This is a genomic window from Methylobacterium jeotgali (genome assembly GCF_022179345.1).
Taxonomy (GTDB): domain Bacteria; phylum Pseudomonadota; class Alphaproteobacteria; order Rhizobiales; family Beijerinckiaceae; genus Methylobacterium; species Methylobacterium jeotgali.
This window is the reverse complement of the sequence record NZ_BPQR01000007.1, coordinates 1-54357: the sequence shown is the minus strand read 5'-3', so window position 1 is coordinate 54357 and position 54357 is coordinate 1. Positions and strand designations below refer to the sequence as shown.

The 54357-nt window shown below is 72.3% G+C and carries 53 protein-coding genes (1 of these 53 only partly in view); 23 read left to right on the top strand and 30 right to left on the bottom strand.

The annotated features are described in order from the left end of the window. The 3 genes from MFF04_RS02285 to recQ all read right to left on the bottom strand — a co-directional run. Positions 1-96, bottom strand: the start of a protein-coding gene (locus tag MFF04_RS02285; protein WP_238273881.1) for a hydrolase. The gene continues 1131 nt to the left of window position 1, outside the view; the window shows 96 of its 1227 coding nt (coding positions 1-96); it begins with the start codon at positions 94-96; its stop codon lies beyond the left edge, outside the window. Positions 97-184: 88 nt separating this feature from the next. Continuing rightward, a complete protein-coding gene (locus MFF04_RS02280; RefSeq protein ID WP_238273870.1) occupies positions 185-1051 on the bottom strand; it encodes an arylamine N-acetyltransferase family protein in 867 nt (288 codons plus the stop codon). Positions 1052-1065: 14 nt separating this feature from the next. Continuing rightward, positions 1066-2931, bottom strand: coding sequence for a DNA helicase RecQ (gene recQ, locus MFF04_RS02275; protein WP_238273869.1), 1866 nt, complete (start codon positions 2929-2931; stop codon positions 1066-1068). Between the two features lie 108 nt (positions 2932-3039). Here recQ and MFF04_RS02270 point away from each other — a divergent pair, with 108 nt between their 5' ends. Then, a complete protein-coding gene (locus MFF04_RS02270; protein WP_238273868.1) occupies positions 3040-3279 on the top strand; it encodes a type II toxin-antitoxin system VapB family antitoxin in 240 nt (79 codons plus the stop codon). Further along, entirely contained in the window at positions 3279-3680 is a 402-nt protein-coding gene (locus tag MFF04_RS02265) for a type II toxin-antitoxin system VapC family toxin (RefSeq protein ID WP_238273867.1), read from the top strand. Before MFF04_RS02270 ends, MFF04_RS02265 begins: the two co-directional genes overlap by 1 nt. Positions 3681-3687: 7 nt before the next feature. On the opposite strand, the gene recF is transcribed toward MFF04_RS02265, so the two are convergent. The 5 genes from recF to MFF04_RS02240 all read right to left on the bottom strand — a co-directional run bounded on the left by recF (position 3688) and on the right by MFF04_RS02240 (position 10177). Next, positions 3688-4830 carry a DNA replication/repair protein RecF gene (recF, locus tag MFF04_RS02260; RefSeq protein ID WP_238273866.1) on the bottom strand — a complete coding sequence of 381 codons (1143 nt, stop codon included), beginning with the start codon at positions 4828-4830 and terminating at the stop codon, positions 3688-3690. A 25-nt stretch (positions 4831-4855) separates the two neighbouring features. Further along, positions 4856-5977 carry a DNA polymerase III subunit beta gene (gene dnaN / locus MFF04_RS02255; protein WP_238273865.1) on the bottom strand — a complete coding sequence of 374 codons (1122 nt, stop codon included), beginning with the start codon at positions 5975-5977 and terminating at the stop codon, positions 4856-4858. A 308-nt stretch (positions 5978-6285) separates the two neighbouring features. Beyond that, positions 6286-7785, bottom strand: a complete 1500-nt coding sequence (gene dnaA, locus MFF04_RS02250; protein WP_238273864.1) for a chromosomal replication initiator protein DnaA — start codon at positions 7783-7785, stop codon at positions 6286-6288. A gap of 498 nt (positions 7786-8283) precedes the next feature. After that, entirely contained in the window at positions 8284-8562 is a 279-nt protein-coding gene (gene rpsT / locus MFF04_RS02245) for a 30S ribosomal protein S20 (protein WP_238273863.1), read from the bottom strand. 175 nt (positions 8563-8737) lie between these two features. Then, complete coding sequence (locus MFF04_RS02240; RefSeq protein WP_238273862.1) at positions 8738-10177, bottom strand: TIGR04222 domain-containing membrane protein; 1440 nt, start codon at positions 10175-10177, stop codon at positions 8738-8740. Positions 10178-10366: 189 nt separating this feature from the next. On the opposite strand from MFF04_RS02240, the gene speB reads away from it, so the two are divergent. Beyond that, complete coding sequence (speB, locus tag MFF04_RS02235; RefSeq protein WP_238273880.1) at positions 10367-11320, top strand: agmatinase; 954 nt, start codon at positions 10367-10369, stop codon at positions 11318-11320. Positions 11321-11363: 43 nt separating this feature from the next. On the opposite strand, the gene coaBC is transcribed toward speB, so the two are convergent. From coaBC to ubiE, 3 genes are read right to left on the bottom strand one after another with little or no spacing between them, the layout of a single operon-like run. Beyond that, positions 11364-12623, bottom strand: a complete 1260-nt coding sequence (coaBC, locus tag MFF04_RS02230) for a bifunctional phosphopantothenoylcysteine decarboxylase/phosphopantothenate--cysteine ligase CoaBC (RefSeq protein ID WP_238273861.1) — start codon at positions 12621-12623, stop codon at positions 11364-11366. Next, a complete protein-coding gene (gene ubiB / locus MFF04_RS02225) occupies positions 12620-14176 on the bottom strand; it encodes a 2-polyprenylphenol 6-hydroxylase (RefSeq protein ID WP_238273860.1) in 1557 nt (518 codons plus the stop codon). The genes coaBC and ubiB overlap by 4 nt, the downstream gene beginning before the upstream one ends. Positions 14177-14198: 22 nt before the next feature. Next, positions 14199-14960, bottom strand: coding sequence for a bifunctional demethylmenaquinone methyltransferase/2-methoxy-6-polyprenyl-1,4-benzoquinol methylase UbiE (gene ubiE, locus MFF04_RS02220; RefSeq protein ID WP_238273859.1), 762 nt, complete (start codon positions 14958-14960; stop codon positions 14199-14201). A 120-nt stretch (positions 14961-15080) separates the two neighbouring features. Between ubiE and mutM the strand changes: the two genes are divergently transcribed. The 4 genes from mutM (at position 15081) to gmk (ending at position 19080) form a co-directional block, all read left to right on the top strand. Then, on the top strand, positions 15081-16034 hold the full coding sequence (gene mutM, locus MFF04_RS02215) for a bifunctional DNA-formamidopyrimidine glycosylase/DNA-(apurinic or apyrimidinic site) lyase (RefSeq protein WP_238273858.1): 954 nt from the start codon (positions 15081-15083) through the stop codon (positions 16032-16034). A 77-nt stretch (positions 16035-16111) separates the two neighbouring features. Then, positions 16112-17485, top strand: coding sequence for an endolytic transglycosylase MltG (mltG, locus tag MFF04_RS02210; RefSeq protein ID WP_238273857.1), 1374 nt, complete (start codon positions 16112-16114; stop codon positions 17483-17485). 40 nt (positions 17486-17525) lie between these two features. Further along, positions 17526-18401: a YicC/YloC family endoribonuclease gene (locus tag MFF04_RS02205; RefSeq protein ID WP_238273856.1), complete on the top strand. Its 876-nt coding sequence runs from the start codon at positions 17526-17528 to the stop codon at positions 18399-18401. 13 nt (positions 18402-18414) lie between these two features. After that, complete coding sequence (gene gmk / locus MFF04_RS02200; protein ID WP_238273855.1) at positions 18415-19080, top strand: guanylate kinase; 666 nt, start codon at positions 18415-18417, stop codon at positions 19078-19080. A 6-nt stretch (positions 19081-19086) separates the two neighbouring features. Here the strand turns inward: gmk and MFF04_RS02195 are convergent, their stop codons facing one another. The 5 genes from MFF04_RS02195 to MFF04_RS02175 form a co-directional block, all read right to left on the bottom strand. Then, complete coding sequence (locus tag MFF04_RS02195) at positions 19087-19680, bottom strand: biliverdin-producing heme oxygenase (protein WP_238273854.1); 594 nt, start codon at positions 19678-19680, stop codon at positions 19087-19089. Positions 19681-19690: 10 nt separating this feature from the next. Next, positions 19691-22297 carry a histidine kinase dimerization/phosphoacceptor domain -containing protein gene (locus tag MFF04_RS02190; RefSeq protein ID WP_238273853.1) on the bottom strand — a complete coding sequence of 869 codons (2607 nt, stop codon included), beginning with the start codon at positions 22295-22297 and terminating at the stop codon, positions 19691-19693. 105 nt (positions 22298-22402) lie between these two features. After that, the gene (locus MFF04_RS02185; protein ID WP_238273852.1) at positions 22403-23794 is read right to left on the bottom strand and encodes a dihydrolipoyl dehydrogenase; all 1392 of its coding nucleotides are present in this window, start codon (positions 23792-23794) and stop codon (positions 22403-22405) included. Between the two features lie 13 nt (positions 23795-23807). Then, a complete protein-coding gene (locus tag MFF04_RS02180; RefSeq protein ID WP_238273851.1) occupies positions 23808-24614 on the bottom strand; it encodes an SDR family NAD(P)-dependent oxidoreductase in 807 nt (268 codons plus the stop codon). A gap of 124 nt (positions 24615-24738) precedes the next feature. After that, a complete protein-coding gene (locus MFF04_RS02175; protein ID WP_238273850.1) occupies positions 24739-25722 on the bottom strand; it encodes an alpha/beta fold hydrolase in 984 nt (327 codons plus the stop codon). A 182-nt stretch (positions 25723-25904) separates the two neighbouring features. Here MFF04_RS02175 and MFF04_RS02170 point away from each other — a divergent pair, with 182 nt between their 5' ends. Beyond that, on the top strand, positions 25905-26378 hold the full coding sequence (locus MFF04_RS02170; RefSeq protein WP_238273849.1) for an Hsp20 family protein: 474 nt from the start codon (positions 25905-25907) through the stop codon (positions 26376-26378). 65 nt (positions 26379-26443) lie between these two features. On the opposite strand, the gene MFF04_RS02165 is transcribed toward MFF04_RS02170, so the two are convergent. Together MFF04_RS02165 and MFF04_RS02160 are read right to left on the bottom strand one after the other, a co-directional pair. Continuing rightward, positions 26444-26740 (bottom strand): hypothetical protein, encoded by a 297-nt coding sequence (locus tag MFF04_RS02165; protein WP_238273848.1) that lies wholly within the window; start codon positions 26738-26740, stop codon positions 26444-26446. A gap of 77 nt (positions 26741-26817) precedes the next feature. Next, positions 26818-27291 (bottom strand): RNA polymerase subunit sigma-70, encoded by a 474-nt coding sequence (locus MFF04_RS02160; protein WP_238273847.1) that lies wholly within the window; start codon positions 27289-27291, stop codon positions 26818-26820. Between the two features lie 263 nt (positions 27292-27554). On the opposite strand from MFF04_RS02160, the gene kdoO reads away from it, so the two are divergent. The 3 genes from kdoO to hemC all read left to right on the top strand — a co-directional run bounded on the left by kdoO (position 27555) and on the right by hemC (position 29796). Further along, entirely contained in the window at positions 27555-28418 is an 864-nt protein-coding gene (kdoO, locus tag MFF04_RS02155) for a Kdo hydroxylase KdoO (RefSeq protein WP_238273846.1), read from the top strand. Positions 28419-28446: 28 nt separating this feature from the next. Then, positions 28447-28746: an antibiotic biosynthesis monooxygenase family protein gene (locus MFF04_RS02150; RefSeq protein ID WP_238273845.1), complete on the top strand. Its 300-nt coding sequence runs from the start codon at positions 28447-28449 to the stop codon at positions 28744-28746. Positions 28747-28860: 114 nt separating this feature from the next. Continuing rightward, a complete protein-coding gene (gene hemC / locus MFF04_RS02145) occupies positions 28861-29796 on the top strand; it encodes a hydroxymethylbilane synthase (RefSeq protein ID WP_238273844.1) in 936 nt (311 codons plus the stop codon). A 3-nt stretch (positions 29797-29799) separates the two neighbouring features. On the opposite strand, the gene MFF04_RS02140 is transcribed toward hemC, so the two are convergent. Beyond that, a complete protein-coding gene (locus MFF04_RS02140; protein WP_238273843.1) occupies positions 29800-31188 on the bottom strand; it encodes a leucyl aminopeptidase family protein in 1389 nt (462 codons plus the stop codon). A gap of 113 nt (positions 31189-31301) precedes the next feature. Here MFF04_RS02140 and MFF04_RS02135 point away from each other — a divergent pair, with 113 nt between their 5' ends. Then, positions 31302-32153: a tetratricopeptide repeat protein gene (locus MFF04_RS02135; RefSeq protein ID WP_238273842.1), complete on the top strand. Its 852-nt coding sequence runs from the start codon at positions 31302-31304 to the stop codon at positions 32151-32153. A 285-nt stretch (positions 32154-32438) separates the two neighbouring features. Continuing rightward, complete coding sequence (locus tag MFF04_RS02130; RefSeq protein ID WP_238273841.1) at positions 32439-34532, top strand: ATP-binding protein; 2094 nt, start codon at positions 32439-32441, stop codon at positions 34530-34532. A 15-nt stretch (positions 34533-34547) separates the two neighbouring features. Here MFF04_RS02130 and MFF04_RS02125 read toward each other — a convergent pair whose 3' ends face one another. The 9 genes from MFF04_RS02125 to MFF04_RS02085 all read right to left on the bottom strand — a co-directional run bounded on the left by MFF04_RS02125 (position 34548) and on the right by MFF04_RS02085 (position 43413). Further along, positions 34548-35516, bottom strand: a complete 969-nt coding sequence (locus MFF04_RS02125) for a type II secretion system F family protein (RefSeq protein ID WP_238273840.1) — start codon at positions 35514-35516, stop codon at positions 34548-34550. A gap of 25 nt (positions 35517-35541) precedes the next feature. Next, positions 35542-36516, bottom strand: coding sequence for a type II secretion system F family protein (locus tag MFF04_RS02120; protein WP_238273839.1), 975 nt, complete (start codon positions 36514-36516; stop codon positions 35542-35544). Positions 36517-36523: 7 nt separating this feature from the next. Then, complete coding sequence (locus tag MFF04_RS02115; protein ID WP_238273838.1) at positions 36524-37951, bottom strand: TadA family conjugal transfer-associated ATPase; 1428 nt, start codon at positions 37949-37951, stop codon at positions 36524-36526. Between the two features lie 41 nt (positions 37952-37992). Then, the gene (locus MFF04_RS02110) at positions 37993-39237 is read right to left on the bottom strand and encodes a CpaE/TadZ family protein (protein ID WP_238273837.1); all 1245 of its coding nucleotides are present in this window, start codon (positions 39235-39237) and stop codon (positions 37993-37995) included. 39 nt (positions 39238-39276) lie between these two features. Beyond that, a complete protein-coding gene (locus MFF04_RS02105; protein WP_238273836.1) occupies positions 39277-40017 on the bottom strand; it encodes a CpaD family pilus assembly protein in 741 nt (246 codons plus the stop codon). Between the two features lie 47 nt (positions 40018-40064). After that, positions 40065-41573 (bottom strand): type II and III secretion system protein family protein, encoded by a 1509-nt coding sequence (locus MFF04_RS02100; protein ID WP_373319934.1) that lies wholly within the window; start codon positions 41571-41573, stop codon positions 40065-40067. Positions 41574-41632: 59 nt separating this feature from the next. Then, the gene (cpaB, locus tag MFF04_RS02095; protein ID WP_238273835.1) at positions 41633-42430 is read right to left on the bottom strand and encodes a Flp pilus assembly protein CpaB; all 798 of its coding nucleotides are present in this window, start codon (positions 42428-42430) and stop codon (positions 41633-41635) included. Positions 42431-42542: 112 nt separating this feature from the next. After that, complete coding sequence (locus MFF04_RS02090) at positions 42543-43049, bottom strand: A24 family peptidase (RefSeq protein WP_238273834.1); 507 nt, start codon at positions 43047-43049, stop codon at positions 42543-42545. Between the two features lie 187 nt (positions 43050-43236). Next, positions 43237-43413 (bottom strand): Flp family type IVb pilin, encoded by a 177-nt coding sequence (locus MFF04_RS02085; protein ID WP_238273833.1) that lies wholly within the window; start codon positions 43411-43413, stop codon positions 43237-43239. Positions 43414-43780: 367 nt separating this feature from the next. Between MFF04_RS02085 and MFF04_RS02080 the strand changes: the two genes are divergently transcribed. Next, positions 43781-44287: a pilus assembly protein N-terminal domain-containing protein gene (locus MFF04_RS02080; RefSeq protein WP_238273832.1), complete on the top strand. Its 507-nt coding sequence runs from the start codon at positions 43781-43783 to the stop codon at positions 44285-44287. A gap of 15 nt (positions 44288-44302) precedes the next feature. Here the strand turns inward: MFF04_RS02080 and MFF04_RS02075 are convergent, their stop codons facing one another. Beyond that, positions 44303-45805 (bottom strand): phosphomannomutase/phosphoglucomutase, encoded by a 1503-nt coding sequence (locus MFF04_RS02075; RefSeq protein WP_238273831.1) that lies wholly within the window; start codon positions 45803-45805, stop codon positions 44303-44305. A 271-nt stretch (positions 45806-46076) separates the two neighbouring features. Between MFF04_RS02075 and MFF04_RS02070 the strand changes: the two genes are divergently transcribed. The 8 genes from MFF04_RS02070 (at position 46077) to MFF04_RS02035 (ending at position 51517) form a co-directional block, all read left to right on the top strand. Then, positions 46077-46418 carry a hypothetical protein gene (locus MFF04_RS02070; protein WP_238273830.1) on the top strand — a complete coding sequence of 114 codons (342 nt, stop codon included), beginning with the start codon at positions 46077-46079 and terminating at the stop codon, positions 46416-46418. A 169-nt stretch (positions 46419-46587) separates the two neighbouring features. Further along, positions 46588-47283 (top strand): 50S ribosomal protein L25/general stress protein Ctc, encoded by a 696-nt coding sequence (locus MFF04_RS02065; protein ID WP_238273829.1) that lies wholly within the window; start codon positions 46588-46590, stop codon positions 47281-47283. 105 nt (positions 47284-47388) lie between these two features. Further along, positions 47389-47997 carry an aminoacyl-tRNA hydrolase gene (pth, locus tag MFF04_RS02060; protein ID WP_238273828.1) on the top strand — a complete coding sequence of 203 codons (609 nt, stop codon included), beginning with the start codon at positions 47389-47391 and terminating at the stop codon, positions 47995-47997. A gap of 43 nt (positions 47998-48040) precedes the next feature. Continuing rightward, entirely contained in the window at positions 48041-48274 is a 234-nt protein-coding gene (locus MFF04_RS02055; RefSeq protein ID WP_238273827.1) for a hypothetical protein, read from the top strand. Then, complete coding sequence (locus MFF04_RS02050) at positions 48267-48713, top strand: PIN domain-containing protein (protein ID WP_238273826.1); 447 nt, start codon at positions 48267-48269, stop codon at positions 48711-48713. Before MFF04_RS02055 ends, MFF04_RS02050 begins: the two co-directional genes overlap by 8 nt. A 9-nt stretch (positions 48714-48722) precedes the next feature. Next, positions 48723-49820: a redox-regulated ATPase YchF gene (ychF, locus tag MFF04_RS02045; protein WP_238273825.1), complete on the top strand. Its 1098-nt coding sequence runs from the start codon at positions 48723-48725 to the stop codon at positions 49818-49820. Between the two features lie 16 nt (positions 49821-49836). Further along, on the top strand, positions 49837-50499 hold the full coding sequence (gene nfi, locus MFF04_RS02040; protein ID WP_238273824.1) for a deoxyribonuclease V: 663 nt from the start codon (positions 49837-49839) through the stop codon (positions 50497-50499). A 22-nt stretch (positions 50500-50521) separates the two neighbouring features. After that, the gene (locus MFF04_RS02035) at positions 50522-51517 is read left to right on the top strand and encodes a MaoC family dehydratase (RefSeq protein ID WP_238273823.1); all 996 of its coding nucleotides are present in this window, start codon (positions 50522-50524) and stop codon (positions 51515-51517) included. Positions 51518-51521: 4 nt separating this feature from the next. Here the strand turns inward: MFF04_RS02035 and mtnA are convergent, their stop codons facing one another. Beyond that, positions 51522-52619, bottom strand: a complete 1098-nt coding sequence (mtnA, locus tag MFF04_RS02030) for an S-methyl-5-thioribose-1-phosphate isomerase (protein WP_238273878.1) — start codon at positions 52617-52619, stop codon at positions 51522-51524. A 213-nt stretch (positions 52620-52832) separates the two neighbouring features. Between mtnA and MFF04_RS02025 the strand changes: the two genes are divergently transcribed. Then, a partial coding sequence (locus MFF04_RS02025) for a DNA translocase FtsK 4TM domain-containing protein (protein WP_238273822.1) occupies positions 52833-54357 on the top strand: 1525 nt, incomplete at its 3' end.

Genomic DNA, 54357 nt, shown 5'->3' with positions numbered 1-54357 from the left:
GAGCCCCCAATAGGTCTCCGGCTCGCGCGGGTCGAAACCGGGCAGGTAGAAGACCTGCCGGCGGAAGGGGGCGCTCGAAGCGGGACTCTCGGAAATGGCGCGGCGGCTCCAGGGGGCGGACGATCGCAGACCCGGTGCCTATACGACGCGGCCCGCCCAACGCGAGTGCCGAACGGCCACGGACTCAATCGGACCCGTCCCGCCCCGGCCGTTCGGTGAGGCGGCCGAAGGCGGCGGCGAGCGCCGGGCGATCCGGCGCCGCGATGCCGAAGACGGTCTCGAGAGCGTCGAACAGCGCGGGCGCGTCCGGGAGGATGCGCTCCTCGCGCCGCCCGTCGACGTGCTGGAAGGCCAGCCGGTCGTTGAAGAGCAGGTGGCGCCCCTGCGGCGACAGGCGCGCCGCGACGATCGCATTGCGGAAGAACGAGGCCGGATGGGTCGCGACGTAGTGGTTGGCGACCTCGTGGTCGATCGCGACGTGCTCGAAGAGGTGGAATCGGTAGAGCGGCGTCCAGGCCCCGGCGATGCGCGCCTGAAGCACGAACTCCCGGGCCTCGTCGGGGCCGACCGCGTCGATCCGGCAGGGCTCGTGGGGCGTCGCCTGCTCCGGGCCGGGCACGAGGAGAAGCGGCCCGCTCGGCGTCTGCCCCCCGAAGCCGACATCGACCAGATGGCTCCGCCCTTCCGCCTCGACCCGCAGCAGCGCGTGGGTGCGCGGGGCCGTCACGCCTTCCGGCTGCCGGAGGAGGACGCGGGCGGCGAGCGAGCGCGCCTCGAAGCCGAGGGCGCGAAGGACGCGCTGGAGCAGCGGGTTGTGCTCGAAGCAGTAGCCCCCGCGGCGCGAGCGCACGAGCTTGGCCTCGACGGAGGCCGCATCGAGCTTCGGCGGCCGGCCGAGAAGCGGGTCGAGATTCTCGAAGGGGATCGCGAGCGTGTGCAGGCGGGCGAGGTCGCGCAGCACGGCGAGGGTCGGTTCGCGCGGACCCTCGTAGCCGATGCGGCGGAGATAGGCGTCGAGATCGACTCCGGGGGTCTCGTGCGTCTCGGCCATCGTGGTGCTTCCGCTCAGCCCGGGCCCACTCCGCCGCTTCTAGCGCCGTCCGCGAGGAATTCCGAGATCGCCCCGACGAAGCGCTCGCCATAGGCCTCGCGCTTGCGCTCGCCGACGCCGTGGACGGAGCGGAGCGCCCAGAGGTCGACGGGCTTCGACTTCGCCATCTCGATCAGGGTGCGGTCGGGGAAGACCATGAAGGCCGCAATGCCCTCCGTGCGGGCGATGGTGGCGCGCAGGCCACGCAGGTGCTGGAACAGCGCCTCGTCCGCCTCGCCGAGGTCGAGGTCGCCGCCCTCTCGGGCCGGCGGCCGGCGCTTGCCCCTCGGCTCGGCGGCCTTCGGTTCCGGGTCGGGGCGGAGCGCGATGGTCTCGCGGCCGAACAGGATCGCCTCGCCCTTCTCGGTCATGGCGAGGCCGCCATAGCCGTCGTCCTTCTCCGCGACGGCGCCCGCCGCGAAGAGCTGGCGCAGGATCGCCCGCCAGGCGGCGACGGGCTTGTCGGCGCCGACGCCGAAGGTCTTGAGCGCGGCGTGGCCGTTGCGGCGGATCGGCTCGCTCTCCTTGCCGTGGACCACGTCGCAGATGTAGGCGGCGCCGAACCGCTGGCCGGTGCGCACGATGGCCGAGAGCACCTTCTGGGCCGGCACGGTCCCGTCGATCAGCGAGACGCCGCTGCGGCAGAGGTCGCAGCGGCCGCAAGGCCCGCTCGTCTCGCCGAAATACGAGAGCAGCGACTGGCGCCGGCAGGCGGCCCCCTCGCAGAGGGCGATCATGGCTTCCAGCTTGCGCCGCTCGACACGGCGGCGCTCGTCGGGCACCTCCTTCTCGTCGATCTGGCGGCGCCGCAGCGCCATGTCGTCGAGGCCGTAGAGGGTCAGCGTGTCGGCGGGCAGACCGTCGCGGCCGGCGCGGCCGATCTCCTGGTAGTAGCCCTCGACGTTGGACGGCATGTCGGCGTGGCAGACGAAGCGCACGTCCGGCTTGTTGATGCCCATGCCGAAGGCGACGGTGGCGGTCATCACCACCCCGTCCTCCTGGAGGAAGGTATCCTGGTTGCGCATGCGCGTGCCCTGGTCGAGGCCGGCATGGTAGGGCAGCGCCCGGAAGCCGTCCTTCGACAGGCTCTCGGCGAGCTGCTCCGTGCGCTTGCGCGACGAGCAGTAGACGATGCCGCTCTCCGAGCGGCGGTGGCGCAGGAAGCGCTCGATCTGCCGGGTCGGGTTGTCCTTGGCGGCAAAGGTCAGGCCGATGTTCGGCCGGTCGAAGGAGTGAACGAAGGTCTCCGGCGGGCGCCCGGCCGGGAACAGACGCTCGGCGATCTCCGCGCGGGTGGCGGCGTCCGCCGTGGCGGTCAGCGCCAGCGTCTGGACCGAGCCCAGCGCCTCGCGGGCGCGGGCGATCTCCCGGTACTCGGGCCGGAAGTCGTGCCCCCATTGCGAGACGCAATGCGCCTCGTCGACGGCGAGCCGGCGCACGCCCGCGCCCCGGAGCGCGTCCATGCAGCCCTCCATGAGCAGGCGCTCGGGTGAGACGAACAGCAGCCGCAGGCTGCCGTCGCGGATCGCGCGCCAGGTCTCGCGGGCCTGCGCTTCGGCCACGCTGGAGTTGAGGGTCGCGGCGGGAATGCCGAAGCCGTGCATCTGCCCGACCTGATCGTGCATCAGCGCGATCAGCGGCGAGACCACCACCGTCAGCCCCGATTCCACGAGGGCCGGGAGCTGGTAGGTCATCGACTTGCCCGAGCCCGTGGGCATGACCGCGAACACGTCGGCGCCGCTCAGCACGGCGCCGATCACCTCGGACTGCCCGGGCCGGAAATCGTCGTAGCCGAAGGTCTTGCGCAGCGCGGCGCGGGCCTCGTCGAGGCGAGCTGTCATGATCGATCTTGGTTCGTGAGCGAGCCGCCGGACGAGGGCGGCGAGTGGCGTTGCAGGAGATGTGTGTAGACACTAGATTCGCTGCGTCTACACATGGCAGGCCGAGACATGCCCTTGAACATCCGCAACGAGGAGGTCAACCGCCTCGCCCAGAAACTGGCGAGCGAGGCGCGCGTGAGCAAGACCGAGGCGGTGCGCGTCGCCCTGGAGAACGAGCTGCAGCGTCGGAACGGTCGACCCTCGCTGATCGAGAGGCTGAAGCCGATTCAGGATGCCTTCGCCGCGCGGCCGGCGACGGGACTCAAGGCCGACAAGGCCTTCTTCGATGAGCTCAACGGCGAACCCTGATGTTCGTCGACGCATCGGCCATCGTCGCCATGATCGCCGGGGAGCCGGAAGCGGAGCATCTGGCGATCTCGTTGGAGGCCTCCGAACGGCGAACCACGTCCGCCATCGCCGTCCTCGAGACCGTCATGGCGATCCGGCGACTGAATGGCTGCTCCGTGTCGGAGGCCGAGGCGCTGGTGACGGGCTTCCTCTCCGAAGCGGACGTGACCGTCATCCCTGTCGGCGCGAGGGAGGGCAGGGCTGCCGTCGAAGCCTATGCCCGCTTCGGGAAAGGGCAGGGCCACCCGGCCAGGCTCAATCTCGCAGACTGCTTCGCCTACGCCTGCGCCCGCACGAACGACGTGCCGCTCCTCTTCGTCGGCAGCGACTTCTCCCAGACCGATATCCCGCCGGCCGCCTGAGCCTGCCTCAGACCACCCGCCCGTCGCAAATCCCCACCACGTCGGCCCGCCCCTCCAGCTCCGCGAACAGCGCCTCGTCGGCCCCGGTCATCCAGACCTGACCGGCGAGCACCTCCAGGGCCTCGAACAGGCCGCCCCGGCGGCGGGGATCGAGATGGGCGGCGACCTCGTCGAGGAGGATGATCGGGGCGAGCCCGCTCATTGCCCGCACCAGCCTTGCGTGGGCCAGGACCAAGCCGACGAGGAGCGCCTTCTGCTCGCCGGTGGAGGCGGTGGCGGCGGGCACGTCCTTGGGGCCGTGGCGGACGACGAGGTCCGTGGTCTGGGGGCCGATCAGGCTGCGGCCGGCGGCGCGGTCGCGGTGGCGGCCCTGGCGAAGCGCCACGCGGAAGCGGTCCTCCGCCTCGATCGCCGGCCAGACGGCGACGAGATCGTCGAGATCGCCTTCGAGGCGCACGCCGGCCCAGGGGAAGGGCGCCGAATCGTCCCGCGTCTGCGCGATCAGCCGATCGAGGCGCTCCACGGTCTCCCGGCGGGCGAGCGCCACGGCGACGCCGAGCTCGGCGACCTCCCGCTCGACCGCGTCGAGCCAGCGCTCATCCGCGGCGCGGTCCTCCAGCAGGCGGTTGCGCGAGCGCAGCGCCCGCTCCATCGCCGAGACCCGCTGCCCGTGCGAGGCGTCGACGGCGAGCACCAGCCGGTCGAGGAAGCGGCGCCGGTCGCCCGCCGGCCCCCGGAACAGGGCGTCGAGATCGGGAGTCAGCCAGACGACGCGCAGGTGCTCGGCGAAGGCGACGGGGGAGGGGGCCGGCGCCCCGTCGACGCGGCAGAGCCGGGAGACGCGCCCGTCATGCCCCGGCGGCTCGCAGCCGGTGCCGAGGCGGTGGCCGTCCGCCGCCCCGTCGAGGGTGAGCGACACCGCGAAGCCGCCCGGCCCCTGGCCGCGGGCCATGCCGGAGAACTCGGCCCGGCGCAGGCCGCGGCCGGGGGTGAACAGCGAGATCGCCTCGAGGATGTTGGTCTTGCCGGCGCCGTTCTCGCCGACGAGGGCCACGACCTTGGACCCGACCGCGAGGTCGAGCTCCGCGTAGTTGCGGAAATCACGGGCGATCAGGCGCGCGACGCGCCGCTCCGCTGCTGCCTCGTCCATCGACCGGCCGGCGCCCGCCCGGCCGTCAGACCCGCATCGGCATCAGCACGTAGAGGGCGGAGGCGCCCTCCCGGTCCTGGATCAGGGTCGGGGAGCCGGGGTCGGCGAGCTTGAACAGGGCGGTGTCGCCCTCGAGCTGCGCGGTGATGTCGAGGAGGTAGCGGGCGTTGAAGCCGATATCGAGGCCGGCGGCCTCGTAGTCGGCATCGAGCTCCTCCGTGGCGCTGCCCGAGTCCGGGTTGTTCACCGAGAGGGCGATGCGGCCCTCCTGGAGCGACAGCTTCACCGCCCGGCCCCGCTCGGAGGAGATGGTGGAGACCCGGTCGACCGCCTTGGCGAAGGCGTCGCGCTCCACCGTCAAGCGCTTGTCGTTGCCGCTCGGGATCACCCGCTGGTAGTCGGGGAAGGTGCCGTCGATGAGCTTCGAGATCAGGGTCACGCCGCCCTCGAAGCGCAGGCGGACCTTGGTCGGGGACAGTTCCAGGCTGACGCTCTCGCCGCCGTCGTCCACGAGCTTCTGGATCTCGGCGACGGCCTTTCGCGGCACGATGATGCCGGGCATGCCCTCGGCGCCCTGCGGCGCGTCCATCTCGACGCGGGCGAGGCGGTGGCCGTCGGTGGCGACCGCCCGCAGGCGCAACGCGCCCTCGACCTCGATCGTGTGCAGGAAGATGCCGTTGAGGTAGTAGCGCGTCTCCTCCGTGGAGATCGCGAACTGCGTCTTCTCGATGAGCCGCTTCAGCTCGGCGGCCGGCAGGGAGAAGCCGTGGCCCATCTCGCCGGTGGCCAGATCCGGGAACTCGTCCTGGGGCAGGGCGCCGAGCTGGAAGCGCGAGCGGCCGGAGCGGATCGTCATCTGGCCGCCGTCGCCGGCGGTCTCCAGCGAGACCTGCGCGCCCTCGGGGAGCTTGCGCACGATGTCGTGGAGGATGTGGGCGGGCACGGTGGTGGCGCCGGCATCCGTCACGTCGGCGGGCACCGATTCCGTCACCTCGATGTCGAGGTCGGTGGCGCGCAGCTCCAGCCCCGTCCCGCCGGCGCGCAGGAGCACGTTGGAGAGGATCGGGATCGTGTTGCGGCGCTCGACGACGCGGTGCACGTGGCCGAGCGACCGAAGAAGGGCCGCGCGCTCGACGGTGACTCTCATCGGACCTGACTCTGGTTTGGGAGAGAGCATGCCGCCGCCATCTGCCTGAAACGCCGGCGGCACGCTCCGTATTCTCGTTTCCACACGATGTTTCCGGAGAACCGGCTTCCGCTTCTCCGCATCGTGCTCCGGATGCACCACCATCGGCGGCGCGATGCCGGCCGTCGAGCTTGGCGAAGGGCGCCCGCGAAGGCAAGGCCGGCGAATCGCCGCCGCCGCCCGCGGGATTAAACAGCCGGGGAAGACCCGGCTTTTCCGCGCCCCGGCACCGCGATCCCTTCACACGTCCGCGTCGAAGCGAATCGGGCTCAATCCTGGAGCATGCGCTTGAGGAGCTCGACCTCGTCGCCGAGCACCGCGTCCTCGCCGATCTGCTTCTCGATCTTGCGCACGGCGTGGAGCACCGTGGTGTGGTCGCGCCCGCCGAAGCGGCGGCCGATCTCGGGCAGGGAGCGCAGCGTCAGCACCTTCGAGAGATACATCGCGATCTGCCGGGGCTTCACGACGGCGGCCGTGCGGCGCTCGGAGAGGATGTCGGAGCGCGAGACATTGTAGCGGCTGGCGACGAGCTTCTGGATGTCCTCGATCTTGATGCGCTTGGGCTCGCGGTTCTTCACGAGGTCGCGGATCGCGGTCTCGGCCGTCTCCATCGTCACCGGGCTGCCGGTGAGGGTGGCGTGCGCCAGGAGCCGGTTCACGGCCCCTTCGAGATCGCGGCCATTCGCCGTGATCGCCTTGGCGACGTAGGCGGCGACCTGCGGCGAGACCTCGAAGTTCGGGTGCGCGGCCTGCACGGCGGCGAGCCGGGCGGAGAGGATCGAGGCGCGCAGCTGCTCGTCGAGGCCGCCGATCTCGACCACGAGGCCGCCGGCCAGCCGCGAGCGCACCCGCTCCTCGAGGGCGTCGAGCTCGGTCGGGGGCCGGTCGGAGGCGACGACGACCTGGCGGCCGGCATCGACCAGCGCGTTGATGGTGTGGCCGAACTCGGCCTGGATCGACTTGCCCTGGATGAACTGCACGTCGTCGAGGACGAGCAGGTCGATCGCCCGCAGGCGCTCCTTGAAGGCCAGCGCGTTCTGCGTCTTCAGGGCGTTGACGAAGCCGTACATGAAGCGGTCGGCGGTGAGGTAGATCACCCGGCGCCCCGCCTCGCGGGCGGCGTGGCCGATGGCGTGGAGCAGATGCGTCTTGCCGAGGCCGACGCCGGCATGGACGTAGAGCGGGTTGTAGAGGGGCGCCTCGCCGTCGTGGCGGGAGACCCGCTCGGCCGCCGCGTGGGCGAGCGCGTTCGAGCGGGCGACGACGAAGTTGACGAAGCTCAGCCGCACGTCGAGGGGCGCGCCGGAGAGGTCGCCGCCTGCCTCGCCGCGGGGGGCGTCCGTCTCCGTGGCGCTCGGAGAGGCCGGAGCGGTCAGCGGGGCCGGCGCGGCGGGGGCCCGCACGGCGGCCGTCGCGGCGGAGAGGGGCTTCGGCGCTGCGGGGCGGGCAGGCGCGCCGGTGCCGCGCACCCCGACCTCGATGCGGGCGACCTGCTCCAGCTCGCTGCGGAAGGTGTTGAGCACCCGGTCGAGATAGTGGGATTCGATCCAGCTCTTGAGGAAGCGCGTCGGCACTGAGAGGCGCGCGGTGCCGGCGTTGACCTCCTCCAGCTCCAGCCGGGCGAACCAGCTCGCGAAGATGTCCTCGCCGAGCTCCGCCCGCAGGCGGCGCTTCACCCGCGTCCAGGCCTGCGCGTTCTCGGCAGCGGCATCGTCCCCGCGGCCCGATCCGCCGGACCCGCCACCCGTCAGGTTGCCCTCGACCTGCATTCTTATTCTCCCCGCACCGCGCGCAGAGGACTGCGCGGCGATGCGTACGCACGCTTCACACACGGCACCGCAGCCTGGACGGCGCGGCACCCCAAAGTCGGCAGAGTCAAGCCCCGACCACGAGCCGAAGGCCGACTTGAGGAGGCTATCAACAATTCGCTACGGTTCTCCTAACAGTGGGAATTGCGTGGGTATCGCCGGAAGACATCGGGCCGGCGGGGCCACGCGCACCGGAGTCGAGACGGCAGCCTCATCTTCGGCTCGACTCCGGCGAGGCCGAGCTAGACTCGCGGCAGGGCGGGCCTGCGTAGGATTTTGTTAAGCTACACTCGGGCTGTGGACAGCGCAACGGATCAAGACTCCGTCAAGCATACGGAGAGGCAAAGATTCCTGTCCCGCACCTCGCAGGGGCCGGCGGAGCGTCCGCGAGGTCCCGAAACGCGAGAAGCCCGGCACGAGGCCGGGCTTCTCAAGCCGTCCAGAGAAGGAGCGTGGGGATCAGGCGGCGGCGGGCGCCGCGAGAGCCTTCACCCGGGCCGAGAGGCGCGAGACCTTCCGGGAGGCGTTGTTCTTATGAACGATGCCGTGCTGGGCGGCGCGCATGATCTCCGGCTGCGCAGCGCGGAGCGCCTCGCGGGCGGTCTCGGCGTTGCCGGAGGCGATCGCCTCCTCGACCTTGCGGAGGAAGGTACGCATCCGCGAGCGGCGCGAGCGGTTGATCGCCGTGCGCTTGGCGATCTTGCGGGTCATTTTCTTGGCCGACGGGGTGTTGGCCATGTCCTATCCTCGTCTCGTCCGGCGGTCGGGCGTTCGAGCCCGAGAGCGGGCGGCGGCCGACGCATGTTGTGAAAAAGCGAAGCAGGCGGCCCGCGCGTTGCCGGCCGCCCTGCGAAGCGCGCTCTATAGACACGGCATGCCGGATCGTCAACGCGCAAGGCCGGCGGCGCCGCGTTCAGTCGCCGCCTCCGCCGCCGCAGCCTCCACAGCCGCCACCGCCGCCCGATCCGGAGCCGCAGCCCGATCCGCCGGTGCCGCAACCGGACCCGGAGTCGCGAAGCGGCGCCTTCAGGTAGGCGAACAGCTCCGGATAGGCCGAGGCCGAGAGGATGCCGATCCCGCCGATGGCGAAGGCGAGGGGCAATTCGGACGGCATCGGCGCCCGCAGCGCGCGGGCCTGGTTGCGCGACAGGGCGTCGAGGGCCTGCGCGCCGGCCCGCGTCGGGCGCGAGAGCCACCACCACAGGAGCCCGGCCGAGGCCGCGAGGCCGAGAAGCGTGACGAGCAGGAACCCGACCGGGCGGTGCCGCTCGATGCCGACGACGAGCTTGGCGATCCCGAACAGAGCCACCGCCGCGATCGGCGCGAGGGCGACCCAGCGCGCCCCGCGGGTCTCCTCCGGATCGAGCAGCAGACCCCGTGCGTGCAGGCGCCGCCGGAGCGGCCCGAGCGCCTCGCCCACCGCGCCCATGAGGTCGCGGCGGCGCGTCGGCCCGGTCACGGAGCCGAGGAAGGGCCGGAGCCGCGCGGCCTCGCCCTGCAGGCCCTCGACCACGAGGCGCCCGCGAAATCGCTCGACCGAGGCCGAGCCCGAGGTGACGAGAATGAGGGCGACGAGATCGGCGACCCGCCCCGGACCGCCCGCCAGCAGCGCCGCCTCCAACGGATCGAGCGTCGGCGCCCCCGCCAGGGCGGCACGCCCTGGCGCGAAGCGCAGCCGCACGGCGAGCGCGAAGGACGCGGCGACGGCGAGCAGCGCCAGCGGCAGGTAGAGGCCGAGAAACTCCGGCCCGCGCCAGTCGAGGGGGGTGGAGGGCAGGGCGAGCGCGCCGGTCGGCAGGCAGAGCAGGAGGCAGGCCGCCGGCGCCACCCGCCGGAGCGCCGACGGGCGCGGCAGCAGCCAGACCCGGTGCGTGTCGACCATGCGGTAGCGGGGTCGGGGCCCGAATCGCGCCGCCGTACCGGGCCAGAACGCCGGATCCGGCGGCCCGAACGCGGTCTCGTAGCGGGCGAGCGTCCGCGCGTACTGCCCATGGTAGCGGGCATCCTCCGCCGGACCGCCGCCGGTCGGGTCGTGGTGCAGGGGCCGTTCCAGCACCTGCGGGCACCAGACGCTCCAGTAGTCGCGGGAATAGGTGAGGTGGAGGTGCCAGACGGCGTCGACCTCCTCGCTCGGCGTCGCGGGCTCTGTTCCGGTGACGGCGAGGAAGCAGAAGCGGCGATACTCCTCGACGGCGCCCTTCGCCTGCGCCCGGCTCCAGCCCATGTCGGCGGCGAGCCGCCCGGTGAAGTCGAGGGCGCGCGCGTCCTCGAACGGGTGGGCGGCGATGCGCGCCCAGAGCGCCTCCTCCGGCGCCCGCTCCGATTCGGCCGATGCCGTTCCGATCTCCCGCATCGTCGCCCCTCCCGACGCGCGTCCGCATCCCGCGATTCTCCACTAGCACGATGCACCGCCACCGGCCGCGCTTGATTCCCTCCCGGGCGGGCGGGACAATTCCCGCGCCGAGCGAGAGGAGGGACCGTGCCGCACGAGGTCGACGAGGCGGATGCCGCGCGCATCGCCCGCTTCCGGCCGGCCTCCGGCATGGAGACGCCGCGCTTCTCGGGGATCCCGAGCTTCATGCGCCTGCCGGTCCGCGACCCCGCCGCGGCAGAGGGCGTGGAGATCGGCCTTGTCGGCATCCCCTTCGACGGGGCGACCACGAACCGGCCCGGCGCCTGCCTCGGCCCCCGCGCCGTGCGCGAGGCCTCGACCCATACCCGCGCGGTCAACCATTCCACGGGCGTCGCGCCCTACGCGCTCGCCGCCTGCGCCGATCTCGGCGACGTGCCGGTCAACCCGATCGACGCCGCCGAGACCTGCCGGCGGATCGAGGCGTTCCACGCCGCGCTGCGGAGCCAGGGGATCGTGCCGCTCTCCGTCGGCGGCGACCATCTCGTCAGCTATCCCGTGCTCAGGGCGCTCGGGGCGGGGAGGCCACTGGGCCTCGTGCATATCGACGCGCACAGCGACACCGACGATTCGCAGTACGGCGGCACGCGGCTCACCCACGGCACGCCCTTCCGGCGGGCAGTGGAGGACGGGGTGCTCGACCCGAGGCGCATGGTGCAGATCGGCATCCGCGGCAGCCTCGATTCGGCCGACGAACGCGACTGGGCGCTGGCTCAGGGCATCCGCATCGTCACCCTGGAGGAGGCGGTCGGCCGGGGGCTGCCGGAGACCGTCGCCGAGGCCCGAGCGGTGGTCGGCGAGGGCCCCGCCTATCTCAGCTTCGACATCGACGCCCTCGACCCGGCCTACGCGCCGGGCACCGGGACCCCTGAGCCTGGCGGCTTCACGACGCGGGAGGCCCTCTACCTCGTGCGGTCGCTGCGCGGCCTCGACCTCGTCGGCGCCGACCTCGTGGAGGTCTCGCCGCCGCTCGACGCCGCCGGCATCACGGCGCTCGCCGGCGGGACGCTGCTCTTCGAGATTCTCTGTCTTCTGGCCGAGGCGGTGGCGGCGCGGCGGGGGGCCGACCGCTCGTCCGCCGATTGAGCGTCTGACGCGCGGCAGCGAGCCCGAACGGTCGTGCCAGGCGCTACAGCACGATCATCCCCGCGAAGCGCTCGACCAGACGGCGGGCGACCTCGTCCTTGTCGAGGGTCGGCCAAGTCTCGATGGCGCCGTCGCGGCCGACGAGGTGGACGGTGTTCCGCGTGCCACCCATGACGCCGCCCTCCGCCGAGACGTCGTTGGCGACGATGAGGTCGCAGCCCTTGCGGGCGAGCTTTTGCTGCGCGTGGGCGATCACGTCGTTGGTCTCGGCGGCGAAGCCCACGACGAGGCCGGGGCGGCCCTGGGCCATCCCCGAGACCGTGGCGAGGATGTCCGGATTCTCGGCCAGCGTGAGGGGGGGCGGCGCCGCGCCGTCCTTCTTGATCTTCGCGCCCTTCGCCTCCGCCGGGCGCCAGTCGGCGACCGCGGCGGCGAAGACCGCGAGCACGGCCGGCAGCGCCGCCTCGACGGCGGCGAGCATCTCGCGGGCGGTCTCGACGCGCACCACCGTGACGCCGGGCGGGTTGGGGATCGCGACCGGCCCGCTCACCAGGGTGACGAGGGCGCCGGCTTCCGCCGCGGCCTGGGCGATGGCGTGGCCCTGGCGGCCGGAGGAGCGGTTGGCGAGGTAGCGCACCGGGTCGATCGGCTCGTGCGTCGGCCCCGAGGTGACGAGGACGCGCCGGCCGGCGAGCGGCCGAGGAAACGCGTCGCGCCCGGAGAGGAAGCCGATGCCGGGGGAGGGCGCGGCGCCGGCGAGCATCGCGACGAGCGCGTCGACGATCTCGACCGGCTCGGCCATGCGGCCCGGCCCGGTCTCGGCCTCCGCCATCGGCCCGTCGTTCGGGCCAACCACGGCGACGCCGTCGGCCTTCAGCGTCGCGAGGTTCCGCTGCGTCGCGGGATGCGCCCACATGCGCACGTTCATGGCCGGGGCGATCAGGATCGGCAGGGTCGTGGCGAGCAGCACCGTCGAGGCGAGGTCCGGCGTCAGCCCCGCCGCCATCCGGGCCATGATGTTGGCGGTCGCCGGCGCCACCACCACCGCGTCGGCTTCCCGCGCCAGCCGGATATGGCCGATCTCGGCCTCGTCGGCCCTGTCGAACAGGTCGGTATGGGCCCGCTCCCCCGCCAGCGCGGCGGCGGCCAGCGGCGTCACGAACTCCTGTGCCCCCTGCGTCAGGATCGGCCGCACCCGCGCCCCGCGCTCCCGCAGGCGGCGGATCAGGTCGAGCGCCTTGTAGGCCGCGATGCCCCCGCCGATGACGAGGAGGATGCGGCGGCCATCGAGATCGCGGGTCATCGGAACGCCATCACCAGTGCCCCCACCGCGATAGCCCAGAGCGCCAACGTGGACCAGACCGCCCGGCGCTTCTCCATCCGGGCGAGGTTGCGGATCTGGACGGCCTCGTGGGAGCCCTCCTCGTCGAAGCGCACCAGGATGCGCCGCAGGCGCTGGGCGATGTCGGGGATGTCGGCGACGACGTCGGCGAGCGTCAGGGCGGCGCGGCCCGCCCCCTCGACCCGGCCCACGGGGCCGAGGTTGCGGGCGATCCAGGCGCGGACCACGGGCTCGGCGGTGGTCCACATGTCGAGGCGCGGGTCGAGGCTGCGGGCGACGCCTTCGACCACGACCATGGTCTTCTGGAGCATCACCAGCTCGGTGCGGGTGCTCATGTCGAACAGCGCCGTTACGTCGAAGAGCAGGGTCAGCACCTTGGCCATCGAGATCTCGTCGGCCCGACGCTGGTGGATCGGCTCGCCGATGGCGCGGATCGCCTGGGCGAAGTCGTCCACCGAGTGGTGGCGGGGCACGTAGCCGGCCTCGAAATGCACCTGCGCGACGCGCCGGTAGTCCCGCAGGATGAAGCCGAGCAGGATCTCGGCGAGGAAGCGGCGCTCGGCCATGCCGAGGCGGCCCATGATGCCGAAATCGACGGCGACGAGTCGCCCTTGCGCGTCCACGAACAGGTTTCCCTGGTGCATGTCGGCGTGGAAGAAGCCGTCGCGGATCGCCTGGCGCAGGAAGCTCTGGATCACCGTGCGCCCGAGCGCCTGCGGGTCGTGGCCCGCCGCCACGATGTCGGCGCGGGCGTGGAGGCGTGTGCCGTCGATCCACTCGCTGGAGAGCACGTCGCGGGCGGTCAGCTCCCACTCGGGGCGCGGCACGCGGAAATCCTCGTCGTCCTTGGTGTTCTGCGCGAGCTCGGACATGGCCGCCGCCTCCAGGCGGAAGTCCATCTCCATCGTCACGGAGCGGGCGAGGATCTCGACCACCTCCCGCGGGCGCAGCCGTTCGGCCTGGGGCGAGAGCGCGTTCACGACGCGGGCCATGAAGCGCATGACCTGGAGGTCGCGCTGGAAGCGCTCGCGCACGCCCGGCCGCATGATCTTCACGGCGAGCATGCGCTGCGTACCGTCGGGGTCGAGGACCGTCGCCTTGTGGACCTGGGCGATGGAGGCCGCCGCCACCGGCTCGCTGAAGCTCGCGAAGAGGTCCCGCAGCGGCTTGCCGAAGGCGGTCTCGACCACGCGGATCGCCTGCCCCTGCGGAAAGGCCGGCACCCGGTCCTGAAGCTTCTCGAGATCGAGGGCGGCGGCCATGCCGACGATGTCGGGGCGGGTGGCCAGGAACTGACCGAACTTGACGTAGCTCGGCCCGAGCCGGGTCAGCGCCTTGGAGAGCCGGGCGGCGCCGTCGCCGAGGCCCGGCCGCTCCAGCATCCGCCCGATCCTGAGCGCGAGCCGCAGGTGCGGCGGCAACTCAGCGGCGTCCACGAAGGCGAGCCCGCCCTCGCGGGCGAGCACGAAGCCGACATGGGCGCCCCGCAGGAGGTGGAGGAGCGAGCCGATCATGCGCGGGCGCCCGGATGCAGGATCACGAGACCTTCCAGCCGGAATGGATCGCGACGATGCCCCCCGACAGCGGCCGGTGCGTGACGTGGCGCAGACCCGCCGCCTCGATCATGCCGGCGAAGACGCCGGGCGTCGGGAACTGGCGGATCGACTCGACGAGGTAGCGGTAGGAGTCCGCGTCGCCCGCCACCCGCGCGCCGATGCGCGGGATCACGTGGAAGGAGTAGGCGTCGTAGATGCGGTCGAGCACCGGCAGGTCGACCTTCGAGAACTCGAGGCAGAGGAAGCGACCGCCCGGACGCAGCACGCGGCGGGCCTCGGCCAGCGCCGCGTCGATGCGCGGCACGTTCCTTATGCCGAAGGCGATGGTGTAGGCGTCGACGCTCGAATCCGGCAGGGGCAGGGTCTCGGCGTTTCCGGTCACGAATTCCGCCCGCGCGCCGTAGGACGCACCGCGCTCGGCGCCGACGCGGAGCATGTCCTCGTTGATATCGAGCACCGTGACGCGGGTCTGCGGGCCGCCGGCATCGAGGATGCGGAAGGCGACGTCCCCGGTGCCGCCGGCAACGTCGAGATGGTGGAAAGGGCGGTTGCCCGGCGGCCGCAGCATCGAGACGAGCCGGTCCTTCCAGAGCCGGTGGAGGCCCGCCGACATCAGGTCGTTCATGACGTCGTAGCGGCGGGCGACCGAGCGGAACACCGCGTCGACGCGGCCCTGCTTCTCGCCGAGCGCCACCCGCTCGAAGCCGAAATCGGCGGTCTCGTCGTCCCGGCCCGCAGCCATGCTCGTGCTCTCCTTGGCCCGGCCTCCATAGCGAAGGCCGCCGCAATCCGCCATCGGTGGGACGGCCCCGCGACGCGGGCGCCGATTGCGCGGCCGGCCGCCGGCGCCGATATACGCACCATGCCCGAGCTTCCCGAGGTCGAGACCGTGCGCCGGGGCCTCGCGCCGGCCATGGTCGGCGCGCGCGTCAGTCGCGTCACCCTGCGCCGCGCAGACCTGCGCTTCCCCTTCCCGGATCGCTTCGCCGCGCGGCTGGAGGGCCGGACGGTCACGGACCTCGCCCGCCGGGCAAAGTATCTCGTCGCCGGCCTCGATTCCGGCGAGAGCCTGATCATGCATCTCGGCATGAGCGGGCGCTTCGACGTGACTCTGCCGGACGGCTCGAACCTGTCGCCGGGCGACTTCTACCTCGAAGGGGCGCTGGGCAACGCGAAGCACGACCACGTCGTCTTCGCCATGGGGAGCGGGGCCACCGTCACCTACAACGACGTGCGCCGCTTCGGCTTCATGGATCTCGTGGCGACGGAGGGGCTCGCCACCTGCCGCCACTTCGCGTCCATGGGCATCGAGCCCCTGGACGAAGGGCTCGACGGCGACGCCATCGCCCGGCTGTTCCGGCACCGGATCGCGCCGCTGAAGGCCGCGCTCCTCGACCAGAGGCTGATCGCGGGGCTCGGCAACATCTACGTCTGCGAGGCGCTCCACCGGGCGCGCCTCCATCCGGAGACGCCGGCCGGCGCGCTCGCCGCAGCGGACGGGCGGGGCACGCCCCAGGCCCATCGCCTCGCGCAGGAGATCCGCTCCGTGCTTGCGGAGGCCGTCGAGGCCGGCGGCTCGACGCTGCGCGACTACGCCCACACGGACGGCGGCAGCGGCAGGTTCCAGCACGCCTTCCGGGTCTACGACCGCACCGGCGAGCCCTGCCGCGCGCCGGGCTGCGGGGGGAGCGTCGCACGGATGGTGCAGGCGGGCCGCTCGACCTTCTACTGCGCCGTCTGCCAGCCCCCGGCGAAGGCTCCCGGCGCGAAGGCGGCGGGCGCAGCGGGACGGCATTTTCGCCACAAAGCGGGCTAGTGCTGCCGGGCTCGCGCCGCAGCCCCTTTCGAGGGGCACGGCGCCGCTCGCCCCGAACGAGCCCGAGCAGGATCGCGATGTTCTTCCGCCGCCGCCAGACGCCCGAGCCGACGCCGACCGCCTCCGACGAGCCGGCCCTGCCGAACCGCCTCTCGCCCCGCTCGCCGGGCGAGGCGATCAAGCCCACCGCCGCGCCGCCGCCGCCGGACGAGCCGGAGCGCCGCCGGGGCGGCCTGCTCGCCACGGTCTCGGGCCTTCTGACCTTCGCCGTGGTGCTGGCGCTCGGCGCGATGATCGGGCTGACGATCTTCCACCGGCAGGTCCGCGAGCCGGGGCCCCTCCAGGCGGACAAGGTGGTGGTGATCCCCTCGCGCAGCGGCACCGCCGAGATCGCCGAGATCCTCCAGCGCGAGGGCGTCATCGCCCATACCGGCCTGTTCGAGCTCGCCGCCCGCTTCGGCGGCAAGGCGCCGCTGAAGGCCGGCGAGTACAACTTCAAGGCCCATGCCAGCATCAACGACGCCATCGACACGGTGACGACCGGCCGGCAGGTGCAGCATGCAGTCACCTTCCCCGAGGGCCTGACCAGCGAGCAGATCGTCGGCCGGCTCAACGAGAACGACATCCTCACCGGCGAGATCGGCGAGATCCCTCCCGAGGGCTCGCTCCTGCCCGACACCTACAAGTTCGAGCGCGGCGCCACCCGCCAGATGATCGTCAACCTCATGCGCGCCAAGCAGCGGGAGGTCCTCAACCAGATCTGGCTGCGGCGCAGCCCCGAGATCCCGGTGAAGACGCCCGCCGAGATGGTGACGCTCGCCTCCATCGTGGAGAAGGAGACGGGGCGCGCCGACGAGCGTCCGCGGGTGGCCGGCGTCTTCGTCAACCGCCTCAACAAGCGCATGAAGCTCCAGTCCGACCCGACCATCGTCTACGGGCTCGTCGGCGGGCGCGGCACGCTCGGCCGGGGCATCCTGCGCTCGGAGATCGAGCGGGCGACGCCCTACAACACCTACGTCATCGAGGGCCTTCCGCCGGGGCCGATCGCCAATCCGGGGCGCGCCGCGCTCGAGGCCGTCGCCAATCCGTCGCGGACCAAGGACCTGTTCTTCGTCGCCGACGGCACCGGCGGCCACGCCTTCGCCGACAGCCTGGAAGGCCACCAGCGCAACGTCGCCCGCTGGCGGCAGGTCGAGCGCGCCCGGCAGGCGCCGGCGCCGACGGATGCGGCGAGCCCCACCGACAAGGCCGAGCCCGATCCGTCGGTGCCGGGCAGCGCCACGGCCTACGCCCCCGACGCCGGCACCGGCACCCCGGCGGCCGCCCCCACGCCCGCCGCCGCGCGGCCCCGCGCCTTCGACGCCTCCGAGGGCACGCGGCTCGACCCGCTCAAGAACAAGACCTACGATCTCGGCTCGCCCAAGACCGTGCCGGTGCTCAAGCAGCCCTGAGCCGAAAGGGCAAGCGGGCGGGCTTGGGAAAGACGCGGGCATGATCGCGAGCATGACGGGCTTCGCCCGCGCGGCGGGCACCACGGGGCCGGTGCAGTGGGCTTGGGAGGTGCGCAGCGTCAACGGGCGGGGCCTCGAGGTGCGCCTGCGGGTGCCGCCGGGCTTCGAGGCGGCCGGCGAGGTCGCCCGCACCGCCCTCCAGAAGACCCTGAACCGGGGCCAGTGCCAGCTCTCCCTCACCCTGACCCGCCCGGAGCGGGAGGTGCGGGTCAGGGTCAACGAGGCGCTGCTCGCCTCGCTGGCCCAGGCCGTCGCCCGCGTGCCGGTTCCGGAAGGCATCGCGCCCGCGACCATGGACGGGCTGCTCTCCATCCGCGGCGTCATCGAGAGCGACGAGGAGCCCGCCGCGGAGGTCGAGACGCTGGCCCGCGACCTCGCGGAAGGGGTGGTGCGGCTCGTTGCCGACCTCGTCGAGAGCCGCCGCGCCGAGGGGCGCCATCTCCACGAGGTCGTGGCCTCGCAGCTGCGCACCATCGCCGAGCTGACGGCGGCCGCCGAGGACAGCCCCGCCCGCCGGCCGGAGGCCGTGCGCGAGCGCCTTCAGGCGAGCATCGCGGGCCTCGCCGAAGCCGGCGCCCTCGATCCGGCCCGCCTCCATCAGGAGGCGATGCTGCTCGCGGGCAAGGCCGATGTGCGCGAGGAGCTCGACCGCCTGCGCGCCCATCTCGCCGCGGCCACCGGCCTGATCGAGGCGGGGGGCGCCATCGGCCGGCGGCTCGACTTCCTCGCCCAGGAGTTCGGCCGGGAGGCCAACACGCTCTGCGCCAAGGCCGGCGACGTCACGCTCTCGCGGATCGGACTCGACTTGAAGGCCGTGGTGGAGCAGTTCCGCGAGCAGGTCCAGAACGTCGAGTAGGGCAAGCGACGGCATGAGCGGCTACGAGCGCGATCCCGGCGGCGGCAGCATCGCCCGGCGCGGGATGATCCTGATCCTGTCCTCGCCCTCCGGCGCAGGCAAGACGACGCTGACGCGCCAGATCGCCCAGGACGGCGGCTGGGGCATGGAGCTGTCGATCTCCATGACGACGCGGGCGCGCCGGCCCTCCGAGATCCACGGGCGGCACTACAACTTCGTCGACCGGGAGACCTTCGAGGACCTGAAGCGGCACGACGACCTTCTCGAGTGGGCCGAGGTCCACGGCAACTTCTACGGCACCCCGCGCCGCCCCGTGGAGAGGGCGCTCGCCGAGGGCCGGGACATGATCTTCGACATCGACTACCAGGGCACGCGGCAGGTGCGCTCGCGCCTGCCCGACGACGTGGTCAGCGTCTTCATCCTGCCCCCCAGCATGGCGGAGCTGCGCCACCGCCTGGAGCGGCGCGCCGAGGACGATCCGGCGACCATCGAGAAGCGGCTCGCCAACGCCCGCGTCGAGATCGCCCGCTGGGGCGAGTACGACTACGTGCTCGTCAACGACGACCTGCAGAACGCCTTCGAGACCCTGAAGGGCATCCTCGTCGCCGAGCGCACCAAGCGCACGCGCCGCTCGGGCATGGCAGCCTTCGTCGACGGGCTGCTGGCCGAGACCGCTTGACCCTGCTCAGGCGGCGGGCGGCAGCCCCGCCGCCGCGACGTCGGCGCAGAGCCAGTCGCGCATCGCCCGGAAGGTCCGCGCGGCGCCCGCCGACACGGCCTCGGCGGCGCCGGGCGTCTCGCCCACCGCATCGAGGCGCTCGCAGAAGCTCCGCCACATCGGCCCGGCGCGCTCGCCCCGGCCGGCGTAGTAGGCGCAGCCTTCCTCCGGCGAGAGCCCGTGGAGGGCCCGCACGTGCCGGCCGATCAGGATGCCGCCGAGCGTCGAGCCCTCGAAGACGTAGAGCGCCCCGAGCGCCTCGTCCGGCCCGGCGAGGCCGAGCGACTGCGGCCGGGGCAGCGCCTCGACGGCGGCCGGCGTCAGGCCGAGGCAGGCGAGATCGGCGTCGAGCGCTTCGATCCGCCGGCGGGGATCGAGGAAGGCGTCGTCGCCGAGCGCCCCGGCGATCTCGGGCTCCAGCGTGGCGTGGAAGCCCCGCAGGCGTGCGAGCAGGTCGCGGTAGCCGTCGAGGCTCGCGACGCGGGCCTGCCAGTCGAGGTCGCGCTCCAGGGCCTCGTGGGGCGCGGCGGTCTCTTCGCGCAGACGGTGGCGCAGGCTCAAGCGGCGGCCCTCAGGCGGTGATGGTGAAGCAGGCGCCGGGAGCGTTGGCGACCTCGAGCTTGGCGTCGATCTGGTCGAGCATGCCGCGGATCAGCTTCATGCCGAGGCCCGAGCCCCTCGGCCGCGCCTGCGCCCAGTCCGGCGGCAGGCCCTCGCCGTCGTCGCAGACCCGCAGCCGGACGGAGCCCGCCGTGATCCCGGAGACGTGGACGGCGACGCGGCTGCCGCCCACGGGCTTCGCCCCGTACTTGAAGGCGTTGGTCACGAGTTCCGTCGCGATCAGCGACAGCGCCACCGCCTTGCGGTAGGGCACCATCAGGCCGGGCTCGGCGTTGAGATCGACCACGTGGCTGCCGCCGGCCATGCCGACGAGGTCGTTGCACAGGCTCTCGATGGTCTGGCCGAGGTCGACGTCGTTGATGGTCTCAGCCTGGTAGAGGCTGTCATGGACCCGCGCGACGCTCATCACCCGCGCCGAGGTCTCGGCGAAGGCCTGCTGCGCCTCCGGGTCCTTCACCTGACGGCGCTGCATGTGCAGGAAGGCGGAGACGATCTGGAGGGAGTTCTTCACCCGGTGGTCGATCTCGCGGGTGAGGAGGTCCTTCTGGTCGAGGAGGCGCTGCTTCTCCGCGAGAAGGCCGGTCAGCTCGTTGATCTTGCGGCGCTGGCGCAGCACCACGCCCTCGACCGCCTCGGCGATGGAGCCGGCGAGCGAGACCTGCCAGGGCGCGAAGGGCGCCGCCCTGCCGCGGCGCTCCTCGACCCAGCGCTCGAAGGAGCGCCGGGGCAGCACCGCGACGCTGCCGCTGCCGCCGAGCACGGGCTTCCTCGGATCGCCGCTCCAGGTGACCGTGCTGACCGTCTCCGGCCGGAACCAGAGCAGCACGTTGCGCCGCCCGGAATCGACGAAGGCGGCGAGCAGGCCGCTCATGATCTCGTGATGGGGCTCGGCGGCCGGGCAGAGGGTGGCGAAGATGTCGCTGGCGAAGGTCGTCTGATCGGGGGGCAGCATGTCCCGCAGCCACTGCGTCGCCGCCCGCACGGTCGCCTCGTCCGGCGCCCGGCCGATCGTGGTGACCCCCTCCGCCGACACCACCGCCGCGCCCGTCGCCCCGAACAGGTCGAGGAGCGTCACCGACCCCGCGGTGAGGGTCCCGACGAAATCGTCCGCGCTCGTGAGGCCGCGCGTCAGGCGTCCGGCGATGTCGAGATGCACCTGCCGCTCCGCCCAGAGGCGCTGCCCCTCGATCTCCTGCACCCGCATGGCGAAGGCATCGGTGATGAGGGTGGCGGCCGCCCGCGTCTCCGGCGCGACGTAGTGCGGCTGGCGGTGGTGCCCGATCATCAGGCCCCAGAGCCGCCCCTCGACGAGGATCGAGATCGACATCGAGCCGTTCACGCCGAGGTTGCGCTGGTACTCGAGATGGATCGGCGACAGGGTGCGGTGCTGGGCGAAGCTGAGATCGATCGAGCTGTTGCCGGCCTCGGGCAGCGCGACGAGCGGCACCGGCACGCTGTCGCGGTCGATCACGAAGCGGCTCTTGGCCTTGGTGTAGAGGGCGCGGGCCTGGGCCGGGATGTCGGAGGCCGGGAAGCGCAGCCCGAACAGCACCCGCGACCAGTCGGCGACCTTCTCCTCGGCGATGGCCTCGCCGTTCCAGTCCTCGTCGAAGCGGTAGACGAGGACGCACTCGTAGCCGGTCAGGAGTCTGATCTCGAGGGCGGCGATCGCGGCCGCCTCCTCGAGCGTCGCGGCGCCGCGCAGGCGCGAGACCGCGCCCTCCGTATCGATCTGGCTGGCGGAGCCGAAATCCTCGGGCCGCTCGGGGGCCCGCTCCAGCTCGACGATGAGGCGCCCGTCATGGCTGTGGGCGACGGCGTAGTGGCGGTCGTCGAGATTCCGCAGCGCGATGGTCCGCCGCAGGGAGCGGCCGTCCGCCAGGGTGCCCTCGGCGAGCCGGGCGCGGATCTCCGCCAGGAAGCCCGCGGGCAGAACGTCCACGAGGGAACGGCCCGCGACCGTCTCCGCATCGTCGGCCAGGATCTCGCCGATGTTGGTGCTGTGCGCCTGGATCGCCAGCGTCTCGGGATCGGCCGCGAGCATCACCGCGTTGGGCTGGATCGAGCCGGGGATGTGGATCGGCTCGCGCTCGCAGAGCGCCGGATCCACGAAGCCGGCCCCGGCCCGCTGCGCCACCGCCTCGATCACCGCGTCGCGGGAGAGGCCGAGCCCGAGGGTCTCGGCGGCCTGCAGAACCAGCCAACACAGGTCTCGCCCGAGCCGGAGCCGGACCTTTGCCCGCAGCGGCTGCGGCAGCCGGCCGAACACGAACTCGAAGCGCTCGTCGAGGACGCCCCGGCGAAGGCCGGAGATGAAGCGGCCGTAGAAGGCCGGCACATAGGCGCCCGGCGCCACGGCGTGGAAGAAGTCGCGGCCGAGGATGGCCGCGGGCGCGATGCCGAACAGGGCGCTGGCGGCCTCGTTGCACTCGCGCACGATGCCGCTCGCGTCGAGCCCGATCACGCCCAGGTCGAGGCCTTCGCGCTCCCCAGGAGAGAGCGCGTCGAGTTCGAGAGCGATGTCGAGGACGGCGCCGGAAGCGACGCTCGAGCTCATCGGGGAAGAGCCTCGGTCATGCGTGTTTCGATATGCAGGCTCGGCCGGGCGAGCGCAATGCTCCGCCCTTATCAACCTTACGAACGCGCATCCGGCTGTTATGGTTCAGCTTATACTGCTGCCGATCTGCCTCAGCGCGTCGGAAAGACCTTCCTCTAATGTCGGATGGTAGACAGGCCGATCAAGAAGATCCTGCACCGTGCGGCCGTCCCACACGGCCTGGGCGAGACCCTGGACGAGATGCTCGGCGCCCGGCCCGAGCATCTCACCGCCGAGGAGCCGCCCGCTCCGGTCCGCGAAGATCACGGCGCCGCCGGCATTGGTCCCGGCGATGCGCGCGCGGCCCTGATCTGCGAAGCTGGCGCGGCCCGTGAGGCGGCCGTCGCCCGCCTCGGGATCGTAGGCGGCGCCGAAGCGCCCGGCCTGCGGATGCGTGAAGACAAGGGCGAGAGGCGGCCAGCGCCGCGGCGCCTCGGAGCCGCCATGCCCCGCGAGCGCGGCGGCGTTGACCCCGACGATGCCGCCCTGGCGGGAGGCCTCGTGCAGGACCGGCCGGTCGGCGTTGGCGTCTCCGGCGACGAACACGGGCGCGTCACCGCAGCGCAGGGTGCCGGGATCGAAGCGTGGCACGCCGGATCCGTCGAGGTCGAGCCCCGCCGCTTCGAGGCCGAGACCCGTCACGTTCGGCGGCCGGCCCGCCGCGGCGAGGACGCGCTCGAAGCGGGCCTCGCGGGGCTCCCCCCTGGGCGCACACCAGCGCAGGCGCAGTCCGTCGCAGTCCGCCTCCGCCGCCTCCACCTCCGTCTCCAGATGCAGGGTCAGCTCCCGGCCGAAGATTTCCGCGGCTTCCGCGACGAGACCGGGCTCGCTCAGGCCCGCGAGGCTTCTGCCGCCCTCGATCAAGGTCGTCTCGATCCCGAGCCGCGCCATGGCCTGGGCCAGCTCGATGCCGACCGGCCCGCCGCCGATCACCGCCAGCGTGCGGGGAAGGTCGGGAAGCTCGAAGACCGTGTCGGTGGTGAGCACGCGGGCGCCGAGGCCGGCGAGCGGCTTCGGCACGGCCGGGCTCGATCCCGTCGCGATCACCGCGGCGCGGAAGCGCACCCTGAGGTCCTCGCCGACGGCGAGCCGGTCCCGGTCGAGGAAGCGGGCGCGGCCGGCGATCCGCTCGCCGTCGGGAAAGGTCTCGAGGTCCTCGAAGACGAGGCGCACGAAGCGGTCCCGCTCCCGGCGCACCCGCTCCAGCACCGCGCGGCCGTCGATGCCCACCTCCGGCACGTGCAGCCCGAAGAGCCCGGCGTCGCGGGCCGCCTGCGCGGCGGAGGCCGCCTCGATCAGGAGCTTCGAGGGCATGCAGCCGACCCGCGCGCAGGTGGTGCCGCCGGGTCCGGCCTCGATCAGAAGGGTGCGGGCACCCGCCTTCCGGGCGGCACGGTAGGCGGCGATGCCGGCGGTGCCGGCCCCGATCACCGCCACGTCGCAGGCAATCTCGCGCATCGCGGCGGCCGGCTCAGCTCGCCATGGTGAGGACGGCGCCGCCGTCGACGCGCAGGTTCTCGCCGGTCACGAAGCTCGCCTGCTCCGAGCAGAGGAAGGCGACGGCGGCCGCGACCTCCTCCGGTCTGCCGCGGCGCTTGCGCACCATGCCGGGGCGCTTCTCGTCGAGGAAGCTCTCGATCGCCTCCTCGAAGGAGACGCCGAGCTCACCCGCACGCTTCTCCATCATCGCGTCGGTCATCGGGGTGGCGATGAAGGCGGGGGCCACCGCGTTCACCATGACGCCGTCGGCGCCGTAGGCCTTCGAGAGTCCCTTGGTCAGGTTGAGGAGACCGGCCTTGGCGGCGCAGTAGGGCAGTTCCTCGACATAGGGCTGCACCGCGTCCTCGGAAGTGAAGAACACGATCCGCCCCCACTTCGCCTCGCGCATGCCGGGGATGAAGGCGCGCGCCGTGCGCACGGCGACCATGAGGTCGGACTGGATGGTGTGGAGCCAGGCCGCGTCGTCGATCTCGAGGAAGTCGCCGGTGGCGCCGGTGATGCCGGCGGCGGCCACGAGAATGGTCGGCTTCTCCCCGTAGGCGGCATCCGCGAAGGCCTTGAGCCGGTCGGCGCCGGCCTGATCGCCGAGATCGGCGGCGATCGAGCGGACCTCGCCGAGGCTTGCCAGCTCGGCCTCGGCCTTCCTCAGCCCCTCCTCCTTCAGATCGGTGAGGACGATCCGGGCGCCCTCGCGCAGGAGGTAGCGCGCGCTCTCGAGGCCCATGCCGGAGTCGCCGCCCGTGACGACCGCCACCCGTCCGCCGATGCCGAGATCCATGACGCCCCTCCCGATCCGGCGGGTCGGGACGATCCGCGAAAGCGGGGTCCGGCGCGCCGCGGTGCCAACCCGACCCTGCCGGGTTCGTTCCCGGCGCCGGGTGCGACACGATCGAGGGTCACGGCTACTCCGCAGCCATGGTCTCCGGCGGTTCGTCGGCCACCGGCGTGCCCGGCACGAAGGCGTCGAAGGCGGCCCAGAAATCCTCGCGGATGCTGTCGCGCTCGGAGAGGATCTCGTGGCGGGCGTCGGGCAGCACGATCACCCGGCCGGAGCGCAGGCGCGAGGCGAAGCGCTCGGTCTGGCGGGTGCCACAGACGGGGTCCTCGCCCGCGGCGACGATCAGCACCGGCAGGTCGATGCGGGGCGGCACGCGGGGGTCGCGCAGGCGCGCCATGGCGCGGAAGGCCTCGGCGAGCCAGGCGAGGGTCGGATCGCCCACCGCGCCCGCGCCGACGACGCGCCCGGCCTCGGCGTTGCGGGCGTAGCGCTGCGGATCCCGGCAGAGGCGGTTGCCGGCATAGGGCTTGGTGGCGATGGAGACCGGGCTTCCGAACGGAACGTAGGCGCGCCCGAACCCGAGCCGGTGCAGGACCCGCGCCAGACCGGACACGACGGACGGCCAGCGCACCATCCTGATCGAGAGCATCGGCGCCAGCGTCACGATGCGCTCGAAGGGCTGCCAGCCCTCGAGCGCGCCGGTCAGCACCACGCAGCCGCCCATGGAATGGGCGAGGCAGACATGGGGGCGCGGCAGCCGCGGGCGGATCACCTGCTCCGTCACCGCCTCCAGGTCGAGGCGGTAGTGGCCGAAGCGGCCGACATGGCCCTTGTGCGGGTCGGCGACGTCGCGGGCGGATTCGCCCTGGCCCCGCCAGTCGAAGGCGACGACGGCGAAGCCCCGCCGCCGCAGGTCCCCGATCGTCTCGTAGTACTTCTCGATGAACTCGGCGCGGCCCTGGAGCAGGCACACCGTGCCCTTCGCGCCGACGCGCCCGGTCGGCCACCAGTAGGCCGCCCTGAGCTCGCGCCCGTCCGCCGTCCTCACGGCGACGAGAGTGCCCTCGGGCGGCACCGGATTGCCGGGGGTGGAGCGCAGGGTCAGCATGGGGCGAGGGGTCCGCGTGCGCTCTCGAAATTGGCCGGTCGATGCCGGGCCGGCGCGGTCTTGCACGCCCGCCGGGGCATTCCAATATCCTCTCCGTGCCGGCCATTCGGCGGCACGAGACCGGTCCGGCCCTCGGGCGGACCGTCGTTCCACAGCATGTTGCTCATTGCAGAGGATATGTCATGCGTCAGTTCGATCTTGCTCCCCTCTACCGCTCCACGGTCGGCTTCGACCGCCTGTTCTCGGCCCTCGACCAGTATGTCAGCGCCGATCAGGCCACGACCTATCCGCCCTACAACATCGAGCGCACCGGCGAGAACGCCTACCGGATCACGGTCGCGGTCGCCGGCTTCACCGAGGCCGATCTCTCGATCGAGGTCAAGGAGAACGCCCTGACCCTGAAGGGCGAGCGCAAGCCCGACCCGGAGCGGCGCACCGAGGTTCTGCACCAGGGTATCGCCGCCCGCAGCTTCGAGCGCCGTTTCCAGCTCGCCGACTACGTCCAGGTGACGGGCGCGAGCCTGGAGAACGGCCTCCTCCACGTGGAGCTCGTGCGCGAGATCCCGGAGGCGAAGAAGCCTCGCACGATCCAGATCGCCACCGGCCGCGGCGCGGTCACTCCGGTGATCGAGGGCAACGTCCAGGCGGCCGCCTAAACCGCGTCCGATCCCTGTCGCGTCTCAAGGGAGCGCCCCGGCCGGCCGGCCGGGGCGTTTTCGATTCAGCGGTCGGCCAGCCAGTCCGTCGCGCCGGGCTCGTAGCAGGTATAGCCGATGAAGCAGCGCGGATCGGTCCGCGTCGGCGCGTAGGCGGCCTTGGCGTATTCCGTCGCCTCGCAGAAGCTGCGGTTGGCTACGAAGCGGTCGTAGGTCGGCCCGCCTGTGCCGAGTACGATGCCGCCGGCCCGCGTCACGACGCTGCGCGCCTCGGGGCAGCTCAGGGCCGTGGTCGAGACCCGCTGCGCCTGCGCCGGCCACGCCGAGAGCCCGAGCAGGGCCACTAGAACGATCCGTCTCATCGAAGCCCTCCGTCGCCATGCAGGGCAACGCGGGAGATGCGGGGACCTTTCCCGAGCCGGATCGCCGCGCCCCTTGGCTACAGGTCGCCGAAGGAGAGCTGTCCGCCCGAGGAGGGCCGCTTGCCGGCCGGCGGCTTGACGTCTTGGGCAGGCAACGTCGCCGTTGGCTTGGCGGCGCGCGGCCGCGGCGCGGCGGGCCGGGAGCGGGGCTTCGAATCGCCCTGCATCCGGGCCATGGCGCGGTCGCGGTCCTGCGCCTCCGGGGCGTTCGGGTCGCCGTCGAGCCACTTGCCGCGCTTGATCACCTCGTTCACCCGGCCCTGGTTGACGCCGACCTTGAAGGCGATCTCCTGCTGGGTCATGCCCGTCGTGGCATGGAGGTCGAGGATCGCGCGGGCGAGCTCCGGCGTCATCTTGCGGCCGGTGACGCGCCGTGCCGGACGCGTCGTGCGGGTCGCCCGGTCGCGGGCCCGGAGCTGCTCGAGGAGCGTCAGCGCCATCTGCATGCCGTGGGCGCGCAGGGCCTCCTCGAATTCCTTCAGCGTCGCCATGGCTCTGTCCTCGCCGGCGGGGAGGGCCCCTGAAGCGCAACCGTGAGCGCGGCCGCGGGGTTTCGCGGGTCCGGACCGAAGGTCTGCCTTCCACCGCCCGGATTCAAGCGCCCAGCGCCCGCCATCCACCTGAAAAAGCATGCCCCGTCAGGGCGATGGCGGCGCCGGACGAGACCGCGCCGCCCCTTGGCAGGGCGGGACGCCCCCGCTAAACCCGCTCCGCCCCGGCAGATGCCTTCCGCCGCGTGGCCGGAGGCGCCTCCATGATCAGCCCGATCGTCACCGTCTTCGCCGACGCGCATCCCAGCGACGGCTCGCTGGTCGAGGCGCTGGAGGGCGGCGCGGTCCTCGTGTTCCCCGACCTCGACTTCCCGTTCTCGGATTTCGAGACGCGCTTCGTCGAGCGCCCCTTCGCCGACGGCAAGGCCAAGAACGTCAACATCCGCGGCGAGGCCGCGGAGCTGCGCGGGGCCGCCGGCACCGAGGAGGAGAAGGAGGCCCTGCGCCAGCTTCTCATCCGCTACCGGCGCTTCTCGGGCGAGCTCGTGGAACGCTACCTGCCGGCCTATGCCGGCAAGCTCAGCCTCGCGGGCACCTCCTACCGCCCCTTCGAGGTCGACCAGCGCAAGCTGAGCTGGCGGCGCGACGACACGCGGCTGCACGTCGACGCCTTCCCCTCGAACCCGATCGGCGAGAAGCGCATCCTGCGCATCTTCCGCAACATCAACCCGAGCGGCCAGCCGCGCCTGTGGCGGGTCGGCGAGGATTTTGGCTCGATGGCGGAGAAGTTCCTGCCGAAGCTGCCGGGCTACTCGCCGCTCTCGGCGCGGCTTCTCGCCGGCCTGCGCATCACCAAGAGCCGGCGCTCGGAGTACGACCACCTCATGCTCCACCTGCACGACGCGCTGAAGCAGGACCTGGACTACCAGGCGAGCGCGCCGCAGGCCGACGTGCGCTTCGAGCCGGGCCAGACCTGGGTGACCTTCTCCGACCTCGTCATGCACGGGGCCATGGGCGGCCGCTACATGCTGGAGCAGACCGCCTACCTCCCCGTCGCCGCCCAGGCGCGGCCGGAGACGAGCCCGCAGCGCATCCTCGCGCAGAAGCTCGGACGCCCGCTCCGCTGACCCTCCAGACACGCCAGGGACACCGACGATGATCCTCGAGATCGCGCAGATCGACGTGAAGGAAGGCCGGGAGGCCGACTTCGAGGCAGGTATCGCCAAGGCTGCCGAGATCTTCCGGGCCGCCGCGGGCTGCCGAAGCTTCGAGGTTCGCCGCTCCGTGGAGAAGCCGCAGCGCTACCGCCTGCTGATCGAGTGGGAGACGCTGGAGGCCCACACCAAGGACTTCACCGGCTCGCAGCCCTGGAAGGACTACCGGGCGCTGGTCTCCGACACCTTCGAGGGGCCGCCCCAGGTCGAGCACACCACGCAGGCGCTCAAGGCGTTCTGAGCCTCCGAACGGTCCCCATGCCCGACGCCTCCCGCAGTTGACGACCGCCGGGGCGGGCCGCGATGACTGGCGGTGTCCGCGCCGCCAGGGGCCGCGGCGGGAGAGAAGCACCGCATGAGCCAGCGCCCCTTCGACCGCGTTCTGCGCATCGGCACCCGCGGCAGCCCGATGGCGCTGGCGCAGACCGGCATGGTCCGCGACCGCATCGTCGCCGCCCATCCGGGGCTCGAGACCGAGATCGTCGTCGTCACCACCGTGGCCGACCGGGTGCTCGACCGGCCCCTCTCCGAGATCGGCGGCAAGGGCCTGTTCACCAAGGAACTGGAGCAGGCGCTCTTCGCCGACGAGATCGACGTCGCCGTCCATTCCATGAAGGACGTGGAGACCTGGTTGCCCGACGGCCTCGTCATCGCCTCCATCCTGGAGCGCGACGATCCCCGCGACGCCTTCCTCGCCCGCGATGCCGACGGCTTCGACGACCTGCCGGAGGGGGCGCGGGTCGGGACCTCGTCCCTGCGGCGGGGCGCGCAGGTGCTGATGCGCCGGCCGGACCTGCGCATCGTGCCGCTTCGCGGCAACGCCAACACCCGGATGCGCAAGCTTGAGGCCGGCGAGTGCGACGCGACGCTGCTGGCGCTCGCCGGCCTCCAGCGCCTCGGCATGGAGGACGTCGCCCGCTCGGTGCTCTCCGTCGACGAGATGCTGCCGGCGGTGGCGCAGGGCGCGCTCGGCATCGAGTGCCGGGAGGACGACGAGGCGATCCGCGATCTGCTCGCCGCCGTCGCCTGCGCGACGACCACGATCGCGGTCGGCGCCGAGCGGGCGCTTCTCGCCGAGCTCGACGGCTCCTGCCGCACGCCGATCGCCGCGCTCGCCCGCATCGAGGGCGACCGGCTCAGCCTCGACGGGCTGCTGTTCCTGCCCGACGGCAGCCGCCACTGGGCGGCCTCGCGCTCCGGCCCGGTGGCGGATGCCGAGCGGATCGGCCGGGAGGCCGGGGCGGAGCTGAAGGCCGCCGCCGGCGACACCTACCGCGACAGGCTCCAGTAGGTCTTAGGCGCGGTAGCGCGCGGCGAGTAGCGCGTGGACCAGCCGCGCGGTCTGGACCTCGCCGCCCTCCGGCCGGCCGGGCTTGGTCGACGGGTTCCATCCGTAGAGATCGAAATGGACATGCGCCTTCGCGGCCGGGGCGAAGCGGCGCAGGAACAGCGCGGCGGTGATCGCCCCCGCGAAGGGTCCGCCCGAGACGTTGTTGATGTCGGCGACCTTCGAATCGAGCAGCCCCGCGTAGGGCGCGTGCAGCGGCATCCGCCAGACCGGATCGCGCACCTGGTCGCCGGCCGCGGCGATCTCGGCGGCGAGCCCGTCGTCCTCGGTGAAGAAGGCCGGCAGGTCGGGGCCGAGCGCCACGCGGGCGGCCCCGGTGAGCGTCGCGAAGTCGATCAGTAGGTCCGGCGCCTCGGCGTCGGCCAGGGCGAGGGCGTCGGCGAGGATCAGGCGTCCCTCGGCGTCGGTGTTGCCGATCTCGACGCTGAGGCCCGCCCGGCTGCGCAGCACGTCGCCGGGGCGGAAGGCGTTGCCGGAGACCGCGTTCTCCACCGCCGGCACGATCAGCCGCAGGCACACGGGAAGGTTCGAGCCCATCACCATGTCGGCGGCGGCGAGCGCGGCAGCGGCCCCGCCCATGTCCTTCTTCATCAGGAGCATGCCCGCCGAGGGCTTGATGTCGAGGCCGCCGGTGTCGAAGGCGACGCCCTTGCCGACGAGCGTGACGCGGGGCGCGCCCGAAGGCCCCCAACGCAGGTCGACGAGGCGCGGCGCGCGGGTCGAGGCGGCGCCGACCGCCTGCACAAGGGGGAAGTCGCGGGCGAGCACTTCCCCCTCGATCAGGGTGAACGCCGCGCCGTGCCGCGCGGCGAGGTCGCGGGCGGCCTGCGCGATCTCGGCCGGCCCGAGGTCGTTCGCCGGCGTGTTCACGAGGTCGCGCCCGAGCGCCACGGCGCGGGCGATCCGCGACAGCGCCTCCACATCCACGCCGTCCGGGACCGCGAGACGGGCGCGCTTCTGAGGCGCCGTCCGGTAGCGATCGAAGCGGTAGCTGCCGAGCAGCCAGGCAAGGGCGGCCTCGGCGGCGTCGATCCCCTCGGGCTCCAGGGCGTAGTCGCCCGCCGGCAGCAGGCCCGGCAGCTTGCCGGTCAGGAAGCGGTCGTAGCCCCGCGCGTCCGTGTCGCCGAGGCCGAACAGCACCCGCGCGAGACCACCCTCTGCGTCCGGCAGCAGGGCGAGGCGGCCGGCCTTCGGCGCGAAACCGCTCGCCGCCGCGAAGGCCCGCTGGCTCGCCGGCAGCGATGCCTCGACCGAGGGCCAGTCCCCCGTCGAGACGCAGCGGACGGGAACGGCCGGCGAGCCGGCGGGCAGGAGGTCGGGGATGCTGTCGCTCATGCGGGCGGTGCGGCTCGAAAGGGAGGTCTTAACGGTAGGTTAGGGTTAACGGTCTATCACCCGAGGGTCGGGAGCGGGAGGCCGCGCCGGCATGGGATGACGGAGCGGTGACGATGCGCGCGGCGGGTTCGAGCGTCCTCGGCAGGGTCGGGCGGCAGGGCTTGCGTTCCGCGACGCGCCTCGCGGCCGCCGCCCTCGTGGCCGCCGGTGCCGCCGCCTGCCAGTCCCGCTCGCCGGAGACCACGGGCTCCATCGCGACGACCTTCACATCGCTGGGCCTCGGCCGCAGCAGCGGCGGCAGCGAGGCGCGCACGGTGACGCGCCGGGACGTCGAGGCGATGGCCGCCAAGTACAACGAGGACCCGAACGATCTCGGCCTCGCCATGCGCTACGCCCAGGCGCTGCGCGCCACGGACCAGCGCCCCCAGGCGGTGGCGGTGCTCCAGCAGGCAGCCCTGCGCAGCCCCAAGGACAAGGCCGTGCTCGCCGCCTACGGCAAGTCGCTGGCGGAGGCCGGCCGCTTCCAGGAGGCGGCCGACGTGCTCCAGAACGCCCACACCCCCGCCCAGCCCGACTGGCGGGTGCTCTCGGCCCAGGGCGCCGTGGCCGACCAGACCGGCGATCACACCCGCGCCCAGGGGTTCTACGAGGCCGCGCTGCGGATCAACCCGGACGAGCCGACCATCCTGTCGAACCTCGGCCTGTCCTACGCGCTGAGCCGCCAGCTCGACCGCGCCGAGGAGGTGCTGCGCCGGGCCGCCGCGCAGCCCAACGCCGACGGGCGCGTCCGCCAGAACCTCGCCCTGGTGCTCGGCCTGAAGGGCCGGGTACCCGAGGCGGAGGTCGCGCTCCAGCGGGACCTCTCGCCCGAGGACGCCGCCGCCAACGGCGCCGCCCTGCGCCGGCTCCAGGCCCAGCCCGGCCGCAAGGCGACCGACCGGGGCTCGCCCGCCTCGCGCGGCTGATCCGGCCTCCGAAAGCGACGGCGGCCGATTACGAGCGCGGCGCCGCACGAGAGACCGGCGCGAGGCGCGGCCTGCGTGGGTGGACTCGCATCGTGCGCTCGCGGGCGCCCGGCTCGCATGGCCGGTGCCGTCGCCGCCCGCGACCGCAGCCGACGCGCCGTGCACGCCACGCCCCTCGGCAGGGTCGTTCCGATCGATGCGGAGAACTGAACCGCCGCATCGCCGCTGCGGTTGTTCGCCGCGGCTCCCGCAGGTAAGGCGGCGGCCGAGAGGAAAGTGCCGTTCGTGTCGGGTCGTGCTGTGAAATCCCTTTCCCGCGAGGCGCTTGAGGCCGAGGTCGCACGGCTGCGCGTGAGCGAGGGGCGCTTCCGGACGATCCTGGAGACGGTCGATGCGGCCTTCGCCATCGTCCAGGTCAAGTTCGACGCCGACGATCGGCCGGTGGATTACCGCTTCCTGGAGGCCAACCCCGCCTTCGAGCGGGAGGCGGGCGTCAACCTGCGCGGCAAGTGGGTCACCGAGTTCGCGCCCGACCTCGAGCGATTCTGGTTCGAGACCTACGGGCGGGTCGCCAAGACCCGGGAGCCGACGACCTTCGAGAGCTACGCCAAGGCGTTCGCGCGCTGGTTCGACGTGCGGGCGGTCCCCGTCGGCGACCCCGCCGACCGGCAGATCGCCATCATCTTCAACGACGTGACCGCGCGCCGCGAGGCGGAGGACCGCCTGCGCGCCAGCGAGGCGCTCGCCCGCGCCAACATCGAGCGCGTGCAGCTGGCGCTCGCCGCCGGGGCGATCATCGGCACGTGGCACTGGGACCTGCCCACGGACCGGTTCACGGTCGACGAGGGCTTCGCCCGCAGCTTCGGGCTCGATCCGGCCCTCGGCCGCGAAGGCATCCCGCTCGCGCAGATCGTCGCCACCGTTCACCCGGACGACCGAGAGGGGCTCGCCGCGGCCATCGCGGAGGTCATCGCCCGAGGGGGCGCCTACGCCCACCAGTACCGGGTGCGCCGGGCGGATGGACGCTACTACTGGATCGAGGCCAACGGGCGCGTCGATCACGGGCCGGACGGGACGCCCCTGAGCTTTCCCGGCGTCGTCCTCGACGTCGAGGAGCGGCGCGCCGTCGAGCAGGAGCGCGATCGGGCCAACGCCCAGCTACGCGCGCTGACCGACACCCTGGAGCAGCGGGTCGGCGAACGCACGGCGGAGCTGATGAACGCCGAGGAGCAGCTCCGCCAGTCGCAGAAGATGGAGGCGGTCGGTCAGCTCACCGGCGGCCTGGCCCACGACTTCAACAACCTGCTCGCGGGCATCTCCGGCAGCCTGGAGCTGATCCAGACCCGCCTGAGCCAGGGCCGGATCAACGACATCGAGCGCTACATGACGGCCGCGCAGGGCGCCGCGCGCCGGGCGGCGGCGCTGACCCACCGCCTGCTGGCCTTCTCCCGCCGGCAGACGCTGGCCCCGAAGCCGACCAACGTGAACGCCCTCGTCGAGGGCATGCTGGACCTGATCCAGCGCACCGTCGGCCCGAGCGTGCAGGTGCAGACAGTGGGTCTCGCCGGCCTGTGGCCCGCGCTGGTCGATCCCTCGCAGCTCGAGAACGCACTGCTCAACCTCTGCATCAACGCCCGCGACGCCATGCCGGAAGGCGGCCGCATCGTCATCGAGACCTCCAACCGCTGGATCGACGCGCAGGTGGCCCGGCGTCAGGACATGCCGGAGGGCGAGTACCTGTCGCTCAGCGTGTCGGACACCGGCACCGGCATGCCGCCGGAGGTGATCGCCAAGGCCTTCGACCCGTTCTTCACCACGAAGCCCCTCGGCCAGGGCACCGGGCTCGGCCTCTCGATGATCTACGGCTTCGCCAAGCAGTCGGGCGGGCAGGTGCGCATCCACTCCACGGTGGGCGAGGGCACGACGGTCAGCGTCTACCTGCCGCGCCACCAGGGCGAGGCGGCGCGGGACGAGGCGCTCCCGCGGGGCGGCCTGCTGCCGGTCGCCGGGGCCGGCGAGACGGTGCTGGTCGTGGACGACGAGCCCAGCGTGCGCATGCTGGTGACGGACGTGCTGGGCGAGCTCGGCTACACCGCCGTGGAGGCGGCCGACGCGGCCGGCGGGCTCAGGGTCCTCCAGTCCGGCGCGCGCATCGACCTCCTCGTCACCGACGTCGGGCTGCCGGGCGGCCTGAACGGCCGCCAGATGGCGGACGCGGCGCGGGCGACGCGGCCCGACCTCAAGGTGCTGTTCATCACCGGCTACGCCGAGAACGCCCTGCTCACCAACGGCCAGCTCGAACCGGGCATGGCCGTCCTGACGAAGCCCTTCGCCGTCGACGCCCTGGCCACACGGATCCGCGAGATGATCGCGCGGTGATCCGGGGCGGCGTCCTCACATGCTGCGCATGACCTGGATGATGGCGGGCGTCAGGATGACGACGAACAGCACCGGCAGGAAGAACAGGATCATGGGCACGGTGAGCTTCGGCGGCAGCGCCGCGGCCTTCTTCTCGGCCTCGGTCATGCGATGGTCGCGGCTCTCCTGCGCGAGGACGCGGAGCGCCGCGCCGATCGGGGTGCCGTAGCGCTCGGCCTGGATCAGCGCCGTCGAGCAGGCCTTCACCGGCTCGATGCCGATGCGGTTCGAGAGGTTTTCGTAGGCGAGCCGGCGGTCGGGCAGGAAGGAGAGCTCGGCGGTCATCAGGGCGAGCTCCTCGGCGAGCACGATGGACTGCATCGTGATCTCGAGGCTGACGCGCTTGAAGGCCCCCTCCACGGACATGCCCGACTCGACGCAGATCAGGCTGAGATCGAGGGCGTCGGGCCAGGCGCGGCGGACCTCCGCCTGGCGCTTCTTGGCCTTGTTCATGAGGAACAGCTCGGGCGCCTTGATGCCGAGGAAGGCGGCGAGGATGCACAGCCCCGCGCGCACCTCGGTCGGCTGGTCGAGCACCTCGAGCACGAACAGGTAGACCACGGCGCCGAGAAACGCGGCGATGGGCGTCACCATGCGGAAGAACAGGAACGCGGTCTCGGCGCCGGCCCCGCGGTAGCCGGCCATCAGGAGCTTGCGCTTGGCGGTATCGGTGCCGAGCCAGCGGTTGAGGTCGAACTGCTCCACGACCCGGCGCATGTAGGCCTTCGGCTCGGTGCGCAGCGTGACCTTGGTGGCGAGCCGCTCGCGCTCGCGGCGGCGGATCGCCTCGCGCTCGTCGCTCACCAGCTTCATGCGCTTGGCGAGCCGGTCCGGCTCGAGGAGCGGCTGGACCAGGGCGAAGACCGTCGCCGCCGCCGCCACGCCGGCGAGGATCGTGGCGACGAAGCGCGGGTCGAGCAGCTTCTGGGAGATGTCTTGGATCATGGCAGGGAGCGCCCGAGTCCGGTCGTCAGAAGTCGAAGGCGATCATCTTCTTCATCGTGAACACGCCGACGCTCATCCAGACCGCGCAGCCGAGAAGCGCGAGCTTGCCGCCGTCGGTCGTCCAGAGGAGCGAGATGTAGTCCGGGCTCGTCAGGTAGGTGATGCCGGCCACGAAGAAGGGCAGGCAGGCGATGATGGCACCCGAGGCCTTGGCCTCCATGCTCATCGCCTGGATCTTGCCGGCCATCTTCTTCCGCTCGCGCAGGATGCGCGACAGGTTCGAGAGCGCCTCGGAGAGGTTGCCGCCGGACTGCTGCTGGATGTTGATGACGATGGCGAAGAAGTTCACCTCCGGCACCGGCACGCGCTCGGCCATGCGTTTCACGCAGTCGCTCAGGGACAGACCCATGGCCTGGGTCTCCATCATCACCTTGAACTCGCCCCGTACCGGCTCCTCGGCCTCGCGGGAGACGATGCGGAAGCAGTCGGCGAGCGGGATGCCCGTGCGGATGCCGCGCACCACCACGTCCACGGCGTTCGGAAGCTCCCGGGTGAAGCGCTCGATCCGGCGCAGGCGCAGATAGCGCAGCATCCACATCGGCAGCCCGAGCGCGCCCGCGAACAGCGCCGCCAGCGCCGCCACGGGATTGCCCGTCAGAAGCAGGCAGAAGAGACCGAGCCCGAGGCCGAGACCGGCCGAGACGAGATAGTAGGTCTTCGTGCTCCAGCTCAGGCCGGCGCGGGCGATCTTGAGGTCGAGGGTAACCTTGCTGCTCTTCGCCTTAGCGTCGATCTCGCTCAGGGTCTTGGCGACCTGGTCGCGGCGGTTCGTGGCGCTGACCCGGCCGGCCGCGGCGCTCGCCGTGCCGCCGACCGCCTTGAGCCGCTGGGCGGCGCGGCGCTCGCCGCTGAGGAGCGGCACCAGGACCACGTAGCCGACGGCTCCGGCGGCGACCGCGATCAGGCCGGCGGCGAGCGGAAGGTTGAGAGAGGCGCTCATCCGGCCCTCACTCGACCCCGGGAACGGCGGCCGCGTCGAGGGCGGCGGCGAGCGCCCGCTCCTCGTTGTAGTAGCGGGCGCGCTCCCAGAACTTCGGGCGGCCGATCCCGGTCGAGCGGTGGCGGCCGATCAGCTTGCCCGAGGCGTCCTCGCCGAGGATGTCGTAGACGAACAGGTCCTGCGTGGTGACGACGTCGCCCTCCATGCCCACCACCTCGGTGATGTGGGTGATGCGCCGCGAGCCGTCGCGCAGGCGGCTCGCCTGGACGATGATGTCGATCGAGCCGCAGATCATCTCGCGGAGCGTCTTCGCCGGCAGCGAGAAGCCGCCCATCGTGATCATCGACTCGATGCGCGACAGGCACTCGCGGGGCGAGTTGGCGTGCAGCGTGCCCATGGAGCCGTCGTGGCCGGTGTTCATCGCCTGGAGGAGATCGAACGCCTCCGGGCCGCGGACCTCGCCGACGATGATCCGCTCGGGGCGCATGCGCAGGCAGTTCTTGACGAGGTCGCGCATGGTGACCTGGCCCTGGCCCTCCATGTTGGGGGGCCGCGTCTCCAGACGCACGACGTGGGGCTGCTGGAGCTGGAGCTCGGCGGCGTCCTCGCAGGTGATGATGCGCTCGTCCTGCTCGATATAGGCGGTGAGGCAGTTCAGCAGCGTCGTCTTGCCGGAGCCCGTGCCGCCCGAGATGACGACGTTGCAGCGCACCTTGCCGATGATCTGCAGCACCTTGGCGCCCTCGGGCGAGATCGCCCCGAAGCGCACGAGCTGGTCGAGGGTGAGCTTGTCCTTCTTGAACTTTCGGATCGTCAGGGCCGGCCCGTCGATGGCGAGCGGGGGCGCGATGACGTTGACGCGGGACCCGTCCGGCAGGCGCGCGTCGCAGATCGGCGAGGCCTCGTCGACGCGGCGGCCGACCTGGCTCACGATCCGCTGGCAGATGTTCATCAGCTGCTGGTTGTCGCGGAAGCGCACGTTGGTGAGCTGGATCTTGCCCGCGACCTCGATGAAGGCCCGGCTTGCGCCGTTGACCATGATGTCGGCGATGTCGTCCCGGGCGAGCAGCGGCTCCAACGGCCCGTAGCCGAGCACGTCGTTGCAGATGTCGTCGAGCAGCTCCTCCTGCTCGGCGATCGACAGGACGATGTTCTTGAGGCCGATGATCTCCGAGACGATGTCGCGGATCTCCTCGCGGGCGGCCTCGCCCTCCAGGCGGGCGAGCTGCGAGAGGTCGATCGCCTCGATCAGCGCGCCGAAGATCATGCTCTTCGTGCGGTAGTAGTCCTCCGAGCGGGCCGTCTCGACGGCGATCGGGGCCGGGGCGGACGGCCGGACGGGCGCCGAGTCCTGCTGAAGGACCGGTGCGGGGCCGTTCTGCGTCGCCGCGGGCGCCGGCGCGGACGCCGCGGCGCCCGACCTCCTACCGAACATGGGACTGGCTCCCCTGGCGTGCGGGCCGGCTCACGGGCGCCTCACGAGGCCTTGCGCCGGGCGAAGCGCGCGAGCAGCGGCTCGAGGAGGTTGGCCTTGCTCCGGCGCGTCTCGGGGCGCCCGAGGATGGCGGCGGCGAGGTCGGCGAACTGCTCGGCGGGCTTCGAGCCGGCCTGGACCTCGGCGATCATCTGGCCGTTGTTGGCGGCGGTGCCGAACAGGGCCGGATCGAAGGGGATCGCGGCGTCCAGCGGCACCTCGAGTGCCTTGGCGAACTCGGCCGGCGCGATCTCCGGGCGCTTGGGCAAGCCGACGCCGTTGAGCACCACCCGCGGGCGGCTGTCGTTCGGGCGGCCCTGGCGCAGGGCGGCGATGAGGTTCTTGGCGTTGCGCAGGGAGGCGAGATCGGGGGTCGCCACGATCACCACCTCGTCCGCGCCGACGAGGAGGCGCTTCGACCAGGCGTTCCAGCCGTGGGGCACGTCGAGGACGATGCAGGGCACGGAGGCCCTCAGATGGTCCACGAGCCCGTCGAAGGCGGTCTCGGTGAGGTCGATGGAGCGGTCGAGGCTCGCGGGCGCCGAGAGCAGGGCGAGGTTGTCGCTGCACTTCGAGAGCAGGCGCTCGACGAGCGCCGCGTCGAGGCGCTCGGGAGCGAACACCGCCTCGGCCACGCCCTGGGGCGGGTCCTGGTTGAAGTTCAGGCTCGCGGTGCCCCAGGCGATGTCGAGATCGGCGATGACCGTCTGCATGCCCTGGCCGCGAGCGACCGACCAGGCGAGGTTGTGGGCGATCGTCGAGGCGCCGACGCCGCCCCGCGCGCCGAACACCGCCACGGTGCGCCCGACCGGCTTGACGCCCGGCGCCGTGAACAGGTCCGAGACCGCCGCGATCAGGGTGAGGGGCGCCACGGGCGCCATCAGGTAGTCGCTGACGCCCCGCTGGATGAACTGGCGGTACAGCGCGACGTCGTTGACGTGGCCGACGACGAGCACCTTGGTGCCGGGGTCGCAGACCTCCGCCAGCGCGTCGAGGCATTCGAGAGGGCGCGACTTGGCGCCCTGGGCTTCGATGACGATGACGTTCGGGGTCGGGGCGTTGCGGTAGGCTTCCACCGCCGCCGCGCCGCCGCCCATCTGGACCTTGACGTGCGCCTTGTGCATGCGCCGGTCGCGGCCCGACTCCTCGATCATCGCGGCGGTCTCGGCCGTCTCGCAGAAGGCCTGCACCGTGATGCGGGGGACGGGCGCGATGATCCGCTCGGGCGTGTGGGCGGTGTCCGTCATGGCGGGCTTTCCGGTCCCCGTGTCGGGCGGGAGAGGGCGTCAGTTCGCAACCTGGCTCTTCAGGCTGGTCTGCCCATCCTGCCGCCATGTGGTTGACGGATCCTTGCCTTCGCGGAGCTTCTGGATGCCATCGGAGCGCCGGATCGTGTCGATGCGGCCTTCCTGGCGGCCGCGCACGAGGTCGACGGGGTCGGCGGCCTGCGCGGCGACGTTCGACTGCAGGGCGCAGCCGAGGTTCCAGGACGGCTTGTTGCTGAGGCTGTAGGCCGCGTCGGAGACGCCGAGGTCCTGGGGCCAGAGCCCGCAGGCGTCGGCGACCCGCGCGCTCATGCGCTGGAAGCCGAGGCGCACCGGCGCGGCGAGGCCGGGGGCGGCGACCTCGTAGGAGGAGAGCACCACGGCGCCGGCCGGCACGCCGGCCTCGGCCGCCATGCGGCGCAGGACGGCGGCGGTGCGTCCGGCGGCGGCGATCTGCGCGGTCGGCGGCCCGCGGGGCACGTCAACCACGAGGGTGCCGCGCCCGTAGCGGCGGAACTCGAGCAGGAAGGCGTCGACGTCGGCCGCCTGGCGGGGATCGAGATGACCGGTGCCGGTCACGAACACGTCGAGGCTGCGGGGGGCATCGGCGAGCACGATCGGGTGCCGGGCGCGGTAGTCGCTCGGCTGGATCGCGTTCGTCGTCACCGGTCCGCGCGACTGGCAGGCCCCGAGCAGGCCGGCGAGGGCGGAGGCCGTGGCGAGCGCCGCGAGCGGCCGGCGCCGGGGGTGGGGGTTCGTCATCGGAGAATGTCCTGGCAGCCGGAAGGCGTGACGGTCGGGAGGCGGGATCAGTCGGTGATGAAGCCGACCCGGCCCCGGTAGCTCGAGCCCAGCGGCGAGGCGCCGGCGCTGCCGTAGAGGCGGTTGAGCTGGCCGAGCAGCACGCCGCGCCCGTCCTGGGCGTCGACGAAGCCGTCGTCGGGACGGGTGACCTGACGGGCCTCCAGCGGCTTGGCGATGATCGGCGTGACCATGATCATCAGTTCCGTCTCCTGGCGCTGGTAGTCGCGGGAGCGGAACAGGGCGCCGAGGATCGGGAGGTTGATGAGGCCCGGCAGGCCCGAGATCGCGGACTTGCTGCGCTGCTGGATCAGGCCCGCCGTCATCATGGTGCCGCCCGAGGGCAGCTCCACGGTCGTCTCCGAGCGGCGCACGGTGAGCGCGGGGACGGCCACGGTGATGTCGCCGTTGACGAAGTTGAAGGCGTTCTGCGGATCGAGCTCGGCGACCTCGGTGCCGACGCGCACCGAGATCCGGTTCTCGGCGAGGACGATCGGCGTGAAGTTCAGGCTGACGCCGTAGGGCTTGTAGGTGATCGTCGGGTTGCACTGGATCTGGCCCGACGAGGTGTTGCAGCTCTGCGTGGTCGGGACCGGGATCTCGCCGCCGGCCATGAACTTCGCGCCCTCGCCGGAGATCGCCGAGAGGGTCGGCTCGGCGAGCACGCGGGAGACGCCCGCCTGCTCGAAGGCGCGCAGCGTCGCCGTCAGGCTGGCGCCGCCGGTGCCGGTGACGGTCGCGGCGACGGCGTTGCCCGAGGGGAACGAGCCGCCGCTCAGCGTGAAGGGCGCGGTGTTGACGAGGTTCAGCCCCGACCAGGACCCGTTCACGTTGATGCCGAACTGCTTGAGCACCGTGCGGGCCACCTCGACCACGGTGACGCGCAGCATCACCTGATCCTTGCCGCGCACCGTCAGGTTGTTGATGACCGCGCCGCGGCTGGTGCCGCCCGTGGCACCGGCGCCGCCGCCGCCGCTCAGGCCGACGAAGGCGTTGGCGATGTCGACCGCCTGGGTCGCCTCCGAGGCCGAGTTCACGGCGCCGGACAGGAGCACCGACTCGCCGGCCGCGCGGACCTCGAAGCGGCCGCCGGGGATGCTCTGGTTGAGGGTCTGTCGCAGGACGTTGAGGTCGCGGGCCACCGTGACGTCGAGGGCGGTGATCTGCCGGCCCTCGCCGTCCATGATGAAGATCGAGGTCGCCCCGTTCTCCATGCCGATCACGAACACCTTGCGGGTCGAGCGGACCACGGCGTTGGCGATCTTCGGGTTGGCGACGAACACCTCCTTGGCGTCCCGCGGCAGGTCGACGATCACCGAGCGGCCGAGCGTCAGGTCGATCTTGCGGGAGGTGGCCGACTCCATCGGGCTCACCTCGACGACGGGTGCCGGCGCCAGCGCCGGACGCCCCTGCGCGGCGGCCTCCCCAGCGGGGCCGAGCAGCATCTGGCCAAGCGCCAGGACGAGGGGCGCCGTCGCGAGACGCGCCCGGCGGGGGGAGGGCGGGCGGGGAGCCATGGCGGAAACCTCGGCGGGGATCGCGGCGGCCGGCGCGCGCTGGGAAACGGGGGCGGGCATCAGCGGGACTGCTGCCGGGAGACGCCGAAGCGCACGACGTTGAGGGCCGCCTCGGAGCGGGGCGCCTCCTCGGGCTCGGCGGCGCGGCCGGCATCGGCGAGGCTGCGCAGCGAGAGCGACAGGGTGCCGACCTTCTGGGCGAGGGTGACGACCTCGGCCTGGGACGGGGACAGCGCCAGGGTCGCGGTCTCGCCGGTCACCACGTTGGTGCCGTTCTTCTCCTGGATGAGCTGGCCCACGGCGAGCACCCGCACGTCCTGGAGGACGGTCTGCGAGCGCTGCACGTCGGCGCCCGCCGTCCGGGAGGCGTCCTCGTCGCGGTAGGTGCGGATCACGTCGACCCGGTCGTTGGGCAGGATGAAGCCGCCGGCCGAGTTGGTGCCGCGGGAATCGGTGACGATGGCCACCGCCCGCTGACCCGGCTGGAGGATCGCGGCCATCAGGCCGCCCTCGGGACGCACCAGCCGCTGCGAGCGGATCGGCTCGCCGGGCAGGAATCCGGCGCGCACCGTCGCGCCCACGGCCTCCTCGAGGGCCTTCGGATTGTCCTTGCGCACGAGGTAGCCGGCGGAGACGGCGTCATCCGGCCACTTCTGCCAGCGCAGGTCGGCGGCCTGGAGCTTCTGCCCCGTGGGCAGCTCGGCGGCGGCCACGAGGACCTCGGTCGCCTGCACCACGGGGGCGGGCGCCGCCGCGACGGGAGCCGGCGGCGGCGGCGGGTCGCCGCTCATCAGGAACACCGCGCCGGTGCCCGCTGCGAGCGCGATGGCGAGGACGGCGAGGCGGGCAGGTTTCATCGTCGGGCCGGGATGGACGACGGCGGAGGCGCCGTCACTCGACCGGACGATGGGCGGAAATCGTCAAATTATGGTTAAGCAACCGTGACCGGCCGGGGCCGGCCCCTGTCCCTCACGCGCCGAGCGCCCGCGCCCAGATCAGGGTCTCGGGCAGCACGAGGAGGGCGGCCGCGCAGAGCGCGATGCCGTAGGGCACGCCGGTGCGGGTGTCGTGGAGATGCAGCGCGAAGGGCAGGCCGACGAGCGGCCTCGGCAGCGGGTGCGACCGGGCGGCGAGGAGCGCCAGCGTCAGGGCCCCGCCGGCGACGGCCGCGATCAGCAGGTAGTCCATCAGATGGTCGAGGCCGAGCCAGAGGGCGGTCGCGGCGGCGAGCTTGGCGTCGCCTCCACCGATGACGCCGAGGGCGAAGAGCGCGAAGGTCGCCACGAGCACGATGGCGCCGGCCGCGACATGGGTGCCGATCTCCGGCAGCGTCAGGATGCCGCTGGCGGCGACGGCGGCGAAGCCCGCGATGAGCAGCAGCGAGACCCGGTTGGGGATCAGCATCGTCAGGAGATCGTTCGCCGCGGCGTAGGCCACGAGGAACGGGAAGACGACGAGGAGGCCGACGGATGCCATGGGCGGGACCGGCTCGCGCAGGAGAGGGTTCGAATCGGATCGCACGGGGCCAAGCTCCCGCATGGCGGAAGACAGGGTTCCCCGTGCGTTCAAGCCGCCTCTGCGGCGGCTGAGACTCCGGTGCCGGACCGTGGGCCGGAGATGTCGTCCATCTCCGGCGAACGGGTCCGGCCGCCGATGCCCGCAGTTACTTGGAGGCGTTGTTGAGCTCGGTGGTGACCTTGGTGAAGGTCGTGTTCAGCGAGCCGCCGAGGAGCTTCAGCACCGAGATGATGCCGACGGCGATGAGGGCGGCGATGAGGCCGTACTCGATGGCGGTGGCGCCCGACTCGTCGGAGGCGAAGCGCTTGAAGACGTTCTTCATGATGATGTCCCCTGATCTAACGACTTTATTTTACCGTCGAAGATCTTTCGGTCTCGATCGGCGGCGAAATGGAGATTGATCGATCCGCGTTGCGATTGCGTTAAATGCGCCTTCGAAACAGGTCCGCCGCGAAAAGCCCGCGATCATCCTGAACAAACGGTTGCTCGGATTCGAACAAAGGTGGCGGCGTTCCGGGCGGACGGGGAGCGTGGAGAGCGGGCGTGGTCGGGCGCGGCTCGGTCGGAGGAGCCCGCCGCGCTCCCGCGGAATCGGTTATCCTTAGCGCTTCCTTCACCACTGCGCGGTGTACTGGCGGCGTGAGCGGGCTCGGCCGAGGCCGTCCCGTCGAGCCTTCCGAAGGTCCGCCATGCGCGCCGTTCCGTCCGTGCCCCTCGTCCGCCTCGCGCTCGCCCTGGCGCTGGGCGTCGCAGCACCGCTCGTCTGCCGCGCCGAGACCCGCGAGGCGACCGTGGTGACGGTGTTCGTGGACAACGCCAAGATCGTCCGCCTGCCGGAGCGCACGCAGACGGTCGTCGTCGGCAACCCGATCATCGCCGACGTGACGCTCCAGAAGAACGGCGTGCTCGTGCTCACCGGCAAGAGCTTCGGGACCACGAACCTCATCGCCCTCGACGGCACCGGCACGATGCTCGCCGAGTCGACCATCCGGGTCGAGGCCCCGCAGGCCTCCGTCATCACCGTGCAGCGGGGTCTGGAGCGGGAATCCTATTCCTGCACGCCGAACTGCCAGCCCTCGATGCAGCTCGGCGACTCGACGAAGTACTTCGGCGAGGTCAGCGCGCAGGCCGACAACCGCCGCCGCCTCGCGACGGGCGACAGCGGCGGTGGTAGCGGCGCCCCCACTGCGCGCTGAGGGCGGGGCGCCCGCTCAGATCGTCTGGTTGTAGGCGCCGACCTCGGGGTTCTCGCGCAGCACCCCGTCCACGGCCTTGAACATCGCCCGCAGCCGCTCCTCGGAGACGGGGCTCTCGATCACCACCACCAGCTCCGGCTTGTTGGAGGAGGCGCGCACCAGCCCCCAGGTGCCGTCCTCGGTGGCGACCCGCACGCCGTTGACGGTGACGAGATCGGTGATCTTCGCCCCCGCGACCGGCTCGCCGGCCTCCTTCATGGCCCGAAAGCGCGCGGTGACCTTCTCGACGACGCCGTACTTCGCCTCGTCGTCGCAATGGGGCGACATGGTCGGCGAGCCCCAGGTCTTCGGCAGGGCCCGGTAGAGGTCGGCCATGGACTTGTCCGGGTTGCGGTCGAGCATCTCGATCACCGCGATGGCAGTGAGAAGACCGTCGTCGTAGCCGCGTCCGATCGGCTCGTTGAAGAAGAAGTGCCCGGACTTCTCGAAGCCGGCCAGCGCCCCGAGCTCGTTGACGCGGCGCTTGATGTAGCTGTGCCCGGTCTTCCAGTAATCGGCCTTGACGGCGACCGCCTGAAGCTCGGGATCGGTATTGTAGAGGCCGGTCGACTTGACGTCGACGACGAAGGTCGCGCCGGGGTGGAGCTTGCCGAGATCGCGGGCGAGCATGACGCCGATCTTGTCGGCGAAGATCTCCTCGCCCTCGTTGTCGACCACGCCGCAGCGGTCGCCGTCGCCGTCGAAGCCGAGGCCGACATCGGCGCCCGTCTCCTTCACCTTGGCGGCGATGGCGTGGAGCATCTCCAGGTCTTCGGGGTTCGGGTTGTAGCGGGGGAAGGTGTAGTCGGGGGTGACGTCGAGCGGCACGACCTCGACGCCGAGCGACTCGAGGAGCTTCGGCGCGAAGGCGCCCGCGGTGCCGTTGCCGCAGGCGGCCACGACCTTGAGCTTGCGCGAGATCGGCTTGGCCCGGCTCTTCAGGTCCTTCAGGTAGGTCTCGGAGAAACCCTCCACGAACTCGTAGGCGCCGCCGTCCCGGTACTGGAAGGTGCCGCCGAGCACGATCTCCTTCAGGCGCCCCATCTCGTCGGGACCGAAGGTCATCGGCCGGTTGGCGCCCATCTTCACGCCGGTCCAGCCGTTGTCGTTGTGGGAGGCGGTGACCATCGCCACGCAGGGGCAGTCGAGGGCGAACTGGCCGAAATAGGCCATCGGCGAGAGCGCCAGCCCGACATCCTTCACCCGCAGGCCCGCCGCCTGCATGCCGGCGATCAGCGCGAGCTTGATCGAGGAGGAGTAGGCGCGGAAGTCGTGGCCCGTCACGATGTCGGGGCGCACGCCCATCTCGTGGACGAGCGTGCCGATGCCGAGGCCGAGCGCCTGCACCCCCATCAGGTTGATCTCCTTCGGGAAGAGCCAGCGGGCGTCGTACTCCCGGAAGCCCGTGGGCTTCACCAGGGGGAGTTCCTCGAACGCGAAGGTGTTGGGCGTGAGCGCGGCGACGGGCTTCGGAAACATCCAGGGACCCTTCGGGATCGAGCGGTGGCAGTCGCCCGGACTTAAAGGAACGGCTGCCGCAGGGGAAGGCGGAGCCCTTGTGCGGGCCGGGAGAGTGGTCCAGGTCCTGCTCGGGACAGCCGGTCGGCGGGCGTCGCCGGGAAGGGATGGCACAGGCATGGCCTTCGGTCACACGCGGCTGCGCGGCCCTGGGTGGCACTGCCGCCTCCCGGTTCGGCTGGCCGTGGCCGCGTCCCTCCTCATGCCGACCGCCGGGCGCGCCGTGACTCCGATGTCGCCTCATCTGGATCGGGCGAGCCTGATCTCGCTGTCGGATGCCCTCTCGGCTGCCGGCATCTCCGACGTCGAGGGCTCGGCGGTACAGGTCGCATTGCTGGCCGTGCTCGGCTCCGCGCCGGCCGAACGGCGCTACCGGTATCGGGAGCCCTATCCTCAACTCCCCGACGTCGATGCCGCGGCCGCCGCGAGCGGGAACGGATGTGCCGAGGTGACGCTCCATATCCGGCCCAAGGGAGCCGCACGCCGGCCGGCCGCGATCCTCGGCGTCTATTGCCTCCTCGATCCGGTGCGCCTCACCTGGGGCGAGCGATCGCTCCGGCTCGCGCCGCGATAGGTGGAGGGGCCGCTCCGGATTGCCTTCCATCCCCATCCCGTGTATGGCCCGGCCCGCGCCCCCGAGACACCCTTGGAGGCAGGGGCGCACGGGGACCGGTAGCCGTGGGCCGTCCGTTTCGGGCGGCCTTTGTCGTTCCCCGGCCATCCATCACGAGAAGGATCACGCCATGAGCGCCGTTAAGCCGCTTGAGGCCGTGGCACGCGACCGGGTCGGCAAGGGGGCCGCCCGGGCCGTTCGTCGCCAGGGCCAGGTTCCCGCCGTCGTCTACGGAGGCGGGCAGGACCCGCAGGCCATCGCCGTCGACCTCATCCGCATCCGCACCCTCATCTACGCCGGCGGCTTCAAGACCACGGTGTTCGAGGTGGATGCCGGCGGCAGGAAGACCCGCGTCATCCCCCGCGACTTCCAGCTCGATCCGGTGAGCGGCGTGCCGCTGCACGTCGACTTCCTGCGCGTCGTCGCCGGCCAGTCGGTCGCCGTCGAGGTGCCGGTGCACTTCGTCAACGACGAGGCGGCGCCCGGCATCAAGAAGAAGGGCGGCACCCTCAACATCGTCGCCCACACGCTCGCGATCGAGGTCGCTCCCGACCAGATCCCCGACGCGATCGAGGTCGACCTCAGCGGCCGCGACATCGGCGACGTGATCCACGTCTCCGACATCAAGATCCCGGCGGGCAGCTACACCGGCGAGGCCACGGACGTGATCGCCAACATCGTGCCGCCGACGGTGCTCGGCGCCGAGGTCGAGGCCGAGGAGGCCGCGATCGCCGAGGCGCAGTCCGCCGAGGCCGCCGACGAGAAGGCCGCCGAGGAGCGCGAGACCGCCGAGGGCGAGGCCGAGTCGGACAACAAGGAGGGCTGAGCCCTTCGGCGCCGCCCCGCCTGCCGGGGCAGCCCCGCACGGATGCCCCGGCCATCGGCCGGGGCGTTCGCGTTTTCAGGGACCCGCGAGCGGGAGACACCGGACATGCGCCTCCTCGTCGGCCTCGGGAATCCGGGCGCGTCCTACGCCCGCAACCGGCACAACATCGGCTTCCTGGCGATCGACGAGATCGCCCGCCGCCACCGGGCGGCGCCCTTCCGCCGGCGCTTCCAGGGCGAGGCGTCGGAGGCGGTGCTCGGCTCCGAGCGGGTGATCCTCCTGAAGCCCCAGACCTTCATGAACGAGTCCGGCCGCGCGGTCGGCGAGGCGCAGCGCTTCTACAAGATCGCGCTCTCCGACGTGATCGTCTTCCACGACGAGCTCGACCTTGCGCCAGCGAAGATGCGGGTGAAGCTCGGGGGCGGCAACGCCGGCCATAACGGCCTGCGCTCGATCACGGCGCTCTGCGGCAACGACTACCGCCGGGTCCGCCTCGGCATCGGTCATCCCGGCGACAAGGCCCTCGTCCACGGCTACGTGCTGAACGACTTCGGCAAGTCGGAGACCCCCTGGGTCGAGGACCTCTGCGCCGCGCTCGCCGACCATGCCGCGCTGCTGGCGGCGGGCGAGGACGCCAGCTTCCAGAACAAGGTCCACCTCGCCATGGAGGGCCGCGGCTGGGGTGAGGTGAAGACCCTCGGCCAGCGGAATTGACACGAAAACACAGGGACACGATATCCGCAGTCGGAGGCGTCCGATGAAGAACGTGACCGTGACGATGGACGAAGCGCTGCTCAAGCGGGCGCGGATCGCCGCCGCACGTGATGGCAAGAGCCTGTCGCGCTTCGTGGCCGAGGCGGTCGAGCAGCGTGTCGGCCGGCCCCTGTCGCAGCGCGAGGCGTTGGAGCGCTTTCTGGCCGGCCCGCCGCTGCACGTTCTGGACGAGAATGGAAAGGCGCCGACGCACGACCAGATGTACGCCGATGACTGATCGTGTCTTCGTCGACACGAACGTGTTCCTCTACGCGCGCGACGACCGCTTCCCGGACAAGCGGGTCACGGCCCTGCGTTGGCTGGAAACGCTCGCCGACCGCGAGGCGGTGGTCGTGAGCCCGCAGGTGCTCGGAGAGATCCACAACGTCGTCCTCCGGGGTCGTCTGCCGATCGCTCCCGAGGAGGCGCGTCGGACGACGCTCGCCCTGGAGGCGTGGTCGCGCGGCGCCACCGACCTGGAGCTCATCGCGCAAGCGTGGACGCTCCGCACGGAGACCGGCTTTCAGTGGTGGGACTGCGTCGTCCTCGCCGCCGCGATCCGAGCAGGCTGCCGCTATCTCCTGTCCGAAGACTATCAGCATGGCCGCACGGTTCGCGGCACGACTATCCTCAACCCTTTCACGGTCGGCCCCGAGGCGATCGCGACCGAGCATTAGGAAACGATCATGGGCTTCAAATGCGGCATCGTCGGCCTGCCGAACGTCGGCAAGTCGACCCTGTTCAACGCGCTCACGCAGACCGCGGCGGCGCAGGCCGCGAACTATCCGTTCTGCACCATCGAGCCGAATGTCGGCGAGGTGGCGGTGCCGGACCCGCGCCTCGACGCGCTGGCAGGCATCGCCGGCTCCAAGGAGATCATCCCGACGCGGCTGACCTTCGTCGACATCGCCGGCCTCGTGCGGGGGGCCTCGAAGGGGGAGGGGCTCGGCAACCAGTTCCTCGCCAACATCCGCGAGGTCGACGCCATCGCCCACGTGGTGCGCTGCTTCGAGGACGGGGACGTGACCCATGTCGAGGGCAAGGTCGACCCGGCCGCCGACATCGACACCATCGAGACCGAGCTGATGCTCGCCGACCTCGACAGCCTGGAGCGCCGGGCCGTCGCCCTCGAGAAGAAGGCCAAGGGCGCCGACAAGGAGGCCAAGGAGACGCTCGACCTCGTCACCCGGGCGCTGCCCCTCCTGCGCGACGGCCGCCCCGCCCGCCTCGTGGAGCGCAAGCCCGAGGAGGAGCGCCTGTTCCAGAGCCTCGGCCTGATGACGGCCAAGCCCGTGCTCTACGTCTGCAACGTCGACGAGGGCGACGCCGACAAGGGCAACGCCCATTCCGACGCGGTGCTCGCCCGCGCCAAGCAGGAAGGGGCCGTGGCGGTCGTGGTCTCGGCCAAGATCGAGAGCGAGATCGCGGTGATGCCGGTCGCCGACCAGGGCGAGTTCCTCGAGGCGGTGGGGCTCACCGAGCCCGGCCTCAACCGGGTGATCCGGGCGGGCTACGACCTTCTCGGCCTCATCACCTACTTCACCGTCGGGCCGAAGGAGGCCCGGGCCTGGACCATCACCAAGGGCACGCGGGCACCCGCCGCCGCCGGCGTCATCCACACGGATTTCGAGAAGGGCTTCATCCGGGCCGAGACCATCGCCTACGCCGACTACACGGCCCTCAAGGGGGAGGGCGGCGCGCGCGACGCCGGCAAGCTGCGGCTGGAGGGCAAGGAGTACCTCGTGCAGGACGGCGACGTGCTCCACTTCCGCTTCGCCAACTGAGCCGCGTCCCCGGCGGATGCGGATCGAGCGGCGCCACGCCTGGGACCTGACCCCGACCGAGGCGGTCGCCCTGCAGCGGCGCCTGCGCGAGGAGGTCGTCGCCGACCGGCCGATCGACCTCGGCTCCGTGCGGCTCGTCGCCGGCGTCGATGTCAGCGTGAAAAGCGAGCGCTCGCGGGCGGCCGTCGTCGTCGCGACCTTCCCCGGCTTCGAGGTGGTCGAGACGGTGACGGCGCTCGCGCCGACGCCCTTCCCCTACGTGCCCGGCCTCCTCAGCTTCCGCGAGGGTCCGGTGCTGGAGGAGGCGTTCGGGAAGCTCCAGGCCGAGCCCGACGTGTTCCTGTTCGACGGCATGGGCACGGCGCATCCCCGCCGCATCGGCATCGCCAGCCACATGGGGCTCTGGCTTCAGCGCCCGACCATCGGCTGCGGCAAGACGCGGCTGTGCGGCCGCAACGGCCCGCTCTCCGAGGAGAAGGGCGCCCACGTTCCGCTCGTGGATCGCGGCGAGACCATCGGCGCCGTCGTGCGCACGCGGACGGGCAAGCACCCGATGTTCATCTCGCCGGGGCATCTCGCCGACATCCCGACCTCGGTGGCCCTGGTGCTCGCCTGCGCGCCGAAGTACCGCCTGCCGGAGCCGATCCGCCTCGCTCACCGGGCGGCCGGCGATTTCTGAGATCGAAGGCTTGCGACGCACGATGACGGCACCCTGCTTCGAGGATTTCGCGCCGGGCCAGGTTTTCGGGAGCGATCCGCTCGCGGTGACGGAGGAGGTGATCGTCGGTTTCGCGCGGGTCTACGACGCGCAGCCCTTCCACCTCGACGCGAAGGCGGCAGAAGGGACCTTCGCGGGCCGGCTGATCGCTTCGGGCTGGCACACGGCCTCCCTCGGGATGCGCCTGCTCCAGGGCTCCGTGTTCCGGGGCGGCTCCTCGATGGGCTCGCCGGGGATCACCGAGCTGCGCTGGCTGAAGCCCGTCCTGCCCGGCGACGCCCTGCACCTCGCGGTGCGCGTCGAGGATTGCCGCCGCTCCGGCTCGCGGCCGGACCGGGGCTTCGTGCGCTTCGCGATGAGCGTGCTGAACCAGCGCGGCGAGACCGCGATGACCCAGGCCTTCACGGTCATCTTCCCCCGGCGCGGCGCCGAGCCCCTGCCGCCGCGCCCGGTGGCGCCCGCGGGGGAGGCGGCCGGACCGGTCGAGGAGGACGTGCCGCCGCAGGTCCTGGCGCCCCTCGGCGCGATCCCGGTGGGCTTCCGGCGCGAGCTCGGCAGCTACCGCTTCACGGCGCCCGATATCGTCGGCTTCGCGAGCGCCTTCGACCCGCAGGTCTTCCACCTCGACGCCGAGGCGGCCCGGCTGACCCATTTCGGCGGCCTCTGCGCCTCGGGCTGGCAGACGGTCTCGGTCTGGATGCGCCGCCACCTCGCCACCCATGCTCGCGACGCCGCGCTGACGCGGGCACAGGGTTTGCCGGTTCCCGAGATCGGCCCCTCGCCGGGCTTCAAGGACCTGCGCTGGCTCGCTCCGGTCTACGCGGGCGACACGATCCGCTTCGCCACGGAGCTGACGGACAAGCGCGAGAGCGCCTCACGCCCCGGCTGGGGCCTCGCCTTCAGCCGCAACACCGGCGTGAACCAGCACGGGGCGACCGTGCTCGCCTTCCAGGGCAGCGTGTTCTGCGCGTGGGCGTGAGCGCTCAGGCCGCCGCGCGCCGCTCCGGGTAGAGGGCGAGCAGCCCCTCGGCGCTCGCCTCGGCGACGCCGCGCTCGGTGATGAGGCCGGTGACGAGGCGGGCCGGCGTCACGTCGAAGGCGGGGTTGGCCACGGGGCTTCCCGGCGAGACCACCTGTACGGTGGCGAAGCCGCCATCGTCGAGGCGGCCAGTCATGTGCGTGACCTCCCGCCCGTCCCGCTCCTCGATCGGGATCTCGGCGACCCCGTCCCTCAGGCTCCAGTCGATCGTCGAGAACGGCAGCGCCGCGTAGAAGGGCACGCCGGTGTCGCGGGCGGCGAGCGCCTTCAGGTAGGTGCCGATCTTGTTGCAGACGTCGCCGGTCGCGGTCGTCCGGTCCGAGCCGACGATGCAGATGTCGACCTCGCCATGCTGCATCAGGTGGCCGCCGGCATTGTCGGCGACGACGGTGTGTGGCACCCCGTGCCCGTTGAGCTCGAAGGCGGTGAGCGCCGCGCCCTGGCTGCGGGGCCGGGTCTCGTCCACCCAGACGTGAAGGTCGATGCCGTCCTCGTACGCGGCGTAGACCGGCGCCAGCGCGGTGCCCCAGTCGACGGCGGCGAGCCAGCCGGCGTTGCAATGGGTGAGCACGTTGATGCGCCGGCCGCGCTCGCGCGCGAGATCGGCGATCAGCCGGCCGCCGTGGCTGCCGATGGCGTGGCAGCTCGCCACGTCCTCCTCGGCGATGCGGCCGGCCTCGGCGAAGGCCCGCTCGAAGCGCTCGCGGCTCGCGGTCTGGCGCAGGTTGCCCGCCACCCGGTCCAGCGCCCAGCGCAGGTTGACCGCGGTGGGGCGCGCGGCGGCCAGCGTCGCCACCGCCCGGTCGAGCCCGTCGTTCGAGGCGTCCTCGCGCATGGCGAAGGCGAGTCCGTAGGCGGCGGTGACGCCGATCAGCGGCGCCCCGCGCACGATCATGATCCGGATGGCCTCCGCAGCCTCGGCCAGCGTCGAGAGCCGGCGCTCCTCCAGGGCGAAGGGCAGGCGGGTCTGGTCGATGACGCGTACGCTGATGCCGTCGGCGTCGGGGACGATGGTACGGGTGGGACGGCCGTCGATCTTCATGCGGCCGAGCATGCCACAGGGGCCCGCTCATTGCACCTGCGCGAGAGGTGACCGAGGGCCGCGCGGCGGCCCGAGGCTCCTGTGGACGGCGCCCGCGGCCGAACTCAGGATTCCTCAACCTTAAACGGCCGTTAACGGGTCGGCCCTAGCCTCAAGGCTGCACGAGTCCCCCTGACGCGTCCCTTTGGCGCGTCCCATCGCAGCCGGTCCCGCATGCGCTCGCTTCGCCGCTCCGCATCGCCCTACGACACCGTCGTCGACACGCTGCGTCCGTTCCTGGCGCGGCGGCTGACGGAGCTCGGCGGGCTCGTCCTCTTCGCCGGCGCCGTGGCGCTGACGGTGGCGCTCGCCACCTGGTCGATCGAGGACCCGAGCCTCAACCACGCCACCGACCACGCCGCCCACAACGTGCTCGGGCTTCCCGGCGCGGTCGTCTCCGATCTCGCCATGCAGATGCTCGGGCTCGGCGCGCTCGCCTTCGCCCTGCCGCCAGCGCTCTGGGGCCTGCGCCTGATGCGCGAGCGTGACCTGCCGAACGGCGGCCTGCGCATCGCGCTCTGGGTCATCGGCTTCTGCGCGGCGAGCGCCGTGGCGAGTGCCCTGCCGCCGACCGCCCGCTGGCCGCTGCCCACCGGCCTCGGAGGCGTGGCCGGCGATGCGCTGATGTCGGCCGCCCGCACCATCGTCGGGGCGATCTCGGGGCCCGCGGCGGCGCTGGTCGGCTTCGTCTATGCCGGCATCGCGGTGCTCAGCCTCACCGGCGCCTGCCGCGTCGGCGCGCGCCTCGACGACGAGGAGGACGAGCTCGACCTCGCCCCGCGCCATGCCGCGCACCCGTCCTCCCGCCGCCCGGCGCGGGACGAGCGCGAGGACGAGCCCGGCCTCGGCATCGTCTCGCTCGGCGCCCTGGCGCAGCTCGCGATGCGCGGCCGCGACGCGCTCGCCGACCGGATGGATGCCTGGCGCGCCCGGCGCGGCGGCGAGGACGGCCTGTCCTATGCCGGCGCCTCGCCGGCCCTCGCCGCCCGCCGCGCCTTCGAGTCCGAGGGGCTGGACGCCCGCGACGTCCCCTGGGCGGACCATATCCCGGCGGGCCGGCGCGAGCCCTCCTTCGACGAGCCCCGGCCGGCCCAGCGGCCGGCGCCGCAACAGGCGCAGCGGACGGTCGATCCGGTCCTCCACGACGAGGACGACGAGGCGGACGAGCCGCCCTTCGCCCCCGCTCCGGCGGTGCGGCCTCGGGTCTCGGCGCCCCCGGCGGCGCTGACCCCGGCGCGGCGGACCGAGTCCCGCGCGCCGCAGGCCGACACCTACGAAATCCCGTCCCTGAACCTGCTCGCCGAGCCGCGGGGGCCGTCGCAGGCGAACCTCGTCTCAGCGGAGGCGCTGGAGCAGAACGCCACCATGCTGGAGGCGACGCTCGGCGATTTCGGCGTGCGCGGCGACATCCTCGCGGTGCGTCCGGGCCCGGTGGTGACGCTCTACGAGCTGGAGCCGGCGCCCGGCACCAAGTCGAGCCGCGTCATCGCGCTCGCCGACGACATCGCCCGCTCCATGTCCGCCGTCTCCGCCCGCGTCGCCGTCGTGCCCGGCCGCAACGCCATCGGCATCGAGCTGCCGAACGCCCGCCGGGAGACCGTGCTGCTGCGCGAGCTCCTCGCCTCCACGGATTTCGGGGAGACGACCCACAAGCTGGCCCTCTGTCTTGGCAAGAACATTGGGGGTGAGCCGATCATCG

What these genes read in the sequence shown, in the direction of transcription:
- MFF04_RS02280 (WP_238273870.1), bottom strand. Translation starts at nt 1,051, where the DNA reads ATGGCCGAGACGCACGAGACCCCCGGAGTCGATCTCGACGCCTATCTC.
- recQ (WP_238273869.1), bottom strand. Translation starts at nt 2,931, where the DNA reads ATGACAGCTCGCCTCGACGAGGCCCGCGCCGCGCTGCGCAAGACCTTC.
- MFF04_RS02270 (WP_238273868.1), top strand. Translation starts at nt 3,040, where the DNA reads ATGCCCTTGAACATCCGCAACGAGGAGGTCAACCGCCTCGCCCAGAAA.
- MFF04_RS02265 (WP_238273867.1), top strand. Translation starts at nt 3,279, where the DNA reads ATGTTCGTCGACGCATCGGCCATCGTCGCCATGATCGCCGGGGAGCCG.
- recF (WP_238273866.1), bottom strand. Translation starts at nt 4,830, where the DNA reads ATGGACGAGGCAGCAGCGGAGCGGCGCGTCGCGCGCCTGATCGCCCGT.
- dnaN (WP_238273865.1), bottom strand. Translation starts at nt 5,977, where the DNA reads ATGAGAGTCACCGTCGAGCGCGCGGCCCTTCTTCGGTCGCTCGGCCAC.
- dnaA (WP_238273864.1), bottom strand. Translation starts at nt 7,785, where the DNA reads ATGCAGGTCGAGGGCAACCTGACGGGTGGCGGGTCCGGCGGATCGGGC.
- rpsT (WP_238273863.1), bottom strand. Translation starts at nt 8,562, where the DNA reads ATGGCCAACACCCCGTCGGCCAAGAAAATGACCCGCAAGATCGCCAAG.
- MFF04_RS02240 (WP_238273862.1), bottom strand. Translation starts at nt 10,177, where the DNA reads ATGCGGGAGATCGGAACGGCATCGGCCGAATCGGAGCGGGCGCCGGAG.
- speB (WP_238273880.1), top strand. Translation starts at nt 10,367, where the DNA reads ATGGAGACGCCGCGCTTCTCGGGGATCCCGAGCTTCATGCGCCTGCCG.
- coaBC (WP_238273861.1), bottom strand. Translation starts at nt 12,623, where the DNA reads ATGACCCGCGATCTCGATGGCCGCCGCATCCTCCTCGTCATCGGCGGG.
- ubiB (WP_238273860.1), bottom strand. Translation starts at nt 14,176, where the DNA reads ATGATCGGCTCGCTCCTCCACCTCCTGCGGGGCGCCCATGTCGGCTTC.
- ubiE (WP_238273859.1), bottom strand. Translation starts at nt 14,960, where the DNA reads ATGGCTGCGGGCCGGGACGACGAGACCGCCGATTTCGGCTTCGAGCGG.
- mutM (WP_238273858.1), top strand. Translation starts at nt 15,081, where the DNA reads ATGCCCGAGCTTCCCGAGGTCGAGACCGTGCGCCGGGGCCTCGCGCCG.
- mltG (WP_238273857.1), top strand. Translation starts at nt 16,112, where the DNA reads ATGTTCTTCCGCCGCCGCCAGACGCCCGAGCCGACGCCGACCGCCTCC.
- MFF04_RS02205 (WP_238273856.1), top strand. Translation starts at nt 17,526, where the DNA reads ATGATCGCGAGCATGACGGGCTTCGCCCGCGCGGCGGGCACCACGGGG.
- gmk (WP_238273855.1), top strand. Translation starts at nt 18,415, where the DNA reads ATGAGCGGCTACGAGCGCGATCCCGGCGGCGGCAGCATCGCCCGGCGC.
- MFF04_RS02190 (WP_238273853.1), bottom strand. Translation starts at nt 22,297, where the DNA reads ATGAGCTCGAGCGTCGCTTCCGGCGCCGTCCTCGACATCGCTCTCGAA.
- MFF04_RS02185 (WP_238273852.1), bottom strand. Translation starts at nt 23,794, where the DNA reads ATGCGCGAGATTGCCTGCGACGTGGCGGTGATCGGGGCCGGCACCGCC.
- MFF04_RS02180 (WP_238273851.1), bottom strand. Translation starts at nt 24,614, where the DNA reads ATGGATCTCGGCATCGGCGGACGGGTGGCGGTCGTCACGGGCGGCGAC.
- MFF04_RS02175 (WP_238273850.1), bottom strand. Translation starts at nt 25,722, where the DNA reads ATGCTGACCCTGCGCTCCACCCCCGGCAATCCGGTGCCGCCCGAGGGC.
- MFF04_RS02170 (WP_238273849.1), top strand. Translation starts at nt 25,905, where the DNA reads ATGCGTCAGTTCGATCTTGCTCCCCTCTACCGCTCCACGGTCGGCTTC.
- MFF04_RS02165 (WP_238273848.1), bottom strand. Translation starts at nt 26,740, where the DNA reads ATGAGACGGATCGTTCTAGTGGCCCTGCTCGGGCTCTCGGCGTGGCCG.
- MFF04_RS02160 (WP_238273847.1), bottom strand. Translation starts at nt 27,291, where the DNA reads ATGGCGACGCTGAAGGAATTCGAGGAGGCCCTGCGCGCCCACGGCATG.
- kdoO (WP_238273846.1), top strand. Translation starts at nt 27,555, where the DNA reads ATGATCAGCCCGATCGTCACCGTCTTCGCCGACGCGCATCCCAGCGAC.
- MFF04_RS02150 (WP_238273845.1), top strand. Translation starts at nt 28,447, where the DNA reads ATGATCCTCGAGATCGCGCAGATCGACGTGAAGGAAGGCCGGGAGGCC.
- hemC (WP_238273844.1), top strand. Translation starts at nt 28,861, where the DNA reads ATGAGCCAGCGCCCCTTCGACCGCGTTCTGCGCATCGGCACCCGCGGC.
- MFF04_RS02140 (WP_238273843.1), bottom strand. Translation starts at nt 31,188, where the DNA reads ATGAGCGACAGCATCCCCGACCTCCTGCCCGCCGGCTCGCCGGCCGTT.
- MFF04_RS02135 (WP_238273842.1), top strand. Translation starts at nt 31,302, where the DNA reads ATGCGCGCGGCGGGTTCGAGCGTCCTCGGCAGGGTCGGGCGGCAGGGC.
- MFF04_RS02125 (WP_238273840.1), bottom strand. Translation starts at nt 35,516, where the DNA reads ATGATCCAAGACATCTCCCAGAAGCTGCTCGACCCGCGCTTCGTCGCC.
- MFF04_RS02120 (WP_238273839.1), bottom strand. Translation starts at nt 36,516, where the DNA reads ATGAGCGCCTCTCTCAACCTTCCGCTCGCCGCCGGCCTGATCGCGGTC.
- MFF04_RS02115 (WP_238273838.1), bottom strand. Translation starts at nt 37,951, where the DNA reads ATGTTCGGTAGGAGGTCGGGCGCCGCGGCGTCCGCGCCGGCGCCCGCG.
- MFF04_RS02110 (WP_238273837.1), bottom strand. Translation starts at nt 39,237, where the DNA reads ATGACGGACACCGCCCACACGCCCGAGCGGATCATCGCGCCCGTCCCC.
- MFF04_RS02105 (WP_238273836.1), bottom strand. Translation starts at nt 40,017, where the DNA reads ATGACGAACCCCCACCCCCGGCGCCGGCCGCTCGCGGCGCTCGCCACG.
- MFF04_RS02100 (WP_373319934.1), bottom strand. Translation starts at nt 41,573, where the DNA reads ATGGCTCCCCGCCCGCCCTCCCCCCGCCGGGCGCGTCTCGCGACGGCG.
- cpaB (WP_238273835.1), bottom strand. Translation starts at nt 42,430, where the DNA reads ATGAAACCTGCCCGCCTCGCCGTCCTCGCCATCGCGCTCGCAGCGGGC.
- MFF04_RS02090 (WP_238273834.1), bottom strand. Translation starts at nt 43,049, where the DNA reads ATGGCATCCGTCGGCCTCCTCGTCGTCTTCCCGTTCCTCGTGGCCTAC.
- MFF04_RS02085 (WP_238273833.1), bottom strand. Translation starts at nt 43,413, where the DNA reads ATGAAGAACGTCTTCAAGCGCTTCGCCTCCGACGAGTCGGGCGCCACC.
- MFF04_RS02080 (WP_238273832.1), top strand. Translation starts at nt 43,781, where the DNA reads ATGCGCGCCGTTCCGTCCGTGCCCCTCGTCCGCCTCGCGCTCGCCCTG.
- MFF04_RS02075 (WP_238273831.1), bottom strand. Translation starts at nt 45,805, where the DNA reads ATGTTTCCGAAGCCCGTCGCCGCGCTCACGCCCAACACCTTCGCGTTC.
- MFF04_RS02070 (WP_238273830.1), top strand. Translation starts at nt 46,077, where the DNA reads ATGTCGCCTCATCTGGATCGGGCGAGCCTGATCTCGCTGTCGGATGCC.
- MFF04_RS02065 (WP_238273829.1), top strand. Translation starts at nt 46,588, where the DNA reads ATGAGCGCCGTTAAGCCGCTTGAGGCCGTGGCACGCGACCGGGTCGGC.
- pth (WP_238273828.1), top strand. Translation starts at nt 47,389, where the DNA reads ATGCGCCTCCTCGTCGGCCTCGGGAATCCGGGCGCGTCCTACGCCCGC.
- MFF04_RS02055 (WP_238273827.1), top strand. Translation starts at nt 48,041, where the DNA reads ATGAAGAACGTGACCGTGACGATGGACGAAGCGCTGCTCAAGCGGGCG.
- MFF04_RS02050 (WP_238273826.1), top strand. Translation starts at nt 48,267, where the DNA reads ATGACTGATCGTGTCTTCGTCGACACGAACGTGTTCCTCTACGCGCGC.
- ychF (WP_238273825.1), top strand. Translation starts at nt 48,723, where the DNA reads ATGGGCTTCAAATGCGGCATCGTCGGCCTGCCGAACGTCGGCAAGTCG.
- nfi (WP_238273824.1), top strand. Translation starts at nt 49,837, where the DNA reads ATGCGGATCGAGCGGCGCCACGCCTGGGACCTGACCCCGACCGAGGCG.
- MFF04_RS02035 (WP_238273823.1), top strand. Translation starts at nt 50,522, where the DNA reads ATGACGGCACCCTGCTTCGAGGATTTCGCGCCGGGCCAGGTTTTCGGG.
- mtnA (WP_238273878.1), bottom strand. Translation starts at nt 52,619, where the DNA reads ATGAAGATCGACGGCCGTCCCACCCGTACCATCGTCCCCGACGCCGAC.